This is a genomic window from Legionella jordanis, assembly GCF_900637635.1.
Classification (GTDB): Bacteria; Pseudomonadota; Gammaproteobacteria; order Legionellales; family Legionellaceae; genus Tatlockia; species Tatlockia jordanis.
Genome location: NZ_LR134383.1, coordinates 2,610,001 through 2,667,671, shown reverse-complemented (window position 1 = coordinate 2,667,671; position 57,671 = coordinate 2,610,001). Strand labels below are relative to the sequence as shown.

Genomic DNA, 57,671 nt, shown 5'->3' with positions numbered 1-57,671 from the left:
ACTGATAATAAAAATTAATCAAGGTAAAGAAATAAACTCTGGCGAGCTATGGAGCAGAATTTAACATTAAAAACCGCTCATGTAGTGGATATTTTGGGAAACGTGGTTGGAAGGGACCAGCAGATTATGACAATGGAACGATCTTGTAATCTGGTGACTCTTCTTGAGCCTTATCATTTTATTGAAAAGGAAGTTGTTTTTTTTGACCCATTTTGTAAAGCAGGAGAAATACTTTTGGCCTGCGCTTTTTTAAGTTGCTGGCATAAAAACAAGCTGTCAGATGGGTTGTTAAAGTTGGATGATGTTAAAAAAGAATTATATGACTCTGGTCGTTATTTTGGTTTATCTCCAGATGAAAGACACCATCGATTGAGTCTGAGGACTTTTTTAGGAAATACAAATTCGCATAGCGACAAATATAATCAAATTATCAGGAATGGGAATTATTTATCAGAAACTGATGGTCGATTGGATGAGTTAAAATTTAAAGAGGAGTTTTATAATATGCTTGATTATATAAATTCCGGTTCAAAACCTAAAAGAATTATTGCTGTAGGGAATCCTCCCTATCAAGAGTCTGATGGTGGTTTTGGTAAAAGTGCTAGGTCTATATACAATTATTTTGTCGAATCGTTAATTGACTCTAAAATGATCAGTGAATTTATTTTGGTAATTCCAGCGCGGTGGTTTGGTGGTGGTAAAGGTCTGGATGAATTTAGAGAACAAATGATCAATTCTGGGAAAATCAAGAACCTCAAATATTTTAAAAATTCTAGTGATATTTTTCCAACAGTAGATATTAATGGTGGTATTTGTTTTATTCATTATGCGAAAAATCACAATGGATTGACTACATTTAGTGATGATAAATATCAAATTAACTTAAATCTGAATGAGTTCGATATCATAGCGGACGACCCAAATGGTTATAATATAGTTAGGAAAATATTAAGACACTGGAATGGAAAATACATTGGCTCTATTGCTTGGTCAAGAAATCCATTTGGACTGGCTACAAATTATTTTAATAAATATAAAGAAAGTGGTGTTCGCAGTAAAAATTTTATTCCTTGTTTAACAAGAAATAAGATAACAAAATTTGTTGATAAGAGCTTTATCAAAAAGAATTTTAGTAAAATTAATGATTGGAAAGTTGGCATTCCTGCCGTAGCAGGAGGATCGAAAGGTAATCGAAGATCAACAATTCCACTTAACCAAATTTTTCTTATACCAAGTGGGACAATCTGTACAGAAACATATAGCATCATAGATACATTCACAAATAAAGAAGATGCTGAAAACTTAATTTCTTATTTGAAAACAGATTTTGCAAGATATTTATTAGGTCTTAGAAAAATAACCCAACATATTCCTAAAGATAGATGGAATTGGGTTCCATATGTAGATACTTCTAAAAAATGGACTGATGAAGAATTATTCTCGTATTTTCAATTAACGCCAGAAGAACAATTACACATAAAGAAAAAAGTTGCGGAGTGGTCATAATGGAAAGGCTAGAGTTATATGTTTATGCTACTCCGTCTGATCTAGCCAAGGGGCGTGTTAAGGTTGGGCATTCAAAGGTTGGTGGTTACAAATCCAGAATCAAACAGCAATTTGGTACAAGTAATGCTGAATACCCAGAGTTTATTTTGCTAGGTGAGCTTCCTCTAGGCAAAACAGATCATCATATTCATGCGCAACTAATAAAAAATGGCATTAAAAGGGTTGAAGACTCCCCTGGGAAAGAGTTCTTTTATGCAACATTTGATGATGTCAAAAGAGCATACCATCAAGTTATGCATGGTAGCCAACGCCTCCATAGTTATGAATTAAGAGAAGAACAAAAGCAAGCTATTGATAGGGCTGAAAAATGGTTTTTAAAAGATTACGACGATGAGGTAATTAGAGGATCAACTCATCCTGGTCGATTCTTGATTAATGCCAAAATGCGCTTCGGGAAATGCTTTACAAGTATACATTTAGCGAAATCATTAAATGCAAAACGCACTTTAGTTGTTACATATAAACCAGATGTCATTGGCGAGTGGCTTGATGCGGTGAATGAGCATGTGGATTTTGATGGATGGATTGGTATACGTGCAAAAAGTAAATCAAAAATATCAACAGAACCTAGTTTAGAGACTCACTCTGATTTTCATGACTACAATCACCCTATAGTTTTGTGTGTTTCACTCCAAGACTTGTGGATTGATGGAGATGGTAATACAAAAGAAAGATTACAAAATATCCCCAAAGTGAACTGGGATCTGATTATTTTTGATGAAGTGCATTACGGTAGTAGGACAGAGCGTGCTAGTCATATATTAAACCAAATCAAATTTACTTTTCGTTTAGATTTATCGGGAACCCCATTTAAACTAATTGAGCATGATGATTTTTGCGCACAGCAGGTGTTTACATATAGTTATCTTGATGAGCAGGAGAATAAACGAATAGAGAAAAACAATGATCCCAATAACCAAAAAGAAAAAATTTATCGATTAATGCCTGATCTTAATATTTCAGCTATTGAAATTACTGAAAAAGATATTGCTGATCAGCGAGATACTTTTGAAACGGATGATATTGATTTTTCATTGAATAAACTATTTGAAACAGATGAAGACGGTAATTTCGTCTTTGTTGATTCTGTCGATCATTTTATTGATGGTTTAACTAAGTCAGATCATAGCGCGCGTTCAATTAGTGTTTTTGGAAAATTAGGACAAAAATTAAATTGCCCCTCCAAACGCCATACGGTCTGGTGGTTGAAGAGGGTTGACTCCATTAAAGCGTTAATTAGGAAACTTAGTGTACACCCTTATTTTTCAAATTTTGTTTTAATCGATGCTTCTGGTTCAGATGCAGCTAAAAGTGAAAATGAACAAATTATTGCCAGAGAAAAATCAAAAGTTGAACATGCAATTAGAGATGTAAATATTAATCCAAGCAAATTAGGAACAATTACTTTGACTTGTGGACGGTTTTTGACTGGGGTAACTATCAAAGAATGGGATAGTATCCTCATTTTAAACGACACTCAGTCAGCAGAGTCCTATTTCCAGGCTATTTTTAGAGTGCAATCAAGATGGATTGATGAAAAAATAAATCAAATATTGAAGCCTACTGCTTGGGTATTTGATTTCGCTATCACTCGATGTTTGACAGTAACCTATGAGTGCGCTAGCAATATCTCAGATCAAATTGATCAACTAGCTAGCTTTGAAGGGACATCAAACACTAATATACCTACTCTTGATATTGTCACCCAAAAGTTATGTGACACATTGGATATAAAACGATTTTATGAAGGGGATTTAGTTAGCACTCCAACAATGGCTAAAGACATTTTTGAGGTTCTTAATCATGAAGGTTCTAAAATAGCTCTTGCTAGAAGAATTACTTCTAATTTACTGGTAAATTTTGCTCAATTGAAATTTATTGATGATAGGCTTAGAGAAATTTTGGGAAAAATCAAAGGATATCGAACTCAGAATGTTGCTGAAATTAGTACAGAAAAACTGATTCAAATTGGTGTGGATGCTGAACTTTTAACTGAAATTAAAGCAGACCCTAATCTTGATAACGAGGTAAAGGATTCTATCATTGAAGATTTTTATGAAAAAGAAAAAGATAAAGAGAGGAAAACTTATAAAGAATGGTATGCCACGCAAATAAAACGTTTAGCTATTTGTATGGCTGATTTCATTTATATGACCTATGAAAGAGAAATTAATATTGACGATGTGATTGAAACAAAATCTCTGATCTTTCCTCGAAAAACCGGACACCAATATTATGCAGCCATACCAAACTCACTAGGAGTTTGAAACCCTAAGGTTGAATGGATACGCTTGCGATTGTAAAACACTTCAATATAATCAAACAGAGTCAATTGAGCATCTTTTCTTGTTTTAAAAGGAGTCCCATAAATCGCCTCCACTTTCAAAGTATGATAAAAGCTTTCCATAACAGCGTTATCATAGCAGTTACCAGCACCACTCATGGAGCAAACAAATCCATGTTTCTTAAGAAGCGATTGGTAAGTATTACTGCAATACTGCGACCCTCTATCAGAATGATGAATAACACCTTTAGGAGGGCTATTACGATGAATGGCCATTATTAAAGCCTCCTCAATGAGTTCTGTAACTAGTCGTGTTCCCATACTCCAACCAACGATTTTTCGATTAAATAAGTCGATTACAGTAGCTAAATAAAGCCATCCTTCATTGGTGTGAATGTAGGTTATGTCAGCAGCCCAGGCGATGTTTGCAGCGATAGGATTAAACTGTCTTCCTAGCCGATTTTCGGCAACAGGCTTTGAATGACGACTATCCGTGGTTACTTTAAATCGCCTTGCCGCTTTAGGCTTAAGTCCTTCTTGCTGCATAAGTCGCTTTATCCGCGCTTTCCCATGATGTTTTCCCTGCTTATGCAGCGCCTTCTGTAAACGTGGAACACCATAGGTTTGGCGTGATGCCGCAAATTCATCACGTAAAGTTTGAGCCAAAAGCCTGTCTTCCTGCTGGCGAGGGCTATCAAAACCTTTTAGCCATGCATAATAAGCGCTACTTGAAACATTTAATACTTGACAAAGTTTTTTTACTCGATGGAACGCCGATTGTTCTTTTATTAACGCGTATTTCGCTGGCCTTCCTTGGCGAAAAACGCGGCCGCTTTTTTTAATATTTCTCGTTCCTCTTCAAGCTCTGCTATACACGCTTTTAATCGTCTTAACTCCAGGTCTTTCTCATCAAGTTGCGGTTGATTGGGGAACGCTTTTTCTTGATTGCTTCTATAATCTTTACGCCAATTATAAAGATTGTTTTCGGACACTCCGAGTTCCCTTGCTATTTGTCTTAAAGACTTATTGCTTTGCTCTAGCAATTCTATTGCTTTTATTTTGAACTCTTTTGTATAAACATTTCTTACCATTTTTGCTCCTTGTTGATGAGAGTATATCTCTTAAACAAGGTGTACGGCTATTCGAGGGAGGATCACTCCACAATTTTTTGAGATAATGACGGGAATATCAAAGGATGATTTTTCTGAGCTTTGTACTAAGGGATTTATAAAAAAATCACCATTAAATAGAATCGTAAGAGAATTTAGAGATCAGGAGACAACCTCATTAAATCCAGAGGAATTTATCTTGATGAATATATCTTCATTAAGAAGCCATCATTAAACTTCAGTGCTGTTCAATTTTGATTCACATATCTTTAATCTGAAATTTAGATTTTTCTCATGCCATCGCTTTAATTTTATGGCTATAAAGACAGCTCCGATTAATCCATAGACTAACAATGATGGGGATGATGGTAATCCAGTATTTTTCACTAACAAAAATGAAATCAGAGGTGCCAGGCCAGCTGATAAACTAGCGGCTGTGGAGTACAAAATTGACAAAACAGTACAGCGTAATTTAATAGGAAACATCTCCGATAATATCACTGGAACTGTCGCATAATAAGCCCCTGCAGGAATTGCAATTAATGCCTGACCTAATAAAAGATTAAAAATATCATGATGAGACAGTGCATAAAAAAATGGCTGAGAAAGGATTAAGAAGCCGATACTAGCAAAGATAACAATCCTTTCTCGATTAATTTTATCAGATAATTTTCCAACTAAAGGAAATACAGCTAATAAAACAATTAGTGAGAGTATGTTTGACAAGATAATTTCATGATCTTGAAAATGTCCATATAAATGAGCTTGCATAGGGCCATAAATGTAAATTTGGAAAGTTGTTGTTACTCCCAAGCAACTTAAAATAAATACATAGAGAGATTGGATTTTATTATTTTTGATATAGCTGATTGATTCAGACAACAGACTCTTAAATTTAGGCTTCGGCCTGTCCGCATAATACATGATGTACTCCATACTCTCAGGAATACATAACCGAATATATAATCCAATAGATGAACCTAATAGCGCAAGGACAAAAGGCACACGCCAGATTAGCCAATCATGTTCAGGATAGTGATTGGTAAAATATGTAACTAATAATGCTATGAATGATGCTACCAGCATTCCTGACATCGCACCAAACGAAGCCCAGCTACCCGAGTAGCCTTTTTTGGATACTTCTGCATTTTCAACAAGGTAAGCTGAGGAATTGAGATATTCTGCACCACAGGAAAAGCTCTGAATAACTCTTAACAATAATAAGGTAATAACAGAAATTGTGCCTATGATACTCTGAGGGGGGATAAATCCAATAAGAGTTGTTGATATACCCATAGTGAGAATTGAACCTGCAAGAATAATTTTTCTGCCATAAATATCGGAAAGTAAGCCCATCACCATAGCCCCAATAGGCCTAGCTAGATATCCACCGAAGAAAGTCAGAAAGACTAGAAACAAACCCTTTGAAGCATCACCAATTAGGTATTTGGCAATGTAGACTGAGAGTAGGCCGCAAATGGCCATATCAAAAGATTCTATTAAATTGCCTAATGTGCCAGCCAGTATGATTCGGGTTTGGTGCTTCATGCGATTATCCTTTATTTTGCATTGCCGATAAGGTGGTTAGTGAATCTTGATCTTCCACTCGGTCTAAAAATAAAAATCCATCCAGGTGATCAATTTCATGCTGAAGAATACGGGCTTCTAAGCCTGAAGCTTTTTTGGTAATTCTATTTCCATCTATGTCAAAGCCTGAATATTCAATTTCCATCGCTCTTGGAACTTCTCCCATTAACTCACCGCAATTAAGGCAACCTTCATAACCAGTTTGAATTTCTTGGGATAGGATTTTTAATGCAGGATTAATTAATGCAGTATCGGGGATGGGATATTCTGGTTTTCTCCGTTTTGTATAATCAGTACCAAATACAATAACCCGTTTGCTGATGCCAATTTGGGGAGCAGCAACGCCTACGGCGCCCTTATCAGCCATAATGCCGAACATGGTCTTAATCAGGTCTTTTAACCAGCTGCTACCAAATTCTGATTCTGCAATTGGCTCAGCGGTTTGTCTTAAAATAGGATCGTTTTTATCCAGGAGTGTGTTCATAGGTCACCTCATTGTTAATGATTAATGTCAGGTTGGGCTTAGTTGTCATACATGGTCGTTTGTCAGGGAAAGTTAAATACTCTTGAATTCGCCTTAACGTAAACTTGCCCAACGCTAATAGCTTTTCGCAATGAATGGAGCTTTTGTTCTGGATATAGGGATTTATCCGTTTTAATCCAAATGAAAAGATTGCTCTGTAAGAATCATATTCAGTAGGGATGGAAATACCTGTGATGAGTCCGGGTTTTATTTGTTTGTATTTCGTAATTGCTTCTATACAGCCTATATGAGCCAGTTCGCTCCATAATTTCGGCTGATCCTGGCTGATGAACTCTGGTTGATAACAGCCGTCTAATAGCCAGAGACTTTTCTCAATTAAATTTTGCTCTATAGCTGGGTTGGAGGACATGAAAAAGATCTGTCCTGCTTGATTGATGAGGGCAATGGAAGCATAGTCTGTTTCTACTTGCCCGAGTACGTCAGAGAACACTTTTCGCATGGTGATATAATGTTCAAAGAGAAAATCTTTTGCTTTAGGGTGAAGCCTTACTTCAACAGCTGTTACATCCATATCTACAAACTTCTTAAACGGCATGACTGTGCTTTTTTCTTTGTTCTTCGTAGGAAGAAATGGAACCAATGGCCAAGTCAATGATTTTTAGTAAATTATTTTCCGATGTGTCAATTGCACGTACTTCTTTGATCAATCCTAACACAAAATCGGCGTAATCGTCATTACTTCCATGAGAAACAGGGTATAAATGATGGCTTTGCTTCAAGATGTAATGAAGTAGTGTTTCATCGACTTCATTTTTCTTAGGAGCTGCATGTCCTTCCTCACCAAATAATAGCCAGCCTGGGTTTACATGAAGATGATGAGCTAATTGTTTAACTTTCTCATAATCAGGTAGAGCATCACCTCTTATATAGCGACGGCATATTTGTTCTGATGCACCTGTAAATTCTGCTAAGGCTTTAATACAGATCCCATTAGGTGAACGAGATGCAGTATGTCCTTTATCTTTGAGGGTATGGATCAAGCGATTTGCAAACGATTGATAGGGTCCCTTACTCATAAAATTATCCTTTTAATCGAACGTCGTAAAAAAATTATCATATAAAACGGTATCATTCAATATCATATCGTATCTTAATTTAAATTTCTTAAAAATACATATTGATAATTATTTTAATATCGTTTTAATATTAGTTTCGCCAAATGATACTTAATGTTAATTTTGTGCGATTTGGACTTTAGTACACATGTTTTACAGGAGTATATCGCATGTTTTACGATCAAAAGATCACCATCTATAAGGGTATTATTCAGTATCTACTGGATTCAACCAATTATTCTCTACAACGAATCGCTAATTTATCAAACTCTCCAATTGCTCATTTGCAATTAATCTACCAGCACAATCGTTTACCTAAAGAAAGTAAGGTTGAATTGAATTTGCTGAAGCTGTTTATCACAGTCATTGATATGGAACACAAGGGTGAATGGAAGGCTCGTTTACAACTTAAATAACAGAGGGATTTGGAGAATCAATGATGCAACCAGTTAATGATCTATTTACACAACAGATTCTGTTTATCAATGACGTAGAAGTCATTATCGGAAAGGACCGATTGACTTTACGCCGTTGGTGGAGTGAAGGGAAGTTTCCAAAGCCAGTAAAATTACATGGCAGAACTTTAGCCTGGCATAAAGACGTGATTGATAACTGGATTAATCAATATGTCAGATAAATCCATTTTCATTGTCTGAAGTGGTCAATGACTGCTTTAGACAATGATTAATTTCTAAAGGTTTATAAGTAATACTTATCATCCCCTTTTTCTAAAACCACTTTAAAACCGCAAGTGTGAGAGATGTTGAGGAAGTTACTAAGCTTTACATCTTCTTGCTCACCGGAGCGAATTTTTTGAATTACAGTTGGAGAAAGCCCTGCTTTTTCGGCCAGTTTTCTCACGGTCATTTTGCCATTCTTCATGAGTGCTTTGATGATTTCAGATAATAGAAACTCATCATATTCTTTTTCAAATTGTTCACGAAAAAGAGGATCCTGCATTTCTCGTTCAAAAGTAGATAAATGTTTCTTAGTCATAATAATCACCTGTTTTTACTCTACTGGTATATTGATCCATAACCTTTAAGGCTTTTTCCTTTTCGGTTAAAGGTAACTTATCCTGCTTCTTCCTAAAGGCATTAGTTAAAATTATTTTTCTGTCTTCAAAAAAGAAACATAAAAATCTATCTGGCTTAGGTTTGAAGGCATAAATTTTATCTCCTTCATGTCTAAACTTGGTTTTATCGTGAATGATACCGGCATCGCCCATTCTCTTTAAGAGCTTCAACAACTGAATGCGTTCGTCTTTATTCAAAGAATAATAATATTCTTGAGATTGGCTATGCTTCTTTTCGTCAAAGTACCATTCAATCGTAAACTTTTCGCCTTGATAGGCAATATATTCAATATCTCTATTCATTATAATTGTACCACTATAGTTGCACAAATTCAAATTTGTTTATTGTTAGTTCTTCTATCAGGCTACTCCATTTCTCTAAAGCCTCTTTGCGCTGGTACAGCATTTCGTCTTTGTTATAAGTCGCCATGATCTTAGGCATTTTATGTCCAAGACATTTTTCTATAACTACTGGGTCGATTCGCAATGTTTCTCCAAGCTGAGTGGCAAAAGTGCGTCTGAGATCATGGGCAGTCCATTGTGGGATACCTACTCGTTTTTGTATGCGTTGAATCGCTTTAGATATGGATTTATCGCCTAGTGGGGAATCATCATCGACCCCAGCTAAAACAAAATTAGATAAAGTAATTTCTTTTATTTCCAACAGAAGTTTTTTAGTAAGATCGCTGAGATGAATCTTCATACTAAGTCCAATTTTATTGTTCTCGGGAGGAATAATCCAAAGCGATTTCTCGAAATTAAATTCAGACCATTTTGCTAGTCTTAGCTCACCAGTCCTTGCACCAGTTAATAATATGATTTTAATGGCGTTTTTAATCTGAATTGACATAGAGTGATTATCACTATCCAAAAATAGCCATATTTTTTTTATTTCATCAAGATCGAGATTGCGATCACGAGGTTTTTCTACTCCACCTATGTCCCTTGCTCGAATATTTATGGCTGGATTAATTGTAATTTCTCCTCGACTTACCGCGTAATTAAATGCTTGTTTCAAAGTACTAAGCACTTTATTGGCGTGAACAGGGGAGCCTCTTTGAACTATATTATCCAAGGCCTTTGCTATGTCTCGAGGCTGTATTTTTTCAATTTCTAATGTTCCTAATAGAGGGATAATGTCAGCATCAATTTGTTGTTTAATCTGTTGGGGTTGCTTACGGTGTTTAACAATATAATTGTTGTACCAATCAGAAATTAACGTTTTCACATTATTATTTTTTTGGAGCAATTTTTTTTGGATAATGTCTTCTGGGTCTTGGTCAGACTGCCTTATCTCCCATAAATCATTAAAGGCTTTTCTAGCTTCAGCAACACCCATTACTGGGAAATTACCAATAGTGAGCCATTTCTCTTTACCGCCAAATTTATAACGGTAGAACCAGGTTTTTGTACCTTTTGGAGAAACTCTTAAACAAAAGCCATTACCCTCAGTAATATGGTAACGATTTTTTTCGGCACTTAAATTAGCAATTTTGTTATGGGTAAACTTTTCCATAATTATATCCTTGTATGACTCCAGTTTCTGGCTACACCTTTGGCTACACTTTTTTGTTTACTTGTATGAAATCAATTTATATCATTTGAAATATGAAAAGGCAACAAATCCTTTATTTTAAAGGCTTGTTTGGTTATAATTGAATTTATTTGAAATTGAATGGAATTGGTTTTAACTAGCATGGGGTGCTAGTGGTCGAAGGTTCAAATCCTTCCGTCCCGACCAATTTAACCCTTCTAACTAGAAAGTTTCAATTCACATATCCAATCCATTTTTTACATGTTTCTGGCGTACACTTAATAGAAAGTGCTTATCATTTTGGACGTGCTCTCGCATTCAAGTAATAATAGATTGCAATACTAGGTGAGAAGGAATATGTGTTTGAAAGGGAAATTCACGGCTATGGAAGCTCAATTGAAGTTAAAGGTAAAACAAGCAGAAAAAGAGTTTGTCGAGAGCTATGACGCAATCACTCGAGCACAAGCTGCAAAGGGGATGCTGGTTAGCGCGAATACTCTTATTCTGGTAAAGGATGCTGCGATAAATTGTTACGAGAAACACTCTAATGAGAGCACCAGTCTTATATTGCAAATATTTAATGGAGAGGATAACAAAATATACACTTGCTTCGGGGTAAGCAAATTAAAAAATTTATTTGAAGAGTCCAAAACTATATTACGTCAATACTTAGAAACAGAGCTTAGTAATAAATTGCACTCTTCAGCCCTAGGTGGTAATAACCTTCAGAAAGCAAAAATTCGAATACAGGAAGAAATGAAGCCTAAGATTATGTATATTGATAGTGAATCCAACTTAACATTTGGTCCCAGTTATCAAAAATAAAAAGAACAAGCTGGCACTCCTCATGGTTATTTAAACAAGCTACAACAATAATAGTTTCAGCTATTACTGCAATAATAATATCCCTTATTACAAAACACTTTCTATAGTTTGAACATGTTATTACATTACCTGGCTATACTTTTTACAAAGAGGAAAGTATATGGAAGAGTGGCTCTATAAATTTTTTAGTAATTCAATCTATGCCGACTGGGCTGTAGCAGCCACCACATTATTACTTGCTGTAGTTACTCTGATTTTTTACTTTATTGACGACGGTTATACTCGTCTTCTAAAAAATAGCGAAAAAAATAAATTTTATAATTTAGGATTTGATTTTTTGAAAATCTCGTATGCTAGTTGGAGTCCAGAATGCCGCACACCTACTTCTAAGAATCAAACAGTAGCAGAATGTATTGACGCTTTTCGTCGACAATTAATTGAAAACAAAATATACATGGGATGGCAAGATAAACGTAGGTTTAATCGCTATGTGAGATTAGCCAAAAAACATGCTGCTTTGTGGGAAAAGGGAGACATGAAAGGTGTTGAGAAATACCATAAGACAATTCTATCGGAAATAAAATGGCTTGCTGAAAGAACGGGTAGAGAAAAAGAGTATGAACAACTTAATAAGAACTAGCAAGCGTAGGTCAGGCCTTCGCCCGACAAACCACCACGAGTTTCCAAAACGCCCTCAAATAGGGCTAGTCAAAATGGTGAAGTGCTAATTTTGTTAAAAATTTATATGTGAATGAGTTATTAAGGATCAAGGAAAAGAATTTGTCGGGACGCCCGACCTATACTTGCGTTCTACCAGCTCGTAGTCTTTTAATTTAGTGGCGGCTACTATATTGAAGAAAGTAACACATTGGTTTTTCTTGTACAAAGATATCTCTTTAAGGTCATCACATTCTAAAGAGACTTGAGAGTCTGATATCAACAATTTTTCTAATTGTTCGGGGTATCTTTCAAGCGCATTTCCCAACGCATATTCCAACTTATTACCATTAAAAATGATATGCAAAGATAATTTTTCCTTTTTACACTCTTTGATTAAGTTAATAAGACCTTCGATCAGATTTCCTTTATAGGAAGGGAAATTTAAGTGAGAAAGATTAAGAACTTCTAAATGAGGAGGTAGATAAAAAACGAGTTTTGGAAGTTCATCAGCAGATACCTTAATACCGCTTAAATCAAGCTCTGACAATCGCCTATTACTAATTAAACCAGGCTTCAATTTATCGAAATCACTAAACGATATACTAGCAGCAATATCAGTACCGAAATAACCAAATTTAATTATCGATTGATTTTGTTTTAACATTAAATTGCACGATTTTAGAGCCGGTCCATTATCTAAGGAAGTTATGTGGATCCCCTGTAAACATAGTGTCTGCACGGAAGTGTTGACTTGCGTCGAAGCAGGATTTTCTATTCCAGCTAATGCTTGAAAAATACATTCTAAGTCCCTAAATGTCGCAGGATTAGGGCCCCTAAAACTCGAAAGTCTTAGATGTAGAACTGTCTGATTCCTTTGTAGAGCTTGCGCTAAAGGTAGAAAATTTAATTTCGTTTTTCCTAAGGAAAAACACAACTTCTCAATGGAGCAATGTTGTTGCGTTAAAGCGTTAGATATTTCGACAATAGCCTCATCTTTTGCCATACCCTCATCAGTAAAAACTAGCTCACTAATATTAGGTTTCCCTTCAATCGTTTTAAGAATCTCTCTTAAAAACTCCATGTTTAAATTTTTTAGTGATATCAGGATTGGCGTTTCATGCTTCCGCTCACTTGCGATTTTTTGCAGTGTAGTAAGGCAAGGTTGCTCTTGTTCTCTAGTAACGTTTGAAATACTTAACAAGCTTCGATTGGGGTTACAGATAAAATTTTGAAGTAAAGCATTATTTATAGCCAAATTGGTCAAACTAAAAGTCATGGTAATCCAAAAGCTAATGAAAGACCAAGTGTATCATAAATATACAAATCACGGGCTGCTTGGCAGTGGACGTTAGATCATCTGTTTTAGAGTCACTATAAAATACGCTACTTGTTGAATAATTTTATAGTGCTTAGCAACCGTAAGTCGGGCCTTGGCCCGACAAACCAACTGGTTCCCGAAAACGCCTCAAATAGGCTGGTAAGGTATAAATCTGATAGAAATTTTATTTAAATGAGTTTAAGAATCAAGAATAAATTTATCGGGCTAAGGCCCGACCTAGGCTGCATCGCCTATCATCTGCTAAACTGCTTATCTGGATTCTCAGGCTCTGGCTTATTGCTACGAGCGTTACAGGCTAAATTGACATCTTCCCTGGATACGGAGCCAAGATTAAATTTTGCCAGGGAAGTTATGTTAATGCGTTGGAAATCACTTAGTTTTTTAGCCGCCTCTACGTCTAAGAAAGAGCGCATAATCAGAGGAGCTGCAACATTCAAATTTAAGTGTTCTTCAGGGGTTAATTCATAAGCCTCGTTAATGGTTAATTTACCCGCCACAATTAGAGGGCCTATCCCTTTTAATTTTAGTCGTTCGTCTTCCGTCAGTTGCTTTGCATCTTCAAAGGACAATTTATCGGCGAGTATTAGTGGGGCTGCCACATTTAAATTTATAGCTTCATTTAAGCTAAGTTTTTTTGCCTGTTGAAAGGATAAAATACCGGATTCAATTAAACTTGCTGTGTAATTTAGAATGATACTTTCATCCAGGGTCAAGCGCTTGGCTTGTTCGATAGTGATGTGTCCCGTTTTGATTAAGGGAGTCGTATTATTTAACAGTTCGCATTCGTCCGCAGTTAAATCCTTAGCCTCTTCAATGGTCAGTTTTCCGCTTTTAATCAATGAAGACACTTGGGTTAATTTTTTCATCCTATTAAATTTCTTGGAGTCCAAACTTTTTACCTCATCCACATTGACCAAGCCATCCTCGATAAGGGACGTGGTTTCACCTAAATACCTGGCTTTTTGCAAAGCTAAAGATTTGGCTTTATCAATAGAGAGAATCCCCTTCATAATTAGGGATGCGGTATAACCTAAGCTTATACACTCTGATTTAGAGAATTTTTTTACTTCTTCTACAGCTAATTGTCCTGAAGTGATTAAGGATGTTAGCTGGTGTAATTTAGTATATTCGTCTTCGGTTAGTGCTTTTGCCTGGTCCACGGTTAGTATGTCTGCGTCAATTAACGCTATAACGTTCTTTACTCGCCAGCTTTCAGCAGGAGTTAATTGTTTTACCGATTCAACATCGACCTTATAGTTTAGAATTATTGTGAATAATTTACTTAGGTTTTCCCTTTCGTTTGCAGTTAATTCTTCTGCTTCTTTAAGCGTTAAAAATCCCAGACTAATCAATGACAAAATATTGACATGGTTTGCAAGCAATTGCTTTTGCTGTTCAGTGAACTGATTGAGCAGCTCATGATTCGCTGTTTTAAGAAATTCAGCTTGCCAAAATGAACCGTTTGAATCACAGCCAACATACTGTGGTAAACGACACTCAGGGTGTTTAATGAAACGTTCTCTGGCCTTTGATTTTTGGTTTTGCGGATAAATGCGATACTCTTCCTTTAGAAAATTGTTCCATAAATGGTTTAAAGAAGTAAGCGAATCTAATTGACGGGAGATTAACCGCTGCTGCGCCAGTTCATTTGGATTTAGATAAGACAATTCTTTGAGTAAAGCATCCTCCGATTGCTCAAAAAAACCTACCCCTAAGTGTTTAGTCATCGACCTATCCTGCATCATCGAACTATGTAATAACTATAGACTAAGCAATCAGGTCACGGTTTTGGCCTCACTAATCAAGCAACCCTCTAAGCACATAACCCACTAACTGGTTATTATTATCATTCCACCTAAATTGTTTTAAGAAGTGATATTGATTTGTTTTCTCCAAGCGCGACCTACATGCTGCTAAAGCCCAAAAGCCTTTTGCAATGCTCCATTTTTTTGATCCCTGCACTCCCAAAAGGTAAAATAGGCAAATTTAAGGCGTAATGGAATTAAAAAAACCTTTTGCGTCATAACTGACCATCACATCTGGAGCGGAGCATGCTCATTCACCTGAATGAATTCGAAAATCAGGCGCAAGCTGAAGCCATTTTAAAGAAAATATCTCAAATGCAGGTAACTGAGCTCACCCTTAAAGGTGATTTTTTAAGCACTACAGCAAGCCAATTCCTTCCTTTGCTTCCTAAAACTGTAAAAAAGGTGAGATTTGAATATAGGCCTAAGTACCGAAGTCAATTAGTGGATACGGGGTTTTCTATTTATTTTACTGATTATTCAGAACTCGATGTTGTCGGCAATTTTGCTGAATATGTGAATGCCTTGCCTGAGCACATAAAGAAGCTAACTTTTCATTTTGTCCATGAGCCCCACTTACCTCCTCTCATCAACTTCAGGGGCAATAACTTAATTAAAACGGCACAGGCACTTCGGGCTAACGTTACAGGAGTTGATTTTGCCCATTTTCAACTCGAGTTGGAATATGGCGAGAAGCAGCAATTATTTGAAAGCCTCCCTGCAACCCTGCGTGAAATCACTTTCTCATGGCCTGATGGCTTAAAGTTCATCCATGATGGTTTTGAATCAATTAGCCTCATCAGCGCTTCCTTGTTCAATCAACCAAAGGAAAAGCTCATTGAGCTCTTCAGTCATTTCTCCCGTAAAAAAAGCATGCGGCATTTGGACTTGAGCAAGACTCAGTTACATGAACTGCCTGTCGATTTAATCCCGGTACTGTTTAAACAGTTACCTGAAAATTTAGAGTATTTAAATTGGTCTGAGAACAAAATATGGTTAAACGGCGCTTTCTTTTCGAAAATGTTGTTTAAATATTTGCCGAGAAATCTGAAAGTCTTGAATTTGTCTGCAACTGGACCGTGCAATTTAGAACTTGAGGAATTTGTACTCTGCCTAAAAGAAATTCCTAAGTCTGTGATTGAATTGGACCTTAGTAATAATAATATTGATCTTCGTTCTTTGAGCGTTATACTTTCGGCTCTCCCTGTAAACATCAAACGCCTGAAGATATCTGAAGAGGACTTTAATTTACCCGCCGCTGATCTGTGCGCCCGATTTGCTTTCCTTCCTCCCCATGTAACCACTTTAATCTTAAGTGGAAAAAGTCTCCATGGGCTTTCTTCAATAGAAATAATAACCGCTCTCTCCCGATTAACTAAAACAATCAAGGAATTGGATTTTAGCGAAGGCGCTTTGAGTCATTTAACGGTGGACGAGCTTATAGAGGTAATTTCACAGCTCCCTCCTCATGTTAAAAAAATCAATTTAAGCGGCAATCAATTGCACAAGCTTAGCCCTTTGGATTGTGATAAATTTTGCAGTTCTTTTCCAAAAACACTTATGGAGATAGACATTTCTGATAACGGTTTTAGCGATTTTTGCCCCTTTGAATTTGAAAGACTCAAGGAGTCTATCCCTGCAACGATAAAAAAAATAATACTGGATGAAGGTAAATTTGGTTTCAGGCAAGATGGGGTTTTGGTGCCCTTTTCAAAGAATCGCAATTTATCGCTGTTTAAGCCAGTCAGTCGCCTCACTCAGCAAAAAGAGCTGGCTCGATTAAGAGTCGTATTGATGCAATGGCTGAACCAGGTTAGCTATTATCTCCCAGATGAACTGCTGTTGATCATTTTTAATGCGATTTTTGAATTTTCAAAGTTTAAATTGGATGACTTAATTGCGGATAAACAAGCGATTGATGAATATTCAGGCATTATCAACCAATTGAGTAAGACCTTGATTGCCGCAACGCCTCCTGATGTCATAACGGATGAGGTTCAACAACATTCATTTACCGTGGCTAAGCAGCGCATTGGCGCTTTAAAGCCAGGAGCCCAGCACCTTGATTTGGGTTGGTGTGGTTTAAATCGCCTGGAGGATAGGGCCTATATCCAGGCTTTATTTGAGTCCTGTCCAAAAACGATTTCTTCGCTGAGTTTAAGAAACAATGGCTTTCAAAGAGATTCAAGAACCTTGAATCGACTTTATTTAATGCTTAGTCAGATTCCTGAACACATTAAAATTGTGGATTTAAGTGGTCATGGCTTTGAACAATATGGGAGGATTGAACTTGAAGAATTATTTAGCCATTTACCAGCGTCAGTTCAAGGAGTTTCCCTCACTGATGAAAAGCCAATCAGCCCAGAACATCAAATTGCAAGAAGAGTTTGGCCGCACTCCTATAGCAATTTCATTGGCTCTGCTGATTTAAAAAAGGCCTATTTTATTCTTAAAGATTATACGAAGCAGGGTTCTTTCTTCTTGCGTTTTGTCCACATGCACTGGAATCGACATTATTCAGAGCAAATCAGCGCTTTGGTCCGTAAAATCGAGTGCGAAGTGATCACGACCTTACCGCAGTTGCTGTTTGAGCTTGAACAAATGGATATTGAAAACATGGGTGGCTCCTTAAGCCGAAGGTTGGCTTTTTTAAGTTATGCACCTAGTGATGTTGAAAATTTGGCAAGAAGGCAGGAAGATGCAGGATATTGCTACGAATCGCTTAGCTGTTAAGTAATCTTGAAATTTTTTCAACCTGGGTGTGATTCTTCATTTACACCCAGGTACCGGTAAGATTCTGAACCAACGCGATGTATTTTCTGTCGGCTCTTTGGATTCGGGGCAGAAAGCTCTAACTTGTGTAGAAACACTAGTCAAGAGATAAATGCTCTCTTTGCTTGCTGGAGAGTTCAATGGTGGGCGTCACTATTTTATATGGAACAATCCCAAAGCTCTTTCTTTTTAAATTTTTAAAGTCAAGACTACCGAAGTGAAAAAATTTCCATTATTATGGTACCGCTCACTTTCTAATTATCTAAATCCTCATTGTGGATAAATTCATCCTGCTATTAAAAAGATGCATGTAATTCCATCCGCACTTAGCCAAAAAAATTCAATACTGACAAAGGCTCAATGCGCCAGTTACAGATTTAAGTTATCCCCAAAATCTGTGAATAACTTTGTGGAAAGTAGAGGAAAACTCAGGGCAAACTTTGCTTTTTTTGAATGCGCAAAAACGATGCTAACTGCCTTTAATACTGTTGGTTTAACTAACTTACAAAAGGTTTTGCAAAGGTTTAAGATCAGAAAATTTCAAATATAGCAAGAAAGCGTTTGAGCCGCTGAAGTAAATAAACTATTTAGACAAAGTGGCTTGTTGTTCCCTAAGCAGTTGGGTGAGTTCTTCCCGGCGCAGGGGTTTTTCTCCAAAATAAAACCCTTGCACGATTTTACAACGATAGCGGCTCAGTATCTGAATTTGTTCCTCAGTTTCCACGCCCTCAGAGATGATAGTCAGACCTAAATTTTTACCCAGGGTAATGATGGATTTTACAAGGGTTGCATCATTGGCTGTTTTATCTATGCCTTGTATGAATGATCGGTCTATTTTTAATGTGCTAACTGGTAGTTCTTTGATTCGACTCAGTGATGAATAGCCTGTCCCAAAATCATCGATTGCTATGCTAACACCGATGTTTTGTAATTGCCTAAAAATAGCATCCAAATCCACTGAGTTTAACATGACGGCTGTTTCTGTTAATTCCAGCTCTAAATATTGCGGTGGGATTTTAGAATCTTTAAGGACCAGCATGAATGAATCAATGAATTTTTCTTGGGATAACTGAAGGGGAGAAACATTAACCGCTAATTTGATTTCTTTAGATACTAAGCCCTCAGCCAACCATGACATATACTGTGTACAAGCAGTTTTTAATACCCATTCGCCAAGTTGCACAATAATTCCACTTTTTTCAGCGATTGGAATAAAGTCATCCGGCATGATTAATCCTAGTTGGGATTGTTGCCATCGAAGCAGGGCCTCAATTCCGACAATCCTTCTATTCGATAAATTGTATTGTGGTTGGAAGACCAGGAAGAGTTCGTTATTGGCAATCGCAAGAGGCAATAAACTTTGCAATTCAGAATTTTTTTTAAACATTGAGCTGAGTTCATCTGAGAAAAATTGATAATTGCTGTGTCCAAAATTCTTGACGGAAGATAAAGCGATATCAGCATTTTTCACCAGGCTTGTGCAATCATGATTCACCTTTGAGGAAACTGAAATTCCAATGCTGACTGTTGAGTAAAAGCAATGACTTTCGAGTTTAACCGGTTTTTTAAAGCGGGCGAGTAATTTTTGCGCGAGCAATTCGATGTCGGATTCATTTTTTATGTTAGGGAAAATGATTACGAACTCATCACCTCCGAGCCGTGCCACAAAGTCCTCTTTGCGAACGCATTGTTGTAATTTGTCGGCAATGGATATCAACAGCTTGTCACCTATATAGTGACCATAGGAATCATTGATGTTTTTAAAATCATCTACATCAAGCATTAATACAGCAACGGAAGTATCATTTCGTCTGGATTTGTTTAGTTCTCTTTTTAAAGTTTCTATAAAGGCCGTCCGGTTATACAAACCTGTAAGCATGTCATGATTTAATAAAAAATTGATTTTTTCTTCAAAATTTTTTCGCTCAGTTAAATCGCGGGTGACTTTACCATAACCAATTGTTTTACCTTGATCATCTTTTATGGCAGTAATAATTACATTAGCCCAAAAACGTGAACCTCCCTTACGTACCCGCCAACCAAGGTCTTCAAAACGACCATGTTTGCTCGCCATTTCAAGTTCATATTCTGGGAAATGATTTTTAACTGCCTCAGGAGGATAGAAGATTGAAAAATGTTTACCTAGAATTTCCTCTTCCTTGTATCCTTTAATGATTTCTGCCCCGCTGTTCCAACTGATGATGAAACCATGAGCATCCAATAAAAAGAGGGCGTAATCTTCACAATCTTGAACAAATGATTGCAAAAGAGCCTGGTTGTCGTCTGAGATCCCGTTGATGAGCGGAGATTTAGAACTGGCTCCGCAACTTGGACATTTTAAGGATTTCATAATAATGCACAGGATCTCAAATATATAAAAAATAGGACATTTTCTAGCAATTTGCAAAGATTATGCGCAGCTGAATTGGCCTTTAAGGATTATAAAAATAGAATATAGTGGTGAACAGGTGAGGGCGTTTTTAACCATTACTTTTTAGACGGACCAACAGGAAAACCAGGAGGGCAAATCCTCCTGCAATATAAAACGGCAAGTTCAATGAAATATTCATCAATGAACCGGACAGCAAAGCAACAATGGCTGAAGAAACAGCGTTTACTGCTGATTGAATCCCTAATATTTTTCCTTGGTTAGATTCGTTTGAAATCTTTGAAATGATGGTGGTGTAATGAGGATTAAGCAGCGAGTAGGAGAATACGACGCCTATGTTGAGCAAGGTAAAGAACATCAATTGGGCATTGACCTGTCCCATAATGATTAAAGATACGATTAAAACCACTAGCGCCAGTACTTTTACATCAAAATATAAAGTGCGCATCAAACTTTTCTGAATGGCTAAAAACAACATGTAGGCCAAAACCAAGGAAGAGAAAAAAACACCAATGGAGAAACTGTTAAATTTCATCCTTAAAATCGAAAAGGGCAGTATGGCGATATAGAATAAATACCAAGCCATTTGCAGGAAAAAATATTCAATAATCACCGACTGTTTCATTATCTTTTTTAAATGGAATTGCTCTTCTAAATTAATTTGAGAAGTTTGTCTATCCTCTTTCACCAGGGGAATTATGGCAATATTGATTATTGTTAGAAACAATACCACCAGCAAAGGACCTGAATAATAATAAAGCGGCTCAGCTGTATCGGCATAACTTAAAACCAGACTAGAAAGAATGGGGCCAATGAGAAGGCCGCCGGCATTAAACAGTTCAGCCACTCTAAAAACAGTGTTCTTGGGAGTTTTAAGCTGGGACAAGGCAGCAAGTATAACGGCTCTTCTTCCCGACATGATGCCATCTAACGTTCGCCCTAGCATGAATAATACAAAACTGATTTGAACCAAAGCGTATATACAAATGAGATAGGAGAAAATGGAACCTACAAGGCAATACAATAGGGTTTTTTTAGTACCAACATTGTCGGAGATAGCTCCCCAGATGTAGCTGCCAATGATGGTGCCAATGAAATAAAATCCTACGGTAAATCCATAGGCATTTAGTCTGAAATATTGACTTTCATGAGGTAAAATTCCGTACTGGCTTATAAATAAAGGGCCAATCAGAGGCGGCATTATGCTTGAACTTAAGCTCACCAGAAACAGCATGCCATAAGGCAAATGTTTTACTGTTAAGAAATGTTTGATCATGGCTAAAATTTTTAAACACCAATGATAAACAGGCCGAGTTGATTCGCGGTTTTAATTACTTGTTCTTTATTAATGAGAATGGATGCGCCCGCCTCGAGAGCAACACCAGCGAGATTGGCTTTGAACACATGTTTAATCGTGGTTTCGCCAATCACCGGGAGATCTATGCGAATTTCCTGATTCTTCTTTTTGATTTTAACCAAAACACCACTCCTGTGCGGGGATTTAAATTGTTGGCAACGTTTAATCAAATTGTCAGTCCCTTCAATGGCCTCAACACCCAAGACATAGCCATTCTCCAGAATAACAGCCTGCCCAATGTCCATGTCGCCAATATTTTTGGCAATTCTAAACCCTAATTGGATGTCTTTTTGACAGTTTTCAGAGGGATGAACTTCGGTTAACAGCTCTTTTTGAACAACCGATTCCTTGAGAATTTCATGAACTCCGATAACACAAAAGCCTAAGGATTCCACAAACTGAACAATGCCTGAAAAATAGCTGTTGTCTCCCTGGCTGATCACCTCTTGCAATGAGGTGGAGTTTGGCATGCGCAGATGGCTATAATCTTCAAACAGCAAAGAGTGCTCAACCCTGCCAGCAAAAACCAGATCGTTAAACCCTTCTTTCTTTAATAAGGCGATAATGTTGGGTAAATTATTTTTATCCACTGGTAAAAAATCTTCATCAGCCAATTTGAAGTTTTCTCCCCCAGACACGTTAAGAATTTTAATTTCTATTTCATCTTTCTTACATTGATGAAAGATTTCAGCCGGGAGATCACCTTCTCCCGCTATCAGCGCAATTTTATTCGGCTTCATTGTTCATCCTTGGTTGACAAAAGTTTTTCTTTGAATTTTCGGATAAGAAGTTAATGATTTCCTGGCCATGAATGCTATTTACCCTTTCTTTTGCGGCTTCGACTCGGGCTTTAAAACTCAGCTCATTATTAAAAAAAATTATTTTATATAATGAATTGATTTCTTTAATTTCCTCGCGAGTAAATCCTCGTCTTTTCATTCCCACGAGGTTTAGCCCGGATAGATAGCCACGGTTGCCGAAAACCATGGCAAAGGGAGGAACATTAGTAGTTACCCCGGTCATTCCGCAAATCATGGCATATTTGCCAATTCTTACAAATTGTAGAATTGCCGCAAGCCCCCCAATGATGCAAAAATCATCAATCACAACATGGCCGGCCAGGGCGGCGCAATTGGCTATGATGACTTCATTGCCTACAATGCAATCGTGAGCCACGTGTGAGCCTGCCATCAGCAAGCAATTATCTCCCACCTTGGTGAGCATTATCCCTGAGGCTGTACCAGCATGAATAGTTACGTGTTCTCTTATTTGGCAATTTTTACCTATGATGGTTTCGGATCTTTCTCCTCGATATTTTAAATCCTGTGGAGGTAGGCCAATGCTGGCAAAAGGGTATATTTCTGTACCGGCTCCTATGACTGTTTTTCCTTTAATGACAACGTGTTCATGAATTTTTACATTATCCTCAATGACCACTTCACTCCCAATGCTGCAAAAAGGGTTTATTTCAATGTTATCTCCCAATACTGCTCCTTTTTCAACTACGACTAATTCATGAATTTTATTCATAACCATCTTACCTAAGAGTGAAAGAGAAACATTTTTTAATTTATGAACAAAAAACAACCAATGTCAATTAATAATTGCATAAAATCTGAACATAGCGGGATTGCAAACTATACTTTTGGAACCGTTTACGTTCAGAAGAGACTATGTCAACCCTTGAGCTACTAACGATCAGGGAAATCAATAGAAATGGAATGGGAATTTGTCTGAGGCCGAAAGCGCGTCTGGTATTAACAGCCACACTGATTGATGAGATACGTCGAATACAAAATAGGGTCGTGGAAGAATATTTTAAAAATCCTTGGGAAGGTAATTTCTATCTAATATGGTACCTGGATAATGGAGTGAATTCATTTTCTAAAGATGGTTTTGATTATCATTTCATTAGGAGGGCTTTTAAAGCCCATCGAGAAAAAGATGTCGAAAATTATATCGAAAAGATATTTGATATTCTTTTTTTGAACTACGTTGGTCTGGCCTTACCTCTTATTAATTGCTCAATTGTAAATAAGACCACCGCTGGGATTTTTAGGGAATTTTTCCTGTTAAATAAAATCTGCTTTCTTTTTAATAAAACCATGAGTCAAGGTGAGATACGAAGTTTTACCGTAAATACTGAGTTTAAGAATTTAATATTCAATGAGCGAATTTACCAAAGCAATTCTTTCTTTTATTTCGATGCTTTAAGATTGGGTAGAATGAGAAAAGCCATTCAATCTGTAAAGCCGGAATCATTATCTCGCCAACAGATTGAATGCATTGAAAATGAATTTAATCAAACCAAAAAAGAGTTCTTAATTAAAGTATATCAATACGTACTGGATGCGACGACTAAACATGTTAGTTGTCATGAGCAGCAGTCCTACTTTTAAATGGTAATCCCAAACTCCTGAATATTAGCCAGACTACATTCTTCGTAGATGATGTTTAGCGAACATTTCGCGAATTTCAAGTTTGTAAAAATCCTCTGCTGGGTATTCTTGAAAGCTCGACGAATAATGCTCACGACCGCGGCCATCTTTAAACATACTGTCCTGGAAGAAGGTATAGGGTGTAATGGTGGTCTCATTCATTTTTTGCAATGTATTATTAATAAAATCTCTATATTGGGGAAATTTATTTTTTATTGCGGTTAGGCCGTTTATTAATTCACTCTCAAACAAGCCTGGTTTTACAGGAATAACGGAACGTTCCAGGATGTAATGATTGTTCACCCTATAATTACTGGTTTCTATTTTGCCACGGGCAAAACGCTTTATGCGAGCTTCATGCATGGCTTGTGAAATTAACTCAAAAAACAAATTTTGAAGCAATTCAAACTCTTCAGTTCCATACTGTGAATGTAAATCAGACATATTTTTTTTAAGAATACCAGCTATGCTTTCCAGCTCCTTGGTTAATACTACATCGGTTAACTTCTTTCGCAGCCGTGGTTGATCCCAAAACTTATACCTGGGGGCCATTCGACGACCGTTTTCATCGAGGTAGCCAAAACCTTGCTGAAACTCACTAATAACTTCCGATACTAATGCCATCGCTTCTCCATAGTTTCAAATGAATACAGGAGTGCATTGAAAAGATTCTTTCAGATTTTTGCAAGCATTCCTTGATATAAAGGTTTATCGCTGACGGAAATTGCTCCTGAGAAAGGAAAATCAAAATTAAGAGCCAGAGTTAAATTGAATCCGAGGACCATCGCCAGACACAAATTGGAGAAAATCCGCAGTGATCCTTCTCTGGATTTTAACAGACTTGATAGAAAAACTATGACAATAGCGCCTAAAATTAAGGCAGTCCGCAATTCATTATTAAGGATGCTTTTGGCGGCAATTAGGCGATCGCGGCGCGCTTTCAGCATGGTGTCCAAATGGGAGATGAGTTGGCGATAATAAAACTCTTCTTTGCTGTTATGAGGGGTAAACTTTTGCAGGATTGTGTATAACTTGCCTGTTGCGGCCCATGTTTGGCTACTTTCCTGACCTAATCTCATGGTGAGCCATTCATTTTTACGAACCGCTTCCAGATAGTCTCTGATGCTTTGTTTTAACGGCTGAGCATCTTGTGCTGGAAAAACCTCTAACTCCCTTACCAAAGCACTGGCTGCATCTGCTTCTTCGTAAACGATCTTCTGGACATTAAGATAATGGTTCCAGAGAGTAATGATCACAAATCCTAAAAAAATGCCATAACCGCTTCCTAGGATATTTAGCACGCTGTCTGTACTTCGAGTGAAGTCGTGATCAATTTTGTCCGGGGAAATGAGGAGGGAGCCTAGATAAGTGGCTAATAATGAAATCAAGGCCAGTATGGAAAAATTGATTAAAAACAGTTGCCATACTGAAAATGAATTGATTAAATAGCGAAAAAACATGGCTCCTTCCTACAAAAAAATACCTTATCCGTTGCTTTGGGCATTTTCCAATGAGGCAATATCGATAACAAACCGATAGCGCACATCACTTTTCATCACACGCTCATACGCTTCATTTACCTTCTGTATTGGAATAAGTTCAATATCGGCCGTGATATCATGCTCGCCGCAAAAATCAAGCATTTCCTGCGTTTCTTTAATCCCTCCGATTAAAGAACCAGCCAGGCACCGCCTCCCGCCAATTAGAGAGATTGCAGCAACAGGTACATTCTTTTCAGGAACCCCGAGTAGGACCATTGTCCCATCACGCTTTAAGAGCTTTAAATACTCATTCCAGTCAATGCCCTCAGAGACTGTGCAGATGATTAAATCAAAATGATTAGCTAATTGTTTAAATGTCTCTGGGTTGGAGGTTGCATAGAAGTGGTCAGCCCCTAAGCGTTTGCTGTCTTCTTGTTTGCGGTTGGAATGGCTTAACACCGTTACCTCCGCACCCATTGCATGAGCCAATTTGACACCCACATGACCTAAACCACCCAAACCAAGAATGGCAACTTGCTTACCTGGTCCTGCCCCCCAATGCCTAAGAGGAGAGTAAAGTGTAATGCCTGCGCAAAGCAGAGGGGCTGTGGCGTCAAGTGGCAAATTTTCAGGCAAATGCAAAACAAAATCTTCGTTCACAATGATTTTATTTGAATAGCCCCCTTGAGTTACCTGGCTTCCATCCCGTTCCATGCCATTGTAAGTCATCGTGGCTCCTTCTGCGCAATATTGCTCCAATCCGTCTCCACAATTTTCACAATGACGGCAGGAATTAACCATGCAACCGACGCCCACATGCTGGCCAACCTTAAATTTACGAACTTCTTTACCCACCTCTGTAACAATCCCGACAATTTCATGTCCTGGTACCATTGGGAACAAAGAGCCACCCCATTCGTCTCGGGCTTGATGGATATCTGAATGGCAGATGCCACAGTAGCGAATATCAATTAAGACATCATGAGCACCAACGTCTCTTCTTTGAAATGAGTAGGGTTCAAGAGGGGCTTTGGCTGAAGGTGCAGCATAGCCTTTAACTGGAATCATAGTTGCTATCCTTAATTAAAATTTTCCATGATGAAATCATCATGGTATGCCTTTAGCAGCCATTTGCAAAGAGGTTGAGTCTGATAAGTGACTGTCGTTATATTTTGAGGGCCATTAACTTTGGGCAGAGGAATTTTACTCCTGCTGTTATCAGGCCATATTGCTGCCCCTTAGTCTTATAAATCCTATGCCGCTACTTTTTTACAGGCAATGCAGTGCTTGCAGGCAGGCTTGAGAACGAGGCAGGGGAAGGGGTTTGCAATCAACTTGCTGGGCAATTTTAACAATATCAATGGGTTAAACTGCTTGATTATTAAGAATTAAAAGCTTTTATTAAGCAGTTGTGCAATAAAGGTACCAATTAGTTGCAATTTTTGATATAATTAGCGGCAAAATTTTGCGCCTTGCCGAGGAGTAATGTTGTCAGAATCTGTCGCAGCGGATGCTCATCCTGTGTCATCCGATAACCATTTCATGGCGTGGTTGGTTTGCTTGTCAGCTGGATTATTCTTCTTTTATGAATTTTTTCAATTAAATATTTTTGACGTCATTAACCAACCTTTACGTGCTGATTTTAACCTGGATGCCACTCAACTAAGCTGGATGTCCAGTACTTATTTATGGGCAGACATTCTGTTCTTGCTGCCCGCAGGGATTATCCTCGATCGTTACTCTACCCGCTCGGTCATCCTAACAGCCATGTCTGTATGCGTCATCGGAACTGTGGGTTTTGCCTTGACTCATTCCTTTATACTAGCCTGTTTTTTTCATTTCCTCTCAGGAATTGGCAATGCATTCTGCTTTTTGTCCTGCGTTGTTCTGGTGTCGCGCTGGTTTCCACCGCGACGCCAAGCTTTAGTCATTGGCTCAATAGTCACTATGGCATTTCTTGGTGGCATGACTGCTCATACGCCTTTTGCACATCTGAATGATTATTATGGCTGGCGTAATTCCTTGTTAATTGATGGAGCTGCGGGGGCATTTCTGCTGCTATGGATCTATTGGATCATTCAAGACAGTCCTGCTAAGGAAATTAAGCTTAAAGAAACAGGGGCAATTAAATTCAGTTTTGCTCAAGCCCTGGGAAATCCACAAAACTGGCTGGCTGGGCTTTATACCAGTTTTCTGAACTTACCCATCATGGTGCTTTGTGCTTTATGGGGCGCTAGTTATTTGCAAGTGGCGCATCATTTGCCGCAAATCACAGCCAGCAATGTTGTCAGCCTTATTTTTATAGGAAGCATTATCGGTTGTCCATTAGTAGGATGGCTCTCTGATCGGCAAGGACTCCGCAAGCCTCTCATGATTATAGGGGCCATTGCCAGCTTGATTACTGTGATTCCTTTGTTTATGGATACGGTGCTATCAGAAACTGTGTTAAGTATTTTATTTTTTGCTTTGGGTTTATTCACTAGTACCCAGGTCATCAGTTATCCTCTTATCGCTGAAAGCAACCCCTTAGAGAATACCGGAGCAGCAACAGGTTTTGCTTCCGTGCTCATTATGGGGGGGCCGGCGTTGGCCAGGTGTTATTTGGCTGGTTAATGCAGCATCATGCTGGTATGAATACACAAAACTACTCAGTCGCTGACTTTCAATATGCCATGTGGATGTTCCCGGTGGCGGCAATAGCTGCGTTAATAGCCGTCTTATTGTCACGCGAAACTTACTGCAAACGTTAGGATAGGAGTTTTTATGCAGATGGTGGAAGAATATCAAGACGATAGGCCAACCTATTCGTTTCTGCCTTGGTTTGTTTGCTTTAGTGCCTCTTTATTCTTCTTCTACGAATTTATACAGGGCAATATGTTTGCATCCATTGCCGATAATATTATGCATGATTTTCACGTGCAAGCAGATAAAATGGCTTACTTATCAAGTATATATTATCTTTCTAATGTGCTTTTCCTATTTGTGGCCGGAATGCTGCTCGATCGCTTCTCAGCCAAAAAAACCATTCTGGTTGCCATGTTTCTTTGTGTTATCAGTACATTTATACTCGCTCATGCACAATCATTTTATTTAGCACTCTTTTGTCGGTTTGTTACTGGTATTGGCAGCGCGTTTTGCTTTTTAGGACCAATTCGCATTGCTTCACGATGGTTTCCTCCAAAGCGCATGGCATTAATTACTGGTGCGATTGTAACCATGGCCATGACCGGGGGGATGCTGGCCCAATACCCTTTGACCAAACTGGTAAATCAAATTGGATGGCGGGATTCCCTCATGCAAGTGGGGTGGCTTGGAACGGCAATGTTGCTGTTTATGTCCTTTACCGTAATTGATAGAGAATCGGCCAAGAAAACAATTCAACACAAGATTTCAGTGCTTAGCGCTGCTAAAAAAGCTTATCTAAATTCACAAACCTTAAGAGCGGCCTCTTACACCAGTTTAATGAACATGGCCATTGCGGTATTTGGTGCCATGATGGGCTCGCTGTATTTGGTGCAAAGACTTGGGATTACAAAAGAAGATGCTGCCGTAGTTAATACCATGCTGTTTTTAGGCGCCATCATCGGAGGGCCGATCATTGGATGGCTCTCGGATAAATTGAGAATTCGCGTTTTGCCCATGAAGGTGGGTGTCATTGCTTCTTTAATAACAGTTTTGGCTGTTTTATTTGCGCCTGTCTCATTGCTGGGTATGAAAATTTTGTTCTTCCTGCTCGGCTTTTTCACTGCGGCTCAAGTCATCAGTTATGCTTTGGTAGCAGAGAGCAACTCACCGCAAATGACGGCAACAGCAGTCAGCGTGGTGTCTGTTTTAACTCAGGGTGGTTACATTATTTATCAAAATCTATTTAGTATTTTGCTGATGGGACATGGTGAAATGCACATGGTAAATGATGTTCCAGTCTATTCCTTGGGTGATTATCAATTTGCAGCGATTATCTTACCCATTGGTTTACTGTTAGCGTTGGTAGCCATAATGGGATTAAAGGAAACTCATTGCAAACAAATTGAGGATAAATAATGGCAGGACGCGTCTGCATTTTATTGATGGATTCTCTGGGCATTGGAGCAAGTCTTGATGCTTCCCGTTATGGGGATGAAGGCGCAAATACTTTTGGCCACATTCATACAGCCTGCCAAGCAGGCGAAGCGGATAAAACCGGGCTTCGTCACGGTCCTTTGCAAATTCCAAATTTAAGCAAATGGGGCATGTATCACGCTGCAGTGGCCAGCTGTGGTGAACGCTTGCTGGATTTGGGCGAATTGCCACAACCTCTTGGTTATTACGGCTATGCAGTGGAGCAAAGCTTGGGTAAAGACACTCCCAGTGGCCATTGGGAGTTGGCAGGGGTGCCAGTAAGTTTCGAGTGGGGGTATTTTCCACAGGAAATTCCTTGCTTTCCAAAAAGCTTAATTGATGAATTAATACAAAAAGCAAAGTTGCCCGGTGTTTTGGGGCAAAAACATGCCTCTGGGACGACTATTATCGAGGAGCTGGGTGAAGAACACCTAAAAACCGGTAAACCAATTGTTTATACCTCGGCTGATAGTGTCTTTCAAATTGCAGCGCATGAAGAAGCCTTCGGTCTACAACGGCTGTATGATGTGTGTGAAATAGCGCGGGAACTGGTTGATGACTATCAGATAGGTCGTGTAATTGCCCGGCCTTTTATAGGCAAGGCCGGCTCTTTTTCACGAACTGGCAACCGCCGTGATTATGCAACTTTACCGCCAGCGCCGACTTTATTGGATGAATTAAAGCGTGTAGGCCGGGAAGTCATTGCAATAGGAAAGATTGCGGATATCTTTGCTCATCAAGGAATGACAAAAACGATTAAAGCGGACGGCAATATGGCTTTGTTTGATGCCACCTTAGGAGCTTTGGAGACAGCGCCGGAAGGAAGTTTGATTTTTACCAATTTTGTGGATTTTGATTCTTCCTATGGTCACCGTCGAGATGTGGCCGGTTACGCCCATGCATTGGAAGAGTTTGATGCAAGGCTTCCTGAATTGGAGAAACTTCTAAGAGCGGATGATATTGTGGTAATCGCAGCTGATCATGGTTGTGATCCCACCATGCCGGGCTCTGATCATACGCGAGAACATATACCTGTGCTTGTTTACGGCCCGAGTCTTGGCAGCTCGTTCATCGGCCGTCGAGACAGTTTCGCCGATATTGGGCAAAGTATCGCTGAGCATTTAGACATTCCACCGCTTCTTCATGGTGTATCCTTCCTGAAGGACTCGGTTTAAAGTTTGAAGTAATAGAGGGCAAACAGAAAATTCAATGATTTACCCAGCATCGTTTTTAAATTATTGCGCATCAATGAATCTTAAGCTGACCTCTTTACGTAAAACCGTGCTTTTTGTGTTGTGGGACAATAGAAAGCCCCTTAAAGCTTATGAAATTTTAAATAAGCTTTTGCCAATCCATAGTAATTCAACAGCTCCCTCTATCTATCGGGTGCTGGATTATTTTGTCGACTATGGAGTGGTTCATAAGATTGAATCCATCCAGGCCTACACATTATGTCACGAGCCTGGAAAAAAACTTCCCTCTGAAATTTTGATGGTTTGCAATCAATGTCATCAAGTTCAAGAAATCTATGACATCAATCTGCAGAGCGGCCTTGAAACGCTGGCACAATCCAACTGCTTTCATTTAGGTCAAGATGTGATTGAATTGAAAGGGATTTGTGGGAAATGCCAGGCTTAGCTCCTTGGCCCAGGAAAGCCGATAGTGCAATAAGGTCTTAATCCCTGTTTATAGTTAAGTGCAGTAACTTTGCAGATTAATCTATAGCTATAAACCATGAAAAAAAAATTCTCAGACCTATTGATTTTTTTTTCTTCAGCCCCATCTTAGACGAACTAATTTACACTGAGGGTTAATTTTGGATCAATATCGCGGTACAACCATTTTGTCCGTTCGACGCGGCAATAAGGTAGTGATTGGGGGGGACGGTCAAGTTACCATGGGTAATACCGTTATGAAAGGTAATGCCCGTAAGGTGCGGCGTCTTTATAAAGATAAGGTGATTGCCGGATTTGCGGGTGGAACAGCAGATGCATTTACTCTTTTTGAGCGTTTTGAACGCAAACTGGAAATGCATCAAGGGCATTTGCTAAGGGCCGCAGTAGAATTAGCCAAAGATTGGCGCACTGATAAAATTTTACGACGCTTAGAAGCACTTTTGGCTGTGGCAGACAGCAAAGCTTCCCTAATCATCACAGGGAATGGTGATGTCATTGAACCAGAGCAAGGACTCATTGCCATTGGTTCGGGAGGGCCTTTTGCGCAATCTTCAGCTCGGGCTTTATTAGAAAACACCGATTTATCTGCTTTGGACATCGTCCAAAAGAGCCTGGCCATAGCTGCCGATATTTGCATTTATACAAATCACAATTTAACCATCGAAGAATTGGATAGCAACAGTGAATAATACATCAACAGCAACAATGACTCCTCGAGAGATAGTACAAGAGTTAGACAAACATATCATTGGTCAAGATGAGGCGAAGCGCGCCGTAGCGATAGCCCTTCGCAATCGCTGGCGGCGAATGCAAATCAAAGATTCGGCATTGCGTAATGAAATTATGCCTAAAAACATTTTGATGATTGGGCCTACAGGCGTAGGTAAGACCGAAATCGCCAGACGTTTGGCCAAATTGGCAAAAGCGCCTTTTCTTAAAGTTGAAGCCACCAAGTTTACGGAAGTGGGTTATGTTGGGCGTGACGTTGATTCCATATTGCGGGACTTAATTGATATCGCGGTCAAACAAGAGCGCGAATTGGCCATGAAAAAGGTTGAACATTTGGCAGAAGATGCTGCTGAGGAACGCGTTTTGGACGTGTTGTTGCCTCCGCCTCGCTCTGGCCTTTCGCCTATTGAGAAAGATTCTTCAACTCGACAAATATTCCGTAAACAGCTTCGAGAAGGAGCCTTGGATGAGAATGAAATTGAAGTAGAATTATCGGCTTCGCAGGTGGGTGTTGAGATTATGGCCCCTCCAGGTATGGAAGAAATGACGAGTCAATTACAATCCATGTTCCAACAAATTGGCAGTGGGCGCACGAAAACTCGCAAGATGACCATAGCCAAGGCGATGAAGATTTTAAAAGAAGAGGAAGCGGCAAAACTTGTTAATGAAGACGATATAAAGACTCGCGCTATTGAAAACGTTGAGCAAAATGGCATTGTTTTCATTGATGAATTGGATAAAGTTGCTAAAAGAGCTGAGCATGGCGGCGGCGGGGATGTGTCCCGTGAAGGAGTCCAGCGGGATCTTTTGCCCTTGGTGGAAGGTACGGCCGTTTCTACTAAATACGGCATGATTAAATCCGACCATATTCTGTTTATTGCCTCAGGTGCTTTCCATGTGGCAAAACCCTCTGATTTGATTGCCGAATTGCAAGGTCGTTTACCCATTCGAGTTGAGTTGGCTGCGCTCAGTGTGGAGGATTTTGTTCGCATCCTAACTGAACCCAGTGCTTCACTGACTGAACAATATGCTGCTCTGATGGCAACTGAAGGTTTAGCATTAACCTTTGATGACTCAGGCATTCGTCGCATCGCTGAAGTGGCCTGGAAAGTAAATGAACGCACAGAGAATATAGGGGCACGCCGGCTTTACACAGTCATGGAAAGACTATTAGAAGTGATTTCTTTTGAAGCGACGGATAAGGCTGGTGAAACCGTTCACATTGACTCTTCTTATGTTGAAAAACACCTGGGTAAATTAGTAGAGGACGATGATTTAACCCGCTATATCCTATAATACTAAGGCTGGGGCAAGTTGTTTGTTCCAGCTGTTCTAAGCTGCATAAATTCTTATGATCAATAATGATGCATAATGCATCTAATAATTATTGACTGTAATTATTTATTCTAACTCTCTGCCAACAAGAGTATACTTAAGGGCAAATTGACTCTTTGGATAAAGAATGATTGCTGTTCTGGAAGCGTATCGAGCCGGATTATTGCAAAGACAACATTGGCTTGCCAATGTCATCTCAGGAATTATTGTCGGAGTAGTGGCTTTGCCTTTGGCAATGGCCTTTGCAATTGCTTCTGGAGCCAAGCCTGAACAGGGTTTGTATACCGCCATTGTAGCGGGATTTTTAGTATCGGTGTTCGGTGGAAGCCGTTTACAAATTGCAGGTCCCACTGGAGCATTCATCGTTATCTTATCTGGAATAACAGGCAAATATGGCATTGATGGTCTGCAAATTGCAACGATAATGGCCGGAGTTATTCTTTTTTTTCTTGGCATTGCCCGCTTTGGTACAGTCATTAAATTCATTCCTGCTCCAGTCATTGTAGGATTTACGGCAGGAATTGGCGTTATCATCTGGGTTGGGCAGTGGAAAGATTTCTTTGGTCTGCCCGCAGTAAGCGGAGAACATTTTCATCAAAAACTCTGGCATTTACTGCAAGTTTTTCCGCAAATGAGTCTCAGCACCACATTGTTAGCCTGTATGTCCCTACTGGTGGTTTTATACTCTTATAAGTTGCCTGCTTTAAAACGCATACCAGGTCCTTTAGTGGCCTTGGTGCTGGCTACAGCCTTACAATCTATATTCCATTTTAAAGGAGTGGCAACCATAGGCAGTACTTTTGGCGGCATTCCGCAGGGTTTGCCAAGCTTCCATTTCCCAGAAATAAGTTTAAGCCGTTTATCGGAGTTATTAGGTCCAGCCTTTGCCATTGCGATGCTCGGAGCCATTGAATCACTATTGTCTGCTGTGGTAGCTGACGGCATGGCTGGCACCCGCCATGATTCCAACCAGGAATTAATTGGCCAGGGTCTTGCCAATATGGCTGCACCCTTATTCGGCGGTTTTGCTGCCACCGGAGCGATAGCCCGAACGGCCACCAACATCCGCAACGGTGGAACAAGCCCTATTGCCGGTATTGTCCACACGCTCACCCTTGTAGCTGTTCTTATTGTTCTTGCCCCTCTTGCTGTGGATGTGCCACTGGCAGCTTTGGCGGCAATCTTGTTTGTGGTTGCATGGAACATGAGCGAAGCTAAACATTTTGTAAAAATGATTAAACGGGCTCCGCGTGCTGATGTAGCAATTCTATTGATTACCTTTGCTTTAACCATCACAGTTGATTTGGTTATGGCGGTTTACATAGGTGTGATTTTAGCGATCTTGCAATTTTTAAGAAGAATGGCTTCTAGCGTGGAAGTGCAACAAATCGCTGAGGAAGATTTGCAAAAGGAACTAGCAAAGCAAGCCATAGCCAATCTTTCAGAAGGGCTCTTGGTTTATGCGATAGAGGGGCCGTTGTTTTTTGGTGCTGTAGAACAATTCGAACAAACTCTTAATGCAACGCATACACAGCCAAAGATGTTGATCATTAGACTTCGCTGGGTGCCCTTTATAGACATTACCGGACTGCAAACTCTGGAAGAAATCATCCAAAATCTTCATAAAAAACAGGTTGAGGTATTTTTGACCGGTGCAAATTCTCGCGTTTTCTCCAAGCTTGAGAAAGCGGGGATTATTGATTTGGTTGGCCGAGGGAATGTAATTCAGGATTTTTCTCAAGCACTTAAATTCTGTTCCCAACGACTTAATGCTCCGCAGAATTTGCTTGCGGGTGAGCTTCAAAGTTTTGGCTGAATAGCTGATGCAGATTAATATCTAAAGTTTTTTGCAGCTCCAAATCGGTTTTATCCAAAACCCCACGCCAGTGATTGGCATGAGGGGTTTTTTCTCGTTTGAGCTCATCATGGGTAGGCAAACGAAAGGGAAGTTGCTGGCTTAGCCAATACAAAGTAATTTGATTTAAATCACGACTGAGCATTAGTTCATCTTGAGCCGTATTGTGCACAAGCCCAATTTTAATAAGCTCATTAATCATATCATCCACATTGACGGCAAACGGTTGAGTGCTTGCTGAAATCAAAGCCTCGCGGCTTAATCCCTTCCCGAGCTGCTGGGCTTGCCAAAGTTGATAAAGCCAAAGAAGCGCATGAGAAAAGCCCTCAATGGGAATGCCAGGCCTCCTTTTATAATGTACGGAAAAAGCATAACTGATTTCAGCGCCTAATAATGTAATCACCCAGACCCAATAAACCCACACAAAAAAGATGGGGATGGTAGCAAAAGCTCCATATAAAAGTTGATAGGTATTATATTGAGCTAAATAATAAGCAAAAGCTTGTTTTGCCGATTCAAATAGTACTGCCGCAAATAAGCCGCCCCATAAACCATGAGTTATTTTAACAGGACAGTTAGGAACAACCACATATAAAAAGGTAAAGCCAATCAATGACAGGAAAAAAGGGATGCTGTTTAAAAAGAACAAAGGGGCTGAATGCCCTTTGATAAAAGGAATGGATAACAGATAAGAGCTGGCAGCCAAGCTGAGCCCTAAAAAAATAGGCGCCAGGGATAAAATGGCCCAGTATAAAAGGAAAGCTGCCACGCCCTTGCGGGAACTGTGTGTTTTCCAAATCCGGTTCATAGCCTTTTCAATGGTGACCATCACCAGTAAGGCCGTTACCATTAATATCACGACCCCCCAAATCGAGAGTTTTGACACTTGGGCTGAGAATTGCAGCAGATAATCTTGAATAATTTTACCGGTAGTCGGAACGAAATTTTCAAAAATAAAGTTTTGCAAAGGGACTGCCAAATTCTGAAAAACTGGAAACGCGGACAGCAAGGCCAAACCAACGCTCATCAAAGGGACGACAGCAAGTAAACTGGTAAAAGCCAGTGCAGATGCTCGATAGGTGCAATCATCTTTTATAAAATGCTCTGCGACAAACCAGACAAAGCGATTAGCCTCATGATATTTGATGATCAATTTTTCTTTCCAATCGGAAGGAATCGCCAATTTCATTGTATTCAATTTGTGTCCATTTGGCCTTTTACTATCTCATAGGCGAGTGTGGCTTACAACTTCCTGCAAAACGAGGAGTCTTAAGAGTTTATGATTCATCTTTTTTTAGACTTAGGAAATGGAAGCGTTTATGATGTTTAATTTGAAACTTGGGGTATAGGAAATGCTTAAGCTTTATCATAATCCGCGATGCTCAAAATCCCGAGCTTGTTTGCAAATACTACAAAATGCTTCTATTCCGGTTGAAATCATTCACTACATGGAGGGAGGGCTTTCAGAATCTTTGTTGGCGCGGTTTGCTGAGACTTTAGGCCTTTCAACGATTATTCGGGAAAATGAAGCCATATATAAAGAATTGAATTTGGCAAACGCAGATAAAAAAACTGTACTAAAAGCGATGTTGGCGCATCCTAAACTATTACAAAGACCTATCGCCGAACTGGATGGTAGAATCATTCTTGCTCGGCCTCCTGAAAAAATTGTGGAGCTGTTTCATGACTAGACCTTATGTTTTGGTGCTTTACTATTCTTCCCATGGAGCGACGGCCCAGCTTGCGCAATATATTGCACGAGGAGTGGAAAGTGTCGATGGCATGGAAGCTAAATTGCGTACGGTCCCGCCTGTCTCCACCACCTGTGAAGCCGTAGATAGAACCATTCCTGATCATGGGGCGCCTTATGTAAGCCTTGATGATCTTAGGGACTGTGAGGGGCTAGCGCTTGGCAGCCCTACTCGTTTCGGCAATATGGCTTCTCCATTGAAGTATTTCCTTGATACCACGACCCCTTTATGGCTAGCAGGCGACCTTGTTGATAAACCCGCCTGTGTCTTCTCTTCCTCTTCCAGTATGCATGGAGGACAAGAGACCACATTGACCAGTATGATGTTGCCTCTGCTGCATCATGGAATGCTGATTCTTGGATTGCCTTATACGGAAGCCAGTTTGAACAGTACTCAAACGGGCGGAACACCTTATGGGGTCACGCATGTGGCTGGAATGACCAATACTAATCCGCTCAGTCAAGATGAGATTACCTTGGCTAAGCAATTGGGGAAACGCCTTGGCAAAGCAGCCATTGCTTTGTCCAGGCATAGATCTTTAAAGATGTAATGACCAAACTGCCTACATTGGTGTGGGCTGTAATAAAAAATAGGTTTGATGTGAAAGTAATTACGTTTAATGCAAATGGGATTCGTTCCGCGGCTCGCGGGGGGTTTTACGATTGGCTAAAGCAGCAACAAGCGGATTTTGTTTGCCTGCAGGAGACGAAAGCGCAACTTTGTGATAAGCGGTCGGAGGAGCTTTTTTATCCATCCGAATTTTATTGCGAATATTTTGATGCCCAAAAGAAAGGCTATAGCGGAGTTGCAATTTATTCCCGTCATAAACCGCTGCGGGTAATAAAAGGCTTAGGGTTTGACTACTGTGATAATGAAGGCCGCTATATTCAATTTGATTATCCAAAATTGAGTGTCGTTTCCATTTATTTACCCTCTGGCACCAGTGGCGAAATACGTCAGGCGGTTAAATTTGATTTCCTTGAACGCTTTGCGGAGCACCTGCAAAGATTAAAGCAGGAAGGACGCGAACTGATCCTGTGTGGGGACTATAATATTGCTCATAGGCAAATTGATTTAAAAAATTGGCGCGCGAATCAAAAAAATTCCGGATTTTTGCCTGAAGAAAGAGCTTGGATGGATCAATTGTTTGGTTCCATGGGTTTTATCGATGCCTTTAGAGTGGTTAATCAACAAGAGGGGCAATACACTTGGTGGTCGATGCGCAGTCGTACAGCCAGAGAAAAAAATGTCGGATGGAGAATTGATTATCAAGTGATCACTCCAGGTTTAAAAGACAATGTAAAACAAGTTGAAATTGCCAAGGATAATCGCTGGTCTGATCATGCACCGTTAATTATTGAATACGAAGGGGATTGGTATGCTTAAACTTGCGAGTTGGAATGTGAATTCGCTAAAAATTCGTCTCGAACAAGTATTAAACTGGCTTGGTGCGGCCAATATCGACATATTAGCCATGCAAGAAACCAAACTGGTGGATGAGCAATTTCCCAGTAATATTTTTTCCGAACTTGGTTATCATTCTGTTTTTAAAGGGCAAAAAAGTTATAATGGCATAGCTTTGGTGAGTCGGCATCCCATTGAGGACGTGGTGAAGGAAATACCGAATTTCAATGACCCACAATGCCGCTTGTTAGCCGCCACCATTGCGGGAGTTCGTGTTATCAATTTATACGTGCCAAATGGCTCAGAGCCAAGCTCAGATAAATACCAATATAAATTGCAATGGCTTGAAAAGACGCTTGATTTTATAAAAGACCAGCAACGCCATTACTCAAAAATTGCAGTGGTAGGCGATTTTAATATTGCTCCTGAAGACAGGGATGTGCATGACCCGGCAGAGTGGCAAAATTGCGTTATGGTGAGTCCTGCCGAGCGCCAGGCTTTTGCTGATTTATTGTCTTTGGGTTTTGCAGACAGCTTTAGAAATTTTCTGCAACCCGAAAAGCTATTTAGTTGGTGGGATTATCGTGCTGCAGCATTTCGACGAAACCGTGGGCTTCGCATTGATCATATTTTATTGAGTGAGGAGTTAAACAGTCTTTGCATCTCTTCGCAAATTGATAAGGAGCCGCGCAAATGGGAACGGCCTTCGGATCATGCGCCCGTTTGGATTGAGCTTAATCATTAATTAGCAGTTTAATTGGCTGGACTTTAAAAACAACAGGGAGAAAGGATATGAAACGTTATTTAGCAGGAAGTTTACTGCTCTTGATTAGCTTGAATGCTGCAGCAACGGAAGAGGATATGTTAATTCTCAGCAAACCAGTTTCCGCTGAGAAACAGCAATCCATGACGCCTAAACAAGCCCTAATGCGTCTGAAAGAGGGCAATCAACGTTTCTTATCAAACCGAATGCAACAACGTGATTTTTTAGCCCAGGCTAAACGTTCCTCTTATGGGCAATACCCTTGGGTCGTTATTTTAAACTGCATGGATTCCCGTTCAGTACCAGAATTGGTTTTTGATCAAGGTTTAGCGGATTTATTTGTGTTACGTGTTGCGGGTAATGTGGTGAATGAAGATATTATAGGTAGCATGGAGTTTGCTACGAAAGCAGTAGGTACGCCTTTAATCGTGGTGCTTGGACACAGTTCATGTGGTGCTGTTGCAGGAGCATGCGGGGATGTTAAGTTAGGTCACTTAAATCATGTACTGGATAAGATTAAACCTGCGGTGGAACCCGCCAAAAAAACCACGGGTTTAAATGATTGCAGCGAACATAAATTAGTGGATGCCATAGCTAAAAATAATGCTCTGAATATGGTTCGGCAAATACAACAACAAAGCCCAATCATTCGCGATTTAATTGCTCAGGGTAAAGTTGGTATTGTAGCAGGTATGCATGATCTTAAAACAGGACAAGTGACTTTTTTCGAGGAAGAACGTCTTTTACCGAATAAGAAAAATTGATCTATAATAGAATTTCTGATAATGTTGCGCGTCTTATAAAGAGAGCATGGTGCTTGACAATGGTTCAGGTGGCGATGCTCATGTTTAATTGAGAGAGTGGTATTATGAAAGCATCAACCCATCCAGATTATAATGTTGTTAATGTGACCTGCAGCTGCGGCCACTCATTTGAAACCCGTTCAACTTTGGCGAACGATTTAAACATTGAAGTGTGCTCCAATTGCCATCCATTTTACACTGGAAAGCAAAAACTCGTTGATACCGGTGGTCGTGTGCAAAAATTCCGTGACCGTTACAAAAAGAAAGATTAATAAGCAAATAAATTGCTTTATTTTTCACTAAAATGTCTCCGATTCAATGCAAAAATGCAAAAAAGGCGCAATATATGCGCCTTTTTTTTGCAAAATGACTGTTCATCTCTAACTTTTTTCTATATGATTTTTCGCCGGGTTTTACGAAAAGAGAGTAAACGCTTTGGATAAAGATGTATTAAAACAGCGTGCCTTGGAGTATCACGAATTTCCAATACCAGGAAAATTGGCTGTTCACGTGACCAAGTCTACGAACTCGCAGGATGATTTGTCTCTGGCTTATACACCAGGGGTGGCTGAGCCGGTTTTAGCCATCGCTGAAAACGCAGAAGCAGCATTCCGTTATACAGCAAAAGGCAATTTAATTGCGGTTATGACGAATGGTACCGCGGTCCTTGGACTGGGGGATGTGGGACCTTTAGCTAGCAAACCCGTCATGGAAGGAAAGGCCGTATTGTTTAAGCGTTTTGCAGATATTGATGTTTTTGACATTGAAGTGGATGCTGAGGATCCTCAAGCTTTTATTTCCACGGCAAAGCGAATAGCTCCAACATTTGGCGGCATCAACTTAGAAGACATCAAAGCGCCGGAATGCTTTGAAATTGAACAAGCACTGATCGAGCAGCTGAATATTCCCGTTTTCCATGATGATCAGCACGGCACTGCAATTGTAGTGGCAGCTGCTTTGTTAAATGCCCTCGAACTGCAGGGAAAAACATTGTCTGAGGCCAATATTGTTTGTATTGGTGCTGGTGCAGCAGGCATCGCTTCCATGCGTTTACTTGTCGCCTTGGGAGCGGACAAGGAAAAAATGCTTTTGCTGGATAGCAAAGGGGTCATTCACACAGAGCGTGAAGATCTGAATCCTTATAAATTTGCTTTTGCGCGCAAAACTTCTTGCCGCAGCTTGGCTGATGCCCTAGAAGGCGCCGATGTATTTATTGGTGTTGCCAAGCCCAATTTATTGAATGCTGAACTGTTAAATCTAATGGCTCCAAAGCCTGTTATTTTTGCCTTATCCAACCCAGATCCTGAAATACGTCCTGAAGTCGCTAAACAGGTTCGGGATGACTTAATCATTGCGACAGGGCGCAGTGATTTTCCTAACCAGGTAAATAATGTTTTATGTTTCCCATACATCTTTCGCGGGGCGCTTGATGTTCGTGCAACGTGCATCAACCAATCAATGCAGATTGCTGCTGTTGAAGCGATCCGCCAACTGGTCCATGAGCCAGTTCCTCAAATTGTTAAGGACAATTATCCCAATGTAAGCAATTGGGAATTTGGTCCCCACTACATCATCCCCAAACCAATTGATCCCCGTTTAAAGGAGCGGGTGGCGCTTGCAGTCGCTAATGCGGCCATTGCAAGTGGGGTCAGCCGAATCAGTTTACTGAAAAAATAGTGCTGACTACTTAACCAAAGATGAAGGAGCTCATTTAGAAGATGAAAGATAAAAAATACATGATTATTGGCTGGTTAATTTGTGCTTTAGGCGCAGTTTACTATAGCTATGAATATTTTTTACGCATTTCGCCAAGTGTGATGGAACATGCACTCCGCGGCCACTTTAATTTATCTGCAGCGGGGTTTGGATTGTTGTCGGCGTTTTATTATTACGCCTATGTCCCTTTGCAATTACCTGTAGGTGTTTTGCTAGACCGTTATGGTCCAAGAATTCTAATTACCTTAGCTTGCCTAATCTGCGTTATTGGTGTTTTCATTTTTGCAGGAACTAATATATTTTGGGTGGCAGCCGTGGGGCGCTTTCTGGTCGGTTTTGGATCAGCATTTGCTTTTGTTGGCGTGCTGAAATTGGCCACCATTTGGCTTCCCGAAGATAAATTGGGAATGGTTTCGGGTTTGGCATCGGCACTGGGAACAATTGGCGCTATGGCTGGTGACAACCTCCTAGGCAGTCTGGTTGTAGAGATTGGCTGGCGCGAAACATTAAACCTGACAGCCTATTTTGGTATCGGCTTAATTTTTGTTCTGTGGTTTGGCTTGAGGGATAAACGAGACAATCAACCAAGAAGCGGAACAGTGGATACCTTCAAAAAGAGCATGATCGATTTAGGAATCATTGCTCGAAATAAGCAAATCTGGATAAATGGCATGTTTGGCTGCTTAGTCTACTTACCTACCACAGTGTTTGCTGAGCTTTGGGGCATTCCCTATTTGCGACATGCCCATGGTTTATCCATAGTTGATGCTGATTTTGCGAATTCATTGCTCTTTTTGGGATTCACCATCGGCGCTCCATCAATGGGTTATATTTCCGACCGGTTAAAACGCCGCAAATTACCCATGTTATTTGGAGCCACAGGGGCTGGAATCATAATGATGATTCTTCTCTATCTCCCGGGTTTGATGCCTTGGCATATTAACTTGCTTATGTTCGTACTAGGTCTGCTTTATAGCGCACAATGCATCGTTTTTGCGGTTGGCCGTGAATTAAGTCCCAATGAAGCAGCTGGAACAGCGATGGCTATGACCAATATGATTGTTATGCTGGGCGCTATGTTTTTACAGCCTCTCGTAGGTAACTTACTTGACTTTAGTCTGTCAACGCATCTGGCTAATGTTCCGCTGCAAGACATTCCAGTTGATAGATTGCAGCAATTGTACACAGCCGATGATTACCAATTTGCATTATCCATTATTCCTATTGGTATAATTATCGCTGCCATTCTAACCTTTTTCTTGAAAGAAACTTATGCTAATGCAGATAACTAATACTTATATTGGCAGAAGACAGGCCCTCCTCGGCAGCTTAATATGTGCCGTAGGAGCGTTTTTCTACTGCTATGAATTCGTTTTACGAATCATTCCTGGTGCCTTGCAAAGTGAATTAAGTGCAGCCTTTGGCCACATTTCAGCAACAACTTTTGGTCAATTGTCTGCCTTTTATTATTTTGCATACTCTCCCATGCAATTGCCAGTTGGTATGCTAATGGATCGTTTTGGGCCAAGGCGTCTTTTAACGTTTGCCTGCCTATGTTGTGCACTAGGATCCTGGATGTTTAGCATTACTACATCTATGTTCATTGCAGGCAGTGGCCGCTTTTTAGTAGGCTTTGGTTCTTCTTTTGCCTTTGTAGGCGTTTTGTCCTTGGCGATGCACTGGCTTCCCAGACGGTATTTTTCCTTAGTGGCTGGATTAATAACCACTTTAGGCATGCTAGGCCTGGTGTATGGTGAAGTTAAGATTACCGACATTGCCGTGAGCATGGGGTGGCATCATGTACTAAACCTGATGGTGGTTATTGGTTCCGTCTTAACCCTTATCACTTTTTTAGTTGTTCGTGATGGTCCAGAAGGGCATTCCCCGCATAAATATGCGTTGCCAGAATTCTTTAAAAACGTATGGTCAGTATTGACTTCACCACAAGTTTGGCTCATTGGCTTTGTAGGTGCATGTCTATATACCTCGCTATCGGTATTCGGAGAGTTGTGGGGTAAAAGCTATTTAGAACAAGCACATCATTTAACAAAAGTTGAAGCCGCAAAAACCGTATCTGCCATGTTTCTGGGGTGGGCAGTAGGTGCACCTGTAGCTGGATATTTATCGGATAGAAGCGGACGTCGAGTCATGCCGCTTACCGTAGGTGCTATATTGGCTTTGGTTTGTATTTGTTTTGTCCTGTACTATCCTGGCTTATCCTATGGCTGGTTAAATGTCTTATTGTTTCTTTATGGTGCTTTCAGTGCCACGGAAATAATTGTATTCATCATGGGTAAAGAAAACAGTGGTGCAAAACTGTCCGGAACTGTCTTTGCTGCCGTTAATATGATTGTCACTCTAGGGGGGGTAGTTTTCCAGCCTCTCGTTGGTAAGTTACTGGATACTTTCGGTGACAGCGGTATTGTAGCTGGTGAACACATTTACACCGTCGTTGACTACCAAATCGCTCTCTCTGTTCTACCTATATCCTTGCTCCTGGTGACCATACTTGCCTTCTTCATGAAGGATGTTAAACCAACCCATCACTAAAATAACGCCAGGTAAATCTCATCATTTACCTGGCTTGTGCAGATTTTCAGCTTTATTAAGAGAAGATTGCAACCAGTTCTTGTGCTGCCTGGCGATGAGTGGCTTTGCAGCTGATCAAACGGCTGACGGGAAAAGAGACAATCTGACTATCTCGATAATGGTGACGAGTGAATTCAGTATCATGATTTGAGATGATTACAGGAATACCTCGAGCAGCGGTTTCTTTCGCTAATTGAGCCAATTCAATTTGATCCGACTCTTTAAATTTTTTATGAGTGTAAGAGGCAAAATTGGCACTTGCGGATAATGGCACGTATGGGGGATCGCAATAAATTAAATCTCCAATTTCCGCCTGGGCAAAGGTTTGACGAAAATCTGCCGAGATGAATAGGGCCTGGCTGCTTTTACGATAAAAATGCTCCATTTCAATTCTCGGAAAATACGGTTTTTTATAACGACCGAAAGGTACATTATACAAACCTCTTTGGTTGTAGCGGCAAAGACCGTTATAGCCATGCCGGTTTAAATAAAGAAAAACAGCGGCTTTGTAGCGTAAATCTTGGCTGTGGTTAAATTGCTCGCGAAACGCATAATATCTCGACTCACAATTGTTTTCCGCGGAAAAGAAACTGCTGCAGTATTCAATAAACTCAAGACCTTCCAATTGCAAATACTGAAAAAGGCTGATCAGATTAATGTTTTGTTCGGCTAACAGATAGCGGTGATAATTGGAGTTGAGAAAAATTGCGCCTGAACCGGTAAAGGGCTCTATTAGACGATTGGCAGGAGGCAGAGAAGCTAAAATATGTTCAACGCAACGAAATTTGTTCCCAGCCCATTTAAGAAATGGCTTTATTCTAGTCATGAGATGCTAATCGAGATGCTCTCTAAGCCGAATTGAATGGATTTAGCTGATTCTACAACATAGGAATTTATTGACAAGCAAGAATCATGGGGGAGCTATAAGTTGACGCTCTCACCTGCGGTGGTTATGATGCAAGCACATCGATTTGGACATTAATGTGATATGGATGAACTTAGTGAATTGTTAAAACCCAGCTGGGGCTCAGAACAATGGATTCTAGAAGGATGGAATCAAATTACTTCAGAGGAAAAGATTGTTATTAAAGAGCGGATGGATAAGCTGTTTAAAAATGGCTTACCTTTTGAATTGAAGCACGAAAAAATTTTATACATCTATATTTTTTCCATGTTGGCGCAGCTTGAAGTGTTAGCCATACAGGTGCCGTTGAAATTCGAATCCCGGATGTCCTCGAGAGAGCATCAAAAACTCATGAGAGCTCAATTGCTGGATGAAATATTTCATGGTCTGGTGTTTACCAAAATTCTCTATTTACTATGTGCGCCCCAAGCTTTTCCACCTGAATATAATGATGGGATTGAGAGCTTGTGCAATTTCATTCGAGAAGAAGAATGCCCCAAGGTGGCTGTGGTCCTATTGAATCTTGTTGCTGAGGGCTGGATAGAGGAAACCTTTCATCTTCTGAAGAAAGCTGATATAGCACCTGAGGTGTTTGATATCATCATTGAAGATGAGCACCGTCATGTTTGTGAAGCTGATTTGTATAAGGAAATAGGACTTCCTGATATCAAAATCATCATGCCAAAGCTCCAATTTTTGGAAACGCAACTGATCAATAATGTCCTCTTGCAATATAAATACATGGCGAGTACTTCTGTAATTTTAGGAATGAATGGAGCTCTCGATTTTCTGAATTGCCTTGATGAAAAACACAGGAGGCAATTGGCTAAAATCAATTTACATCCCAGCGATAACTGGGACTTTTTTATGAAATTTACAAGAGAGCTTTTGCCGAGATTGCAAATTTTTCAGACTTCCCATCCTATAGCGATGACCCCTATTCGCAAGATGTTTATGACCCAGTGGGACAATCCGAGTGATCCGACCATGGTGGGTGAATTTAGTATGGATGTCAGCCGCCTTGATTTTTTCAATAAAAAATATCCACCTGAAACCATAACCACATTGATGCTGCAGGTCATTAGTAAAGGTTTAACTGAAAATGAATCCTGGCGATCCTATTTAAGCCATGGCCAATTATTTAAAAGTGAACAAGCCTCTGTCGGATTGGTCGTAAAGTTGGTTAATTGCCAGGATCACTTAAGTACAATCGTATTCGATAATTGCCATTTAATGACTTGCCAACAATTGGCGACAAAGATTAGAAGAATCATCCGAATGATGATTTACTGTTTTAAAAAGAGGGAAGAACTGGAAAAAAGCTACCCTTTCCTTAAAAATATAATGGACAAGGAGCTTTATGATTTTAAGAATGGCTTTTATCCTTATCCGACGCCCGGTAATGCCGTTGTCTCTCTAAGTAATATTGGTTTTTGTGGCTACACGAGAGCAAAATCGCCTCTACGTCGAAATGAGGCGATGAAATGTACTCTTCTCCAAATCGAACGCAAACCCGTTTGGAATGAAGAAAGCAATTCTTTCGTCCCCAAAGACATGCTACCCGTATCCATTAGTGCTGATCATCGGATCATTGATGGCAATACAGTTGTTCCACAGCTGTTTGCGAAATATTTTGATGAGATGTTTAATAAAATGATCGCAGACCAGTTAATATCTGTTCAAAATATCAATCGTCCAGACGATAAATTCGTCAAATTGATGGAAGAATTGATGCGAGATAACCTTGAGTTTGCCTATAAAGCTTTAGTCTTTTTACAAACTTATTGGGTTGATGCTTTGGCTCTTGAAAATTTAGCCCATAGTAAGACGGCTAAAAAGCTGCTGACTAAGTACATGCTTGGCAGGGCAATACCCGTATGCTGACGAAGTTGGCCTTGGCCAACTTACTGCGCAGAACGGGTAAGATCACTTCATTGATCATCAAACGGCAACAGTCAGCAAAAACAGTGCCGTAATTGCCACCAATCCTAAAGTGAGATTACCACCCGGCACCAAAAGAATACCGCCGTTTGGATCCTGCTTGCGGGCTCTCCAAGTCATAATGGCTGGCAACAGCAACAGAAGAATGACACAACAAACTCCTGCGTAACTTAAAGCCTGTAAATAAATCCCGGGATTAATCAGAACCACAGCCAAAGGTGGCAGAAAAGTCAGAGCTAAAGTCCCTTTCCCCTGAAGGCCTGTTTTCTTTAATGACAAACCATCGGCTAAAAAATCAAATAATCCGATGGATACTCCAAGAAAGGCAGTTACCATGCAGATGGATGTAAAAAAGCCAAAAAAGCCAGTAATCCACTGACTATTGACCGCATTGGCTAAAGCATTGGTCAAACCACTGGTGGCATGGTCATTATTCATCAAAGCCATTAGCCCATGTTCGCCTTCCCGGTTTATGACCCCCATGATAACTGCATCCCAAAGAATGTAGCAGGTCAGAGGAATGAGAGAACCAAATAAAATAACTTTTCGTAATGCGTTTACATCATCATTAAAATATTCTCTTAAGCTAGGTACAATGGATGCGAAACCGAAGGAGGTCACCAAAATCATTAAACTGCCAGTTATCGCAGGCATTGAGCCACCATTTAAACTGCCAAATTGGATGTGCGGACTGATGATTATCAGCAATAGGATATAGACACCCAGCTTACCAAACATCAAGCCGCGGTTGACGTAATCCACTGCACGAATACCTGCATACACCACCAAACTAAAGATAATTGTAAAAATGAAGGAGGTTAACCAGGCGGGAGGATTGATGTTCAATCTTGTTAAAATACCACCCAACACATCGCTACCGCCTGAAATGTATGCGGCAAGCAATGTGTACAGAAGGAATAGGTAAGTAATCCAGGCGATAATTTGCCCAGGTAGGCCTAAGGTGGATTTAGCCATGGAAACCATGTTGCTTCCGGAGGGTAGACGGAGATTTACTTCAAGAATGAGTAAGGCACCGATGGTCATAATTAACCAGCATATAAATAGAAAAAGAACCGAATTGCTAAAACCCACTTCGGCCGTCGATACGGGCAGGGCGAGCATCCCACCACCAATCGAAGTACCAACTATTAATAAAATACCACCAATGAATTTAGAATTGGCCACAGTATAACATCCATTTAGTTTAAAATTAAATCAATATGATAAATTCAGATGCAATCGCTTGTCAATGAGATCTTTCATGAAATAGTTCGGCTGACTCGAATCTCTAAACTCTTAAACTAAGGTGTTTAGAGATTTCTAGCATACACAGTTAACGCATCAATTGCCAAGCTGTATTCGCAAGCAAAATAATTGAAAACACGATTATTAACCACTGAGACCACTTGCCACCAGGCACTTGGTAGCTGGAAGTGAATTTTTTTCTGCCAAATACGGTCATTAACGCAGGTAAGAGCAACAAGAGAATGACACAAAAGATTCCGGCATAATTAAGGGCGTGGATGTAGGCGCCAGGGTAATACACAACAATTAAAAGAGGGGGTAGAAAAGTGAGTAAAAATAATCCTAAACCTTGACGCCCCTTTTGTTCCATTTTAAGGCCATCGGCCAAAAAACTGATTAGGCAGAGGGAAACTCCTAAAAATGCGGTCAACATGCAAATGGATGTGAAGAAATTAAATAAGGAGCTAATCAAAGTATTTTTTACGACCGCGGAAAGATTTAACGCCAGACTGCTGGTAGTGTGTTCATCCTGCATGAGGGCAGCCAAACCTTTGTCCCCTTGAACGGATAAAGTACCCATGATTACAGCGTCCCAAGCAATGTAGCAAAGCAAAGGAATCAGCGAACCAATCATCACTACTTTTTTTAATGTCTTGATGTCATCGTTAAAATAATCCCTTAAATTGGGAACGATGATGGCAAAACCAAAGGACGTAATCAGAATCATGATTGTCCCGGCAATGTAGCGATAATCTCCACTCTGGAAATGTTCGAGCTTAATGTGAGGCGAAATGAGTATGACTAGTAGTAAATAAACGGCCAGTTTGCCAAACATCAAACCTCTATTAAGCAAGTCAACCTGACGAATGCCTCCATAAACTACCAAGCCGAATAGGAGCGTAAACAGTAAACTGGATTGCCAGGGGTATAATGAGATCCCCATTCGGCTAAACAGGCTGCCAAAAACATCTGCTCCTCCAGAGATATAGGCTGATAATAAGGTATAGAGCAAGAAAATGTAACTTAACCAGGCTGTGATTAATCCAGGATTCCCCAAAGTGGCTGCAGCCATTGAGACCATGTGCTTGCCAGGAGGCAAATACAGGTTGGCCTCTAAAATAAACAGTGCTCCTAAAGTCATGGCTGCCCAACACAACAATAGGAAAAAGGAAGATTGCCAAAATCCTGTCAAGGAATTAGCAACTGGCAGAGCAAGCATGCCCCCGCCAATGGATGTCCCAACAATTAAAAGAATACCGCCAATGAATCTGGATTTCATGTTACACCTGTTTACAACTTTTTGGATCTTTACAAAATGACACGCTTGCTTCTAAGCATCATTTCACATAGGCAGCCAAAGGCACTGATTTTAATGCTTGTCCCTGAGTACAACTTGTTAGGACCTGAATCTCCAAGCGCCGATTTTGAGCACTGCCATGGACAAGTTTATTGTCCGAGACTGGATATTTATCTCCATAGCCCTCTGGGTTTAGTCGTTGGGCTGGAATGCCATTTGCCCAAAGGAATGTAACCATTGCATCGGCCTGAGCTTGGGTGAGGGTTTTCTTGTGATATTCAGAACCAACGTCGTTGGTGAAGCCAGCTACATAAATAGGACAGCAGGACGGATAAGTTTTTAATACTTTGATAAGAGTTGCAAGACCCGCGAAACAAATTTCATTAAAACGAGGAGTATTAAACAGAAAAAAGCGGTCTGTTGGAACTACAAAAGTAACCGTATCCCCATATTGAATATATTGAATTTGGAAGCGCTGTAATTCTTTGAGTAGAACGGGTTTGCTGTCTCTATAAAGTCCAATGCCGGCACCCAGGGCCGTACCTGCCCCTGTACCAATCAATACTGGACCTCCGGCGGCGGCCATGGCAGCAGTGCCAACCACAGTTCCTGGAGGAGTGGTGACATAGGCGCGCTTATAAGGCTTAAAATTGTTGTAAGGAGGGTGAAACCTATAGCAACCATTTAATACTAAAGCTACAAGACTGATCAAGGCCAAGTGCCCAATAGAGCTCTTGCGTAACATTCCCACTCCTTATGCAAATAGATTTTTCCATTATTAAGGATTGTTGCTTATTTCGCAATCAGCTCTTTAGTTTTTGCAGGATTTTCCGATTTAGATTATGGAATTTGTTATTACCTTCAATAACAAAATGTTTTATATTGGCTATAGTAGCTATACAGGCAGAATGATTGACTGCTATGACAAAGACAAAAGCTAAAAACATCTCATACCCCTTGGTTCTTGGAGCATTGGGGGTCGTATATGGTGACATTGGTACCAGTCCTTTGTACGCCATGCGCGAAAGTCTAATTGGCCTTGACATGAGCCACGTGGATATTTTGGGTGTTTTATCCCTCATTTTCTGGTCTTTGATTTTAGTGATCTCCGTCAAATATTTAATTTTTGTTTTTCGCGCCGACAATGATGGAGAGGGTGGCATTTTGGCTTTGCTGGCCTTGCTAAAGCAGAAGCAAACCAAACATCAGTATCTGTTTTATTTGCTGGCTATCTTTGGCGCTGGACTAATAATTGGTGATGGGATGTTAACACCGGCCATTTCGGTTACTTCCGCCATTGAAGGTTTAAAGCTGGCCTCCCCGCGCTTTGATGATTATATTGTGCCTTTATCCGCTTTTATTATGGTGGTTTTATTTTCTGCACAATCGAAAGGAACGGGAAAAATTGGTGCTGCTTTTGGACCTATCCTGTTAATCTGGTTTATAACCATTGGAATACTTGGTTTGGCGCAAATCATTAAAAATCCTTTGGTTCTTGAAGCGGTGAATCCCTATTTTGCATGGCAATTCTTCCAAGAACACGGGTTTAGAGCTTATCTGTTGCTCGGTGGTGTATTTTTGGTTGTGACCGGGGGGGAGGCTCTTTATGCGGATATTGGTCACTTTGGCAAAAATGCTATTCGTTACAGCTGGTTTTTTATCGTGCTGCCAGGTTTGTTACTTAACTATTTTGGTCAAGGAGCCAATTTATTGCTTCACCCTAAGGCAATAGAAAATCCTTTTTATATGTTGGCTCCAGAGTGGTTTTTTCTTCCATTGCTCTGTTTATCGACATTAGCAACCATCATTGCATCGCAGGCCATTATTTCTGCTACTTTTTCCATCACTAAGCAAGCAGTACTTCTGGGCCTTTATCCTCGGTTGCCTATTATTCAAACATCAAAAGAGCATGCTGGGCAAATTTATATCCCTCAGGTTAATTTCTTCTTGCTGATAGGCACATTGATCTTGATTTTTTCTTTCAGAAGCTCAAATGCCTTAGCTCACGCATACGGCATTGCAGTTAACCTTGAAATGTTGTCTGTAAGTGTGCTGGTGGCTTATGCTGCGAGAAAAATTTGGAATTGGTCCTGGCTTCGTGTGATAGCGAGCTTCACCATTTTAATTTTTATTGATTTGGCTTTCCTCGGCGCCAACTCCTACAAATTTATGACGGGTGGTTGGGTTCCAGTTCTGTTTGCATTTGCTGTGGCCTTAGTAATGTTCACCTGGAATAACGGCATGCAATACTTAAAGAAAAATTTCTACATGCAGAAAGCGGACATTACCAAAATTATCAAGCAGCTACGCTATAAAAGTCTAAATCAACTGCCTGGGGTTACGGGTATTTTCATCACGGATACTTATGATCAAAGTGGCGGCAGTTTTCTTCATTTTTTAAAGTTAAGTCTTGCCGTACCAGAAAATATTTTAATTGTTAGTTATCAAGTAGAAAATAAACCTTACGTCAGAGGTAAGGCTAAATTCGAATTTCATGAGCTTGCGCCAAAAGTGTTTGAATTAATTTTGCATTATGGTTTTATGGACAGTATTTCCATTCCTGATGCTCTGGAAGCGGTAAACAAAGCACAATTATTGCCATACCGGATCAATGTTGAGAGTGCGACCTATTTGGTGGAAATACCCAATGTGATGGCTTCCAGAGCGAAGAGGACCTTATATTTTTACTGGCAGGAGAAATTATTCTCGTTTTTGGTGCGTAATTATTCTGCGAATTTAAATATTGAATTCTACAAGCTTCCTTATAATAGAACGATTGCAATAGGGACTTATTGCATGATTTAGCAAATTATTGTGTTAGTTCGCAGCCATTCGTTAAGGGATTTCCAGGTACAACAATTTGTACATTAATCCCTTTTATCGTTGGACTGGTACGTGCTTCTTTAAGGTAGTCAATCAGCGGCACGTCCACCACATGGCCGTAAACCGTAGATGCTTCTCTGAAGACTAAAGCGCCATTTTTCCAAAACGCAAACCCTAAGTGGGAGATATCCAGTTCAGTGCCGATTTTATCCTTAAGGTTCCAGTTTGGGCGCACTATTTCAATGATTGCACCATTTGGGATTTGTGAAAACAAGTGCTGATTTGGTTCCCCTTGACTATTGAATAGCACTGTAAATGGAAGATAGGGCAATTCCGAAGGTAGCTTTGACAATTTACTGCCCCGATTTTTCAGTTCAGCTAAACGAAGCATTTGTTCCTGCTTGTTCTCAGGATACAAACGAATGCTGGCGAGGGTATGAAACTGATACCAAGAAGGCTTGTCAATTAAAGCGGTGGTCATCAATGAAACGGGTTGTTTATTCACATCGGTAAATGTTTGGGTGATATCTTTGAGAAAACCTTGGTGTTGATTATTTCTATTCCAGTCTATGGAAGTAAAATGATTACGGTTGATGTAAGATACGCGCCCATTTTCATAGCGGATGCGACATATGCATTGTCTAAAATCTTGAATGTTATCTGCCAAAGCAATGGCCAGGACCGTATCTACGAAAGTTTCGCAATCAAACCCATCCACCCGATATCGAGGTGCTTGATCAAAACGACCTTTTACCCCTTCCCCTAAAGCGCCAAGGACGTAGTCTTTACCTAAGAACTGCGCACTAATGGTTTCAAGGCGCGTGGCCATATCTGAATTCGGGTTATTGTGTAAATTATGATATAGTCCGTTGATTATGGCATCGGCTTGCTCTTGCTTGGGATGGACATTTGCCAAAGAGAGTGATGACAAAAGCATAAAGAAAATAACATAAATAAATCGAACTGAGGCTTTAACTTGGTCTGCTGAAAGAGTCATTCCTTTCTCTTGTTGTCAAAAAATGGCCACATTTTAACCTGTCTGGGATTGAGGTACAACAATGTTAAATGCAATCTGGTTATCGATGATTTTTATTTCTGTGGTTGTAGGAAGCATTCAGGGAAGATTGGATCAGGTGGTGCATGCGGTAACTGACTCTGCAAAGTTTGGCTTTGAAATAGCACTTGGCATGACGGGAGTGATGTGCTTGTGGCTAGGTATAATGCGAATTGCCACAGAATCAGGGCTGATAAATCATTTTGCCAGGCTATTAAGGCCTATTATGCGGCCAATTTTTCCTGACGTGCCCGCTGAGCATCCGGCAATGGGGGCAATGATTATGAATATTGCGGCCAATATGCTTGGTTTGGCCAATGCGGCAACCCCCTTTGGTTTGCAAGCCATGAAAGAATTACAAACATTGAATAAAAACGCACAGGAAGCCAGCAATGCCATGTGTACTTTTTTGGCCATTAATACCTCCAGTGTTCAATTGATACCAGCCACAGCCATTGCTTTTTTGGCCGCTAATGGCAGCCTTCATCCAAGCAGCATTATTTTTAGTTCTCTGGTAGCTACGACTGTCTCCACGATTGTTGCCATCATAGCAGTCAAGCAATTGGCTAAATTGCCAGGGTACCAGATTAAAGGGACGATCATAAATGACTAGTTTTGCAAATCAATTCTCAAACTGGCTATTTCTGTCTTTTGTAGTTGGAATACCTTTGTATGCCGCTTTCAAACGAATTAACGTATTTGATGCATTTACTTCCGGAGCCAAGCAAGGGTTTGAGACGTCCATTAGCATTCTTCCCTATTTGATAGCCATGCTTGTGGCTATCGGTATGTTAAGAGCCTCCGGATTTTTTGAACTAATTAATGGCGTTTTAAGTCCCATTTTCTCAGCATTGGGTATGCCAGCGGAATTGCTGCCTTTAGCGCTCATTAGACCCTTTTCGGGCAGTGCATCCACCGGGGTGATGGCAGAGCTCATTCATCAGTATGGAGGAGATTCCCTAATTGCAAAAACGGCAGCCACCATGATGGGAAGTACAGAAACTACCTTTTATGTGGTAGCGGTTTATTTTGGTGCAGTGGGCATCAAAAGAACTCGTCATGCTATCCCTGCTGGTCTTTTAGCCGATTTGGCGGGAGTTATTGCGAGCGTAGCCATTTGCCGGTATTTATTCAGCTAATTTTGCTGACAGATAGCTTGTCTCATTGCAGGCCGATGCTTTTGATTTGTTTAACAGTTTGTTCTGCCTCTCTCAAAGCCTCGTAGGTGAGCTTTTCGGATTTAGGATATCGATGGAAGAAGAGTAAGGCATGATTTACAAGAGAATCTTTACTGTAGGCCACTCGATGCTTGCCAAGAGTTTGTTGTTGCCTTGAGGCTGTGGCAAGAGCTTTAGCAAAAGCCCTTTGACTGCTATTCAGAGCACTCTCAAGCTTTAAAGGCAAATAATTTTCAAGATATTCCCGGTTCTCTAATACCGTATTAATTTGCTGGGCTTCAGCAATGACACTAAGAATTGTTCGAATAGCAACGGTTTTTTCGTCCTCTGCGCCTCGTTTCTGAGCCAAACGGTTAGCCAGATTTTGCAATTTTTCATGCAAAAGGTTAATGGCCTGAGCCATTTGCACTGATTTTTTCTCAAACATATCAGTGACTTTCTTTAAATGGGCTTGGGACTTGCTACGATGAGTGCGGATATAGATGGAGTTTTCTGTGGCGCTGCAAGGTTGCAAAACATGTTTTTGAACATCAAAGTCTTCCGTGTAATTTAGGTAGGATGAGCTCTCACTGTCAAACTCACTGTAATAATTTTTTAATTCAGTTAAATAAAGAGAGGCGGGAAATACTTTGTTCGCCCAGGGATCACAAATATAAGCGTCTTCACCCCAGCTCAAAGGATCAGTTGCTACACTGTCTGCTTTTCGTCCAATCACTAAGATTACGTGGTTTCCTCCTTCAATTTTGTAAGTTTCTCCTTCAACATCTTCAGTTTGGTGACTTAAATAATCTAAAGCCATCAGAGCTAATTCATGGCAATTACCAAGAGCAAGTTCTTTACTCATGGCAATGCCGTAATAAAAATCTCTGATTTCTAAATCAAGGGCACTGATATAGTCAGGGTGGCAATCACAAAGCTCTCTTAACTTTCTTACTGCATTACGTAACTCATTACGTTTGCTTGGAGGATAGCTGTTGTTGATCAGTTGAGTGGAACCTTCGAGAATATACTTTCTGGCGTACTGTAAAGCCTCAAGTGCTGCAATGGCATTGTTGGATTGTGTTGGCATGGTTACATCTAACGAAGACAGCCACTCCGCAAATCACCTGAAATCCTTGGTTAAAGAGTTTCCTAATAGCTGTTAAAAAATTAGGCACCCATTATAAGAAGGCAACCTTAAGGAATTATTAATGATATTTGCTCTTTTTGTTTTGAATTTATTCAGATGATTATAATCAGATGATTATAAAAAGATAGTGAGCAGCTAAAACAATTGATGCACTAAGCTTTTATCGTCTCGCAAGACGGCCTTGTTCAAATGCATTCAACTGCGCAAGAAGTGTTGCGGAATTCGCTTTAAATGAGGCCATTTCACGACCTTGAATTGGAAAACCGCGTGGCAAATCCACTGTAGTTGGGTTTTTGGGCTGATGATTGTAATGAAATTCATAATGACAATGTGGACCAGAAGCCAAGCCAGTTTGACCGACATAGCCAATAATTTGCCCACGCTTGACGTAATCACCTCGTGACAAGCCCTTTTGAAACTTCAACATATGTCCATAAATGGTGCTGTAGGTCTTATTGTGGCTTATTTTAATCATATTGCCATAACCACTTTGTCGCCCAATAATTTCGATTCGTCCATCACCTGTGGCGCGGATGGGAGTACCAATAGGAGCCGCCAAATCAACGCCTTTATGGGCTCTCTTGTAGTGCAGAATTGGATGGTATCTTGACAGGCTAAACGTTGAACTTATATGGCTAAAACGCAATGGATAACGGTCAAAGGCTTTCTTTAAGCTCGTTCCTTGTGGAGAATAGTAATCCGTGTGCCCAGTTCTGTCCGTGTGGCGCACTGCTTGGTAAGTTTTACCGCGGGTTTTATAACTCACGGCCAGTATGTCGCCAATGTCCACCATTTTGTCACCAATATAATAACCTTGGTAAATAATAGTGAATTGGTCGCCAGCCCGAATGTCTTTGGCAAAATTAATATCCCAAGTAAACACCTCGGTCATTTGTTTGATGAGTTTGGGGTGAACATTGTTACGTTTTGCAGTGCTGTATAAAGAACCTCTAATGACGGCAGTGACAATTTTATTTTGCGTGGTTGTCTTTCGACCGTTTATTTTACTGATATACCGCTGACCTTCTCGATAAACCATTAAATCTTGAGTGGGAGAATAGGGGACGACCATTTTTTCAAGGACTTTCTTTTTTATTAAAAGCTGGATTTCCTGATCAGGTTTAAAATGCGAAAACACTCTGCCATGAGGATTCCCACGCAAAATATTTTGCAGAGTTTGTGGACTTAGACCTTGGCGTTTAAAAACGGTCGTCAAAGAATCGCCTTTGCGCATTTTGATAATTTTCCAATCCCCATTGGGATTGGGTGGCGTCTCTTTGCGCACTTGCTCCTGTGGCTTGGGACTAGATGGACTGGGTTTAATTGTTTGCTTTTGCTGCAAAGCCACTTTTTGCGGTGGTTTTACGCCTTCTACTTTATCTTTCTTGGTGATGGAATTTGAGGCGATTGAAGACACAGGTTTTCTTTTGTTGAGCACCTCAGATTTCGAGGGAATCGGGGTCACAATGGAGGTTTGTACTGGTTCGAAAACCTCTGTATTCGAAACCGAAAAATTTGTTCGATGCTTATGAGGAAAAGATTTTACTAAAATAAAGGGTAA

54 protein-coding genes and 1 pseudogene (2 of these 55 only partly in view) are annotated in these 57,671 nt (G+C 40.1%); 29 read left to right on the top strand and 26 right to left on the bottom strand.

Annotated elements, in window-relative coordinates; genetic code table 11:
• The 3 genes in view from EL203_RS12070 to EL203_RS12060 are tightly spaced (each overlapping or abutting the next) and all read left to right on the top strand, a layout consistent with a single transcriptional unit that may run on beyond the window.
• On the top strand, positions 1–64 hold the 3' end of the coding sequence (locus EL203_RS12070; protein WP_058470715.1) for a hypothetical protein. It extends 722 nt beyond the left edge of the window; 64 of the gene's 786 nt are visible here — the last part of the coding sequence; the start codon falls outside the window, past its left edge; the stop codon is at positions 62–64.
• On the top strand, positions 49–1,506 hold the full coding sequence (locus EL203_RS12065; protein ID WP_058470714.1) for an Eco57I restriction-modification methylase domain-containing protein: 1,458 nt from the start codon (positions 49–51) through the stop codon (positions 1,504–1,506). The genes EL203_RS12070 and EL203_RS12065 overlap by 16 nt, the downstream gene beginning before the upstream one ends.
• The gene (locus EL203_RS12060) at positions 1,506–3,833 is read left to right on the top strand and encodes a DEAD/DEAH box helicase family protein (RefSeq protein ID WP_058470713.1); all 2,328 of its coding nucleotides are present in this window, start codon (positions 1,506–1,508) and stop codon (positions 3,831–3,833) included. The genes EL203_RS12065 and EL203_RS12060 overlap by 1 nt, the downstream gene beginning before the upstream one ends.
• On the opposite strand, the gene EL203_RS12055 is transcribed toward EL203_RS12060, so the two are convergent.
• From EL203_RS12055 to EL203_RS12030, 6 genes are all read right to left on the bottom strand, one after another.
• The gene (locus tag EL203_RS12055) at positions 3,800–4,639 is read right to left on the bottom strand and encodes an IS3 family transposase (RefSeq protein WP_058470712.1); all 840 of its coding nucleotides are present in this window, start codon (positions 4,637–4,639) and stop codon (positions 3,800–3,802) included. The two genes, EL203_RS12060 and EL203_RS12055, sit on opposite strands and share 34 nt — an antisense overlap.
• Entirely contained in the window at positions 4,639–4,941 is a 303-nt protein-coding gene (locus EL203_RS12050; protein WP_058470711.1) for a transposase, read from the bottom strand. Before EL203_RS12050 ends, EL203_RS12055 begins: the two co-directional genes overlap by 1 nt.
• A gap of 249 nt (positions 4,942–5,190) precedes the next feature.
• Positions 5,191–6,507, bottom strand: coding sequence for an MFS transporter (locus tag EL203_RS12045; protein ID WP_058470710.1), 1,317 nt, complete (start codon positions 6,505–6,507; stop codon positions 5,191–5,193).
• A 4-nt stretch (positions 6,508–6,511) separates the two neighbouring features.
• On the bottom strand, positions 6,512–7,030 hold the full coding sequence (def, locus tag EL203_RS12040; RefSeq protein ID WP_058470709.1) for a peptide deformylase: 519 nt from the start codon (positions 7,028–7,030) through the stop codon (positions 6,512–6,514).
• A complete protein-coding gene (locus EL203_RS12035; RefSeq protein WP_183145716.1) occupies positions 7,011–7,625 on the bottom strand; it encodes a flagellar biosynthesis protein FlgJ in 615 nt (204 codons plus the stop codon). Before EL203_RS12035 ends, def begins: the two co-directional genes overlap by 20 nt.
• Positions 7,615–8,106: a helix-turn-helix domain-containing protein gene (locus tag EL203_RS12030; RefSeq protein WP_010652885.1), complete on the bottom strand. Its 492-nt coding sequence runs from the start codon at positions 8,104–8,106 to the stop codon at positions 7,615–7,617. The genes EL203_RS12035 and EL203_RS12030 overlap by 11 nt, the downstream gene beginning before the upstream one ends.
• Positions 8,107–8,315: 209 nt before the next feature.
• Between EL203_RS12030 and EL203_RS12025 the strand changes: the two genes are divergently transcribed.
• Both EL203_RS12025 and EL203_RS12020 read left to right on the top strand, forming a co-directional pair.
• Positions 8,316–8,561: a hypothetical protein gene (locus tag EL203_RS12025; protein ID WP_010652886.1), complete on the top strand. Its 246-nt coding sequence runs from the start codon at positions 8,316–8,318 to the stop codon at positions 8,559–8,561.
• A gap of 23 nt (positions 8,562–8,584) precedes the next feature.
• The gene (locus tag EL203_RS12020) at positions 8,585–8,782 is read left to right on the top strand and encodes a helix-turn-helix transcriptional regulator (protein ID WP_010652887.1); all 198 of its coding nucleotides are present in this window, start codon (positions 8,585–8,587) and stop codon (positions 8,780–8,782) included.
• A 62-nt stretch (positions 8,783–8,844) separates the two neighbouring features.
• Here the strand turns inward: EL203_RS12020 and EL203_RS12015 are convergent, their stop codons facing one another.
• Genes EL203_RS12015 through EL203_RS12005 form a run of 3 tightly spaced genes read right to left on the bottom strand, consistent with a single transcriptional unit; the run spans position 8,845 to position 10,736 of the window.
• Entirely contained in the window at positions 8,845–9,141 is a 297-nt protein-coding gene (locus EL203_RS12015) for an AsnC family protein (RefSeq protein ID WP_058470708.1), read from the bottom strand.
• Positions 9,134–9,523 carry a type II toxin-antitoxin system RelE/ParE family toxin gene (locus EL203_RS12010; protein WP_010652889.1) on the bottom strand — a complete coding sequence of 130 codons (390 nt, stop codon included), beginning with the start codon at positions 9,521–9,523 and terminating at the stop codon, positions 9,134–9,136. The genes EL203_RS12015 and EL203_RS12010 overlap by 8 nt, the downstream gene beginning before the upstream one ends.
• Before the next feature lie 13 nt (positions 9,524–9,536).
• Positions 9,537–10,736, bottom strand: a complete 1,200-nt coding sequence (locus EL203_RS12005; RefSeq protein WP_058470707.1) for a tyrosine-type recombinase/integrase — start codon at positions 10,734–10,736, stop codon at positions 9,537–9,539.
• 402 nt (positions 10,737–11,138) lie between these two features.
• Here EL203_RS12005 and EL203_RS12000 point away from each other — a divergent pair, with 402 nt between their 5' ends.
• Both EL203_RS12000 and EL203_RS11995 read left to right on the top strand, forming a co-directional pair.
• On the top strand, positions 11,139–11,579 hold the full coding sequence (locus EL203_RS12000) for a hypothetical protein (protein WP_126320123.1): 441 nt from the start codon (positions 11,139–11,141) through the stop codon (positions 11,577–11,579).
• Between the two features lie 160 nt (positions 11,580–11,739).
• Positions 11,740–12,219, top strand: a complete 480-nt coding sequence (locus EL203_RS11995) for a hypothetical protein (RefSeq protein ID WP_058470705.1) — start codon at positions 11,740–11,742, stop codon at positions 12,217–12,219.
• 126 nt (positions 12,220–12,345) lie between these two features.
• Here EL203_RS11995 and EL203_RS11990 read toward each other — a convergent pair whose 3' ends face one another.
• Together EL203_RS11990 and EL203_RS11985 are read right to left on the bottom strand one after the other, a co-directional pair.
• A complete protein-coding gene (locus tag EL203_RS11990) occupies positions 12,346–13,515 on the bottom strand; it encodes a hypothetical protein (RefSeq protein ID WP_058470704.1) in 1,170 nt (389 codons plus the stop codon).
• Positions 13,516–13,811: 296 nt separating this feature from the next.
• On the bottom strand, positions 13,812–15,305 hold the full coding sequence (locus EL203_RS11985) for a hypothetical protein (protein ID WP_058470703.1): 1,494 nt from the start codon (positions 15,303–15,305) through the stop codon (positions 13,812–13,814).
• 324 nt (positions 15,306–15,629) lie between these two features.
• On the opposite strand from EL203_RS11985, the gene EL203_RS11980 reads away from it, so the two are divergent.
• Positions 15,630–18,116: a DUF5617 domain-containing protein gene (locus EL203_RS11980; RefSeq protein WP_058470702.1), complete on the top strand. Its 2,487-nt coding sequence runs from the start codon at positions 15,630–15,632 to the stop codon at positions 18,114–18,116.
• 622 nt (positions 18,117–18,738) lie between these two features.
• On the opposite strand, the gene EL203_RS11975 is transcribed toward EL203_RS11980, so the two are convergent.
• The 4 genes from EL203_RS11975 to lpxA form a co-directional block, all read right to left on the bottom strand.
• A complete protein-coding gene (locus tag EL203_RS11975) occupies positions 18,739–20,505 on the bottom strand; it encodes a putative bifunctional diguanylate cyclase/phosphodiesterase (RefSeq protein ID WP_058470700.1) in 1,767 nt (588 codons plus the stop codon).
• A gap of 130 nt (positions 20,506–20,635) precedes the next feature.
• Positions 20,636–21,820: an MFS transporter gene (locus EL203_RS11970; RefSeq protein ID WP_058470699.1), complete on the bottom strand. Its 1,185-nt coding sequence runs from the start codon at positions 21,818–21,820 to the stop codon at positions 20,636–20,638.
• An 11-nt stretch (positions 21,821–21,831) separates the two neighbouring features.
• Positions 21,832–22,641 (bottom strand): LpxI family protein, encoded by an 810-nt coding sequence (locus EL203_RS11965; RefSeq protein ID WP_058470698.1) that lies wholly within the window; start codon positions 22,639–22,641, stop codon positions 21,832–21,834.
• Positions 22,628–23,431 carry an acyl-ACP--UDP-N-acetylglucosamine O-acyltransferase gene (gene lpxA / locus EL203_RS11960; RefSeq protein WP_064108428.1) on the bottom strand — a complete coding sequence of 268 codons (804 nt, stop codon included), beginning with the start codon at positions 23,429–23,431 and terminating at the stop codon, positions 22,628–22,630. The genes EL203_RS11965 and lpxA overlap by 14 nt, the downstream gene beginning before the upstream one ends.
• Before the next feature lie 143 nt (positions 23,432–23,574).
• On the opposite strand from lpxA, the gene EL203_RS11955 reads away from it, so the two are divergent.
• The gene (locus EL203_RS11955) at positions 23,575–24,300 is read left to right on the top strand and encodes a hypothetical protein (RefSeq protein ID WP_126320122.1); all 726 of its coding nucleotides are present in this window, start codon (positions 23,575–23,577) and stop codon (positions 24,298–24,300) included.
• Between the two features lie 33 nt (positions 24,301–24,333).
• Here EL203_RS11955 and EL203_RS11950 read toward each other — a convergent pair whose 3' ends face one another.
• From EL203_RS11950 to EL203_RS11940, 3 genes are read right to left on the bottom strand one after another with little or no spacing between them, the layout of a single operon-like run.
• Positions 24,334–24,963, bottom strand: coding sequence for a hypothetical protein (locus EL203_RS11950; protein WP_058470695.1), 630 nt, complete (start codon positions 24,961–24,963; stop codon positions 24,334–24,336).
• 50 nt (positions 24,964–25,013) lie between these two features.
• Entirely contained in the window at positions 25,014–25,799 is a 786-nt protein-coding gene (locus EL203_RS11945; protein ID WP_058470694.1) for a bestrophin-like domain, read from the bottom strand.
• A 24-nt stretch (positions 25,800–25,823) separates the two neighbouring features.
• A complete protein-coding gene (locus tag EL203_RS11940) occupies positions 25,824–26,888 on the bottom strand; it encodes an NAD(P)-dependent alcohol dehydrogenase (protein WP_058470693.1) in 1,065 nt (354 codons plus the stop codon).
• A gap of 417 nt (positions 26,889–27,305) precedes the next feature.
• Here EL203_RS11940 and EL203_RS11935 point away from each other — a divergent pair.
• The 7 genes and pseudogenes from EL203_RS11935 to EL203_RS11905 all read left to right on the top strand — a co-directional run bounded on the left by EL203_RS11935 (position 27,306) and on the right by EL203_RS11905 (position 35,474).
• Positions 27,306–28,570, top strand: a pseudogene (locus EL203_RS11935) (MFS transporter).
• Positions 28,571–28,583: 13 nt separating this feature from the next.
• Entirely contained in the window at positions 28,584–29,861 is a 1,278-nt protein-coding gene (locus EL203_RS11930) for an MFS transporter (RefSeq protein WP_058470691.1), read from the top strand.
• Positions 29,861–31,093 carry a phosphopentomutase gene (locus EL203_RS11925; protein WP_058470690.1) on the top strand — a complete coding sequence of 411 codons (1,233 nt, stop codon included), beginning with the start codon at positions 29,861–29,863 and terminating at the stop codon, positions 31,091–31,093. The genes EL203_RS11930 and EL203_RS11925 overlap by 1 nt, the downstream gene beginning before the upstream one ends.
• A 73-nt stretch (positions 31,094–31,166) precedes the next feature.
• Positions 31,167–31,556, top strand: a complete 390-nt coding sequence (locus EL203_RS11920; protein WP_058470689.1) for a Fur family transcriptional regulator — start codon at positions 31,167–31,169, stop codon at positions 31,554–31,556.
• Positions 31,557–31,734: 178 nt separating this feature from the next.
• The gene (gene hslV, locus EL203_RS11915) at positions 31,735–32,283 is read left to right on the top strand and encodes an ATP-dependent protease subunit HslV (protein WP_058470688.1); all 549 of its coding nucleotides are present in this window, start codon (positions 31,735–31,737) and stop codon (positions 32,281–32,283) included.
• 16 nt (positions 32,284–32,299) lie between these two features.
• Positions 32,300–33,619 (top strand): ATP-dependent protease ATPase subunit HslU, encoded by a 1,320-nt coding sequence (gene hslU, locus EL203_RS11910; RefSeq protein ID WP_058472180.1) that lies wholly within the window; start codon positions 32,300–32,302, stop codon positions 33,617–33,619.
• A 166-nt stretch (positions 33,620–33,785) separates the two neighbouring features.
• Positions 33,786–35,474 carry a SulP family inorganic anion transporter gene (locus tag EL203_RS11905; RefSeq protein WP_058470687.1) on the top strand — a complete coding sequence of 563 codons (1,689 nt, stop codon included), beginning with the start codon at positions 33,786–33,788 and terminating at the stop codon, positions 35,472–35,474.
• Here EL203_RS11905 and EL203_RS11900 read toward each other — a convergent pair.
• Positions 35,425–36,702, bottom strand: coding sequence for a YihY family inner membrane protein (locus EL203_RS11900; protein ID WP_058470686.1), 1,278 nt, complete (start codon positions 36,700–36,702; stop codon positions 35,425–35,427). The two genes, EL203_RS11905 and EL203_RS11900, sit on opposite strands and share 50 nt — an antisense overlap.
• Before the next feature lie 163 nt (positions 36,703–36,865).
• Between EL203_RS11900 and EL203_RS11895 the strand changes: the two genes are divergently transcribed.
• The 9 genes from EL203_RS11895 to EL203_RS11855 all read left to right on the top strand — a co-directional run bounded on the left by EL203_RS11895 (position 36,866) and on the right by EL203_RS11855 (position 44,500).
• Positions 36,866–37,204: an ArsC/Spx/MgsR family protein gene (locus EL203_RS11895; RefSeq protein WP_058470685.1), complete on the top strand. Its 339-nt coding sequence runs from the start codon at positions 36,866–36,868 to the stop codon at positions 37,202–37,204.
• Positions 37,197–37,814, top strand: coding sequence for an NAD(P)H:quinone oxidoreductase (gene wrbA / locus EL203_RS11890; RefSeq protein ID WP_064108427.1), 618 nt, complete (start codon positions 37,197–37,199; stop codon positions 37,812–37,814). The genes EL203_RS11895 and wrbA overlap by 8 nt, the downstream gene beginning before the upstream one ends.
• 50 nt (positions 37,815–37,864) lie before the next feature.
• A complete protein-coding gene (locus tag EL203_RS11885) occupies positions 37,865–38,650 on the top strand; it encodes an exodeoxyribonuclease III (protein WP_058472179.1) in 786 nt (261 codons plus the stop codon).
• Complete coding sequence (gene xth / locus EL203_RS11880) at positions 38,643–39,413, top strand: exodeoxyribonuclease III (RefSeq protein WP_058470684.1); 771 nt, start codon at positions 38,643–38,645, stop codon at positions 39,411–39,413. The genes EL203_RS11885 and xth overlap by 8 nt, the downstream gene beginning before the upstream one ends.
• A gap of 47 nt (positions 39,414–39,460) precedes the next feature.
• Positions 39,461–40,195 carry a carbonic anhydrase family protein gene (locus tag EL203_RS11875; protein ID WP_058470683.1) on the top strand — a complete coding sequence of 245 codons (735 nt, stop codon included), beginning with the start codon at positions 39,461–39,463 and terminating at the stop codon, positions 40,193–40,195.
• 104 nt (positions 40,196–40,299) lie between these two features.
• On the top strand, positions 40,300–40,506 hold the full coding sequence (rpmE, locus tag EL203_RS11870; RefSeq protein WP_058470682.1) for a 50S ribosomal protein L31: 207 nt from the start codon (positions 40,300–40,302) through the stop codon (positions 40,504–40,506).
• Between the two features lie 163 nt (positions 40,507–40,669).
• Positions 40,670–41,911 (top strand): malic enzyme-like NAD(P)-binding protein, encoded by a 1,242-nt coding sequence (locus EL203_RS11865; protein WP_058470681.1) that lies wholly within the window; start codon positions 40,670–40,672, stop codon positions 41,909–41,911.
• 41 nt (positions 41,912–41,952) lie between these two features.
• On the top strand, positions 41,953–43,242 hold the full coding sequence (locus EL203_RS11860) for an MFS transporter (RefSeq protein ID WP_058470680.1): 1,290 nt from the start codon (positions 41,953–41,955) through the stop codon (positions 43,240–43,242).
• On the top strand, positions 43,229–44,500 hold the full coding sequence (locus tag EL203_RS11855) for an MFS transporter (protein WP_058472178.1): 1,272 nt from the start codon (positions 43,229–43,231) through the stop codon (positions 44,498–44,500). Before EL203_RS11860 ends, EL203_RS11855 begins: the two co-directional genes overlap by 14 nt.
• Before the next feature lie 55 nt (positions 44,501–44,555).
• Here the strand turns inward: EL203_RS11855 and EL203_RS11850 are convergent, their stop codons facing one another.
• Positions 44,556–45,365, bottom strand: a complete 810-nt coding sequence (locus EL203_RS11850) for a Dam family site-specific DNA-(adenine-N6)-methyltransferase (protein WP_058470679.1) — start codon at positions 45,363–45,365, stop codon at positions 44,556–44,558.
• 162 nt (positions 45,366–45,527) lie between these two features.
• Between EL203_RS11850 and EL203_RS11845 the strand changes: the two genes are divergently transcribed.
• The gene (locus tag EL203_RS11845) at positions 45,528–47,327 is read left to right on the top strand and encodes a 2-oxo acid dehydrogenase subunit E2 (protein WP_064108426.1); all 1,800 of its coding nucleotides are present in this window, start codon (positions 45,528–45,530) and stop codon (positions 47,325–47,327) included.
• Between the two features lie 57 nt (positions 47,328–47,384).
• Here the strand turns inward: EL203_RS11845 and EL203_RS11840 are convergent, their stop codons facing one another.
• The 3 genes from EL203_RS11840 to cmpA all read right to left on the bottom strand — a co-directional run bounded on the left by EL203_RS11840 (position 47,385) and on the right by cmpA (position 50,671).
• Positions 47,385–48,569, bottom strand: coding sequence for an amino acid permease (locus tag EL203_RS11840; protein WP_058470678.1), 1,185 nt, complete (start codon positions 48,567–48,569; stop codon positions 47,385–47,387).
• 148 nt (positions 48,570–48,717) lie between these two features.
• Entirely contained in the window at positions 48,718–49,908 is a 1,191-nt protein-coding gene (locus tag EL203_RS11835; protein ID WP_058470677.1) for an amino acid permease, read from the bottom strand.
• A 58-nt stretch (positions 49,909–49,966) separates the two neighbouring features.
• Positions 49,967–50,671, bottom strand: coding sequence for a C-OmpA-like family protein CmpA (cmpA, locus tag EL203_RS11830; protein WP_058470676.1), 705 nt, complete (start codon positions 50,669–50,671; stop codon positions 49,967–49,969).
• 176 nt (positions 50,672–50,847) lie between these two features.
• Between cmpA and EL203_RS11825 the strand changes: the two genes are divergently transcribed.
• The gene (locus tag EL203_RS11825) at positions 50,848–52,731 is read left to right on the top strand and encodes a potassium transporter Kup (RefSeq protein WP_058470675.1); all 1,884 of its coding nucleotides are present in this window, start codon (positions 50,848–50,850) and stop codon (positions 52,729–52,731) included.
• A 4-nt stretch (positions 52,732–52,735) separates the two neighbouring features.
• On the opposite strand, the gene EL203_RS11820 is transcribed toward EL203_RS11825, so the two are convergent.
• On the bottom strand, positions 52,736–53,746 hold the full coding sequence (locus EL203_RS11820; RefSeq protein ID WP_058470674.1) for an N-acetylmuramoyl-L-alanine amidase-like domain-containing protein: 1,011 nt from the start codon (positions 53,744–53,746) through the stop codon (positions 52,736–52,738).
• A gap of 61 nt (positions 53,747–53,807) precedes the next feature.
• Here EL203_RS11820 and EL203_RS11815 point away from each other — a divergent pair, with 61 nt between their 5' ends.
• Both EL203_RS11815 and EL203_RS11810 read left to right on the top strand, forming a co-directional pair.
• On the top strand, positions 53,808–54,416 hold the full coding sequence (locus EL203_RS11815) for a nucleoside recognition domain-containing protein (protein ID WP_058470673.1): 609 nt from the start codon (positions 53,808–53,810) through the stop codon (positions 54,414–54,416).
• A complete protein-coding gene (locus tag EL203_RS11810; RefSeq protein ID WP_058470672.1) occupies positions 54,409–54,942 on the top strand; it encodes a spore maturation protein in 534 nt (177 codons plus the stop codon). The genes EL203_RS11815 and EL203_RS11810 overlap by 8 nt, the downstream gene beginning before the upstream one ends.
• 22 nt (positions 54,943–54,964) lie before the next feature.
• Here the strand turns inward: EL203_RS11810 and EL203_RS11805 are convergent, their stop codons facing one another.
• Together EL203_RS11805 and EL203_RS11800 are read right to left on the bottom strand one after the other, a co-directional pair.
• A complete protein-coding gene (locus tag EL203_RS11805; protein ID WP_058470671.1) occupies positions 54,965–56,050 on the bottom strand; it encodes a hypothetical protein in 1,086 nt (361 codons plus the stop codon).
• Between the two features lie 220 nt (positions 56,051–56,270).
• Positions 56,271–57,671, bottom strand: the 3' portion of a protein-coding gene (locus EL203_RS11800; protein WP_058470670.1) for a M23 family metallopeptidase. Its footprint extends 87 nt past the window's final position; the window shows 1,401 of its 1,488 coding nt (coding positions 88–1,488); its start codon lies beyond the right edge, outside the window — the gene reads right to left on this strand; the stop codon is at positions 56,271–56,273.

Bases quoted from the DNA above. Each gene is read 5' to 3' on its own strand.
- EL203_RS12065 (WP_058470714.1), top strand. From the start codon at position 49: ATGGAGCAGAATTTAACATTAAAAACCGCTCATGTAGTGGATATTTTG.
- EL203_RS12060 (WP_058470713.1), top strand. From the start codon at position 1,506: ATGGAAAGGCTAGAGTTATATGTTTATGCTACTCCGTCTGATCTAGCC.
- EL203_RS12050 (WP_058470711.1), bottom strand. From the start codon at position 4,941: ATGGTAAGAAATGTTTATACAAAAGAGTTCAAAATAAAAGCAATAGAA.
- EL203_RS12045 (WP_058470710.1), bottom strand. From the start codon at position 6,507: ATGAAGCACCAAACCCGAATCATACTGGCTGGCACATTAGGCAATTTA.
- def (WP_058470709.1), bottom strand. From the start codon at position 7,030: ATGAACACACTCCTGGATAAAAACGATCCTATTTTAAGACAAACCGCT.
- EL203_RS12035 (WP_183145716.1), bottom strand. From the start codon at position 7,625: ATGCCGTTTAAGAAGTTTGTAGATATGGATGTAACAGCTGTTGAAGTA.
- EL203_RS12030 (WP_010652885.1), bottom strand. From the start codon at position 8,106: ATGAGTAAGGGACCCTATCAATCGTTTGCAAATCGCTTGATCCATACC.
- EL203_RS12025 (WP_010652886.1), top strand. From the start codon at position 8,316: ATGTTTTACGATCAAAAGATCACCATCTATAAGGGTATTATTCAGTAT.
- EL203_RS12020 (WP_010652887.1), top strand. From the start codon at position 8,585: ATGCAACCAGTTAATGATCTATTTACACAACAGATTCTGTTTATCAAT.
- EL203_RS12015 (WP_058470708.1), bottom strand. From the start codon at position 9,141: ATGACTAAGAAACATTTATCTACTTTTGAACGAGAAATGCAGGATCCT.
- EL203_RS12010 (WP_010652889.1), bottom strand. From the start codon at position 9,523: ATGAATAGAGATATTGAATATATTGCCTATCAAGGCGAAAAGTTTACG.
- EL203_RS12005 (WP_058470707.1), bottom strand. From the start codon at position 10,736: ATGGAAAAGTTTACCCATAACAAAATTGCTAATTTAAGTGCCGAAAAA.
- EL203_RS12000 (WP_126320123.1), top strand. From the start codon at position 11,139: ATGGAAGCTCAATTGAAGTTAAAGGTAAAACAAGCAGAAAAAGAGTTT.
- EL203_RS11995 (WP_058470705.1), top strand. From the start codon at position 11,740: ATGGAAGAGTGGCTCTATAAATTTTTTAGTAATTCAATCTATGCCGAC.
- EL203_RS11990 (WP_058470704.1), bottom strand. From the start codon at position 13,515: ATGACTTTTAGTTTGACCAATTTGGCTATAAATAATGCTTTACTTCAA.
- EL203_RS11985 (WP_058470703.1), bottom strand. From the start codon at position 15,305: ATGACTAAACACTTAGGGGTAGGTTTTTTTGAGCAATCGGAGGATGCT.
- EL203_RS11980 (WP_058470702.1), top strand. From the start codon at position 15,630: ATGCTCATTCACCTGAATGAATTCGAAAATCAGGCGCAAGCTGAAGCC.
- EL203_RS11975 (WP_058470700.1), bottom strand. From the start codon at position 20,505: ATGAAATCCTTAAAATGTCCAAGTTGCGGAGCCAGTTCTAAATCTCCG.
- EL203_RS11970 (WP_058470699.1), bottom strand. From the start codon at position 21,820: ATGATCAAACATTTCTTAACAGTAAAACATTTGCCTTATGGCATGCTG.
- EL203_RS11965 (WP_058470698.1), bottom strand. From the start codon at position 22,641: ATGAAGCCGAATAAAATTGCGCTGATAGCGGGAGAAGGTGATCTCCCG.
- lpxA (WP_064108428.1), bottom strand. From the start codon at position 23,431: ATGAATAAAATTCATGAATTAGTCGTAGTTGAAAAAGGAGCAGTATTG.
- EL203_RS11955 (WP_126320122.1), top strand. From the start codon at position 23,575: ATGTCAACCCTTGAGCTACTAACGATCAGGGAAATCAATAGAAATGGA.
- EL203_RS11950 (WP_058470695.1), bottom strand. From the start codon at position 24,963: ATGGCATTAGTATCGGAAGTTATTAGTGAGTTTCAGCAAGGTTTTGGC.
- EL203_RS11945 (WP_058470694.1), bottom strand. From the start codon at position 25,799: ATGTTTTTTCGCTATTTAATCAATTCATTTTCAGTATGGCAACTGTTT.
- EL203_RS11940 (WP_058470693.1), bottom strand. From the start codon at position 26,888: ATGATTCCAGTTAAAGGCTATGCTGCACCTTCAGCCAAAGCCCCTCTT.
- EL203_RS11930 (WP_058470691.1), top strand. From the start codon at position 28,584: ATGCAGATGGTGGAAGAATATCAAGACGATAGGCCAACCTATTCGTTT.
- EL203_RS11925 (WP_058470690.1), top strand. From the start codon at position 29,861: ATGGCAGGACGCGTCTGCATTTTATTGATGGATTCTCTGGGCATTGGA.
- EL203_RS11920 (WP_058470689.1), top strand. From the start codon at position 31,167: ATGAATCTTAAGCTGACCTCTTTACGTAAAACCGTGCTTTTTGTGTTG.
- hslU (WP_058472180.1), top strand. From the start codon at position 32,300: ATGACTCCTCGAGAGATAGTACAAGAGTTAGACAAACATATCATTGGT.
- EL203_RS11905 (WP_058470687.1), top strand. From the start codon at position 33,786: ATGATTGCTGTTCTGGAAGCGTATCGAGCCGGATTATTGCAAAGACAA.
- EL203_RS11900 (WP_058470686.1), bottom strand. From the start codon at position 36,702: ATGAAATTGGCGATTCCTTCCGATTGGAAAGAAAAATTGATCATCAAA.
- EL203_RS11895 (WP_058470685.1), top strand. From the start codon at position 36,866: ATGCTTAAGCTTTATCATAATCCGCGATGCTCAAAATCCCGAGCTTGT.
- wrbA (WP_064108427.1), top strand. From the start codon at position 37,197: ATGACTAGACCTTATGTTTTGGTGCTTTACTATTCTTCCCATGGAGCG.
- xth (WP_058470684.1), top strand. From the start codon at position 38,643: ATGCTTAAACTTGCGAGTTGGAATGTGAATTCGCTAAAAATTCGTCTC.
- EL203_RS11875 (WP_058470683.1), top strand. From the start codon at position 39,461: ATGAAACGTTATTTAGCAGGAAGTTTACTGCTCTTGATTAGCTTGAAT.
- rpmE (WP_058470682.1), top strand. From the start codon at position 40,300: ATGAAAGCATCAACCCATCCAGATTATAATGTTGTTAATGTGACCTGC.
- EL203_RS11860 (WP_058470680.1), top strand. From the start codon at position 41,953: ATGAAAGATAAAAAATACATGATTATTGGCTGGTTAATTTGTGCTTTA.
- EL203_RS11855 (WP_058472178.1), top strand. From the start codon at position 43,229: ATGCAGATAACTAATACTTATATTGGCAGAAGACAGGCCCTCCTCGGC.
- EL203_RS11850 (WP_058470679.1), bottom strand. From the start codon at position 45,365: ATGACTAGAATAAAGCCATTTCTTAAATGGGCTGGGAACAAATTTCGT.
- EL203_RS11845 (WP_064108426.1), top strand. From the start codon at position 45,528: ATGGATGAACTTAGTGAATTGTTAAAACCCAGCTGGGGCTCAGAACAA.
- EL203_RS11835 (WP_058470677.1), bottom strand. From the start codon at position 49,908: ATGAAATCCAGATTCATTGGCGGTATTCTTTTAATTGTTGGGACATCC.
- cmpA (WP_058470676.1), bottom strand. From the start codon at position 50,671: ATGTTACGCAAGAGCTCTATTGGGCACTTGGCCTTGATCAGTCTTGTA.
- EL203_RS11825 (WP_058470675.1), top strand. From the start codon at position 50,848: ATGACAAAGACAAAAGCTAAAAACATCTCATACCCCTTGGTTCTTGGA.
- EL203_RS11820 (WP_058470674.1), bottom strand. From the start codon at position 53,746: ATGACTCTTTCAGCAGACCAAGTTAAAGCCTCAGTTCGATTTATTTAT.
- EL203_RS11815 (WP_058470673.1), top strand. From the start codon at position 53,808: ATGTTAAATGCAATCTGGTTATCGATGATTTTTATTTCTGTGGTTGTA.
- EL203_RS11810 (WP_058470672.1), top strand. From the start codon at position 54,409: ATGACTAGTTTTGCAAATCAATTCTCAAACTGGCTATTTCTGTCTTTT.
- EL203_RS11805 (WP_058470671.1), bottom strand. From the start codon at position 56,050: ATGCCAACACAATCCAACAATGCCATTGCAGCACTTGAGGCTTTACAG.